The organism is Nitratireductor thuwali, assembly GCF_036621415.1.
Taxonomy (GTDB): Bacteria; Pseudomonadota; Alphaproteobacteria; order Rhizobiales; family Rhizobiaceae; genus Chelativorans; species Chelativorans thuwali.
On sequence record NZ_CP030941.1, the window covers coordinates 2,221,534 to 2,277,699 of the forward strand.

Here is a 56,166-nt window from a genome sequence, read left to right on the forward strand (position 1 = left end):
TTTCCGGGCGGATGAGATGACGGGAGAATGTGAGGATGCGGTTCGTTGTTCGCATGCTGGGAATGGCCTCACTGGCCGTCGCCATCATCATGGCGGTATCCGACGCGACGCGCTCCATCGCGGCGGGAGAGTGGATAGCCACGCCGCTCGGCCAGAGCTGGTACTCCGTGTCCCCCGATACGCTCAACCTGGCCCAGGCGACCGTGCAGCGCTATCTCCTGCCTGCCCTTTGGGACCCGGTGATCGTCTTCGTCCTCACCCTGCCCGGCTGGGCGGTCTTTGCCGTTCTGGCCCTCATCCTTCATTTGATCGGCCTGCCGCGCCGTCATCGCAAACCGGCCTCGGCCTGAGGCTGCCGCCAGGAGAAACGGGATGTTCTTTCTTGCCGACCTGATGAACAAGAAGACCAAGCTGCCGACGCCCGACGAGGCATTGCCCGGGCGCGCCGAGCCCATTCCCACCGCCGAAAAGCACTTGGTGAGCGGGCGGCCGCTCAAAGGGCCCTATCCGGAGGGCATGGAGGTGGCTTATTTCGGCATGGGGTGCTTTTGGGGCGCCGAACGCCTGTTCTGGCAGACGGACGGCGTATGGGTGACGGCGGTCGGCTATGCCGGCGGCCACACGCCCAATCCCACCTATCGCGAGACGACGACCGGCCTCACCGGCCACGCCGAAGTCGTGCAGGTGGTTTACGATCCTTCGATCGTCTCCTTCGAGGCGCTTTTGAAGATATTCTGGGAAAGCCACGATCCCACTCATGGCATGCGCCAGGGCAATGACGTCGGCACCACCTACCGCTCCGCCATCTACACGACGACCAACGCGCAGCTGAAAGCAGCCAAGGCCTCGAAGGAGGAGTACCAGCGCGCGCTTTCGGGTGCCGGCGGCGGCAAGATCACCACCGAGATCGCGCCAGCGCCGACATTCTATTATGCGGAGGCCGACCATCAGCAATATCTGGCTGCCAATCCCGGCGGCTATTGCGGTCTCAGGGGCACTGGCGTCGAATGTCCGGCCCCCGCCGTGGGGGCGCGCTGACGATCCGCCGGCTGCGCATGCCGGCCTGACGGTCGAATGATGCGCAGGTCGGATTTTCCGCGTGAAATTTGCCATGGCCCATGCCAAAGTGCGGCCTGAGCGGGAAAAAATTTCCGCCGGGGGCAGGCGTCGCGAGCTGCAAGTGCGCGCTTCCAGCTTCCTCAAAATGTAACCTACAGGGTGTGGATCACATGAAGCGTTTTGTTTTGGGCCTTTTGGCCGCAACCGCATTGTCCGGCGCAGCCGTGGCGCAGGAGGATTTCTCGCCGGCGCTGCTTTATGACCTGGGCGGGAAGTTCGACAAGTCCTTTAACGAGATGGCCTATACCGGCGCGGAACGTTTCAAGGAAGAAACCGGCGTCGAATATGTGGAGTTCGAGATTTCCAACGACGCTCAGCGCGAGCAGGCGCTGCGGCGCTTCGCCGAGCGCGGGCATAATCCCATCGTGATGGCCGGCTTCACCTGGGTCGAGTATCTCAACAAGGTCGCGCCGGAATATCCGGACGTCGATTTCACCATCATCGACGATGTGGTCGATCAGCCCAATGTGCGCTCCGTCACCTTTAAGGAGCAGGAGGGCTCCTATCTCGTCGGCATCCTGGCCGCGATGGCTTCGGAAACCGGAACCGTGGGCTTCATTGGCGGCATGGAAGTGCCGCTCATCGGCAAGTTCGAATGCGGCTATGTGGGCGGCGTTAAGGCGGCCGATCCGGACACCACGGTCATCCGCAACTACACCGGCGACACGCCTTCGGCCTGGAATGATCCCACCAAGGGCGCCGAGATCGCCCGTACGCAGATGGATCAGGGCGCGGACGTGATCTACCATGCCGCCGGCGGCACCGGCGTCGGCGTGCTCCAGGCGGTCGCGGATGCCGGCAAGCTGGGCATCGGCGTCGATTCCAACCAGAACAGCCTGCATCCGGGCCACGTTCTGACATCGATGGTGAAGAAGGTCGACGTCGCCGTCTACGATTCTTTCATGGACGCAAAGAACGATGAGTTCACCTACGGAGTGCAGAATGTGGGCTTGGCCGAGGACGCGGTCGGCTATTCGCTCGACGAGCATAATAAGAGCCTCATCACGGACGAGATGAAGGCGGCGGCCGAAGATGCCAAGGCGAAGATCATCGCCGGCGAGATCGAGGTGCACAACTATCTCGAGGACAACAGCTGCCCCTACTGGTAATCCTTGTCTGACGCTACCGGAAAGGGGCCGCTTGCGGCCCTTTTTCATATCGTAGCCGCTGGAGCAGTTCCGGGAAAAGCGGAAGCCGGTTCCCGGCCCGGAGTTGACCAGCACCCGATGAGCCGCCGTTTCAGAAGGACTTTCCATGACAGAAGTCTCCCCCGTCCTCGACAGGCTCGACGCCGACCTCGACGAAAGTCTCGAACGGCTGTTCGCGCTGCTGAGGATCCAGTCGATCTCGACCGACCCCGCCTATGCCGCCGAATGCCTCAAGGCCGCCGATTGGCTGGTGGCCGACCTGCGCTCCATCGGCTTCGAGGCCAGCGTAAGGAGCACGCCGGGCCATCCCATGGTCGTCGCCCACCATGAGGGCGAAGGGCCACACGTGCTGTTTTACGGCCATTACGACGTACAGCCGGTGGATCCGCTCGACCTGTGGGAGGACGATCCCTTTGCGCCGTCGCTCAAGGAAGTCGCGCCGGACCGCCAGATCATCGTCGGGCGAGGCAGTTCGGACGACAAGGGGCAACTCATGACCTTTGTCGAGGCGTGCCGCGCCTACAAGTCTGTGCACGGCAAGCTGCCCTGCAAGATCAGCATTCTGTTCGAGGGCGAGGAAGAATCGGGATCGCCCTCGCTGAAGCCTTTCCTCAAGGAACATGCGGAGGAGTTGAAGGCCGACTTCGCGCTCGTTTGCGACACCGCGATGTGGGACCGCGAAACGCCGGCTATCTGCGTGGGGCTGCGCGGTTTGGTTGGGGAGGAGGTGACGGTCAGGGGCGCTGACCGCGACTTGCATTCGGGCTTCTTTGGCGGCGCGGCGGCCAATCCTATCCGCATTCTCGCGCGTGTGCTGTCCGACATGCACGACGACGACGGCGCCGTTACGATTCCCGGCTTCTACGAAGGCGTAGAGGAAACGCCGGAGGATATCCTGAAGAGCTGGGAGGCCCTTGGGCAGGATGCACGAAGCATGCTGGCGCCGATCGGCCTGTCGGAGCTCGCCGGCGAAAAGGGACGCTCGGCGCTGGAACTCGTCTGGGCGCGGCCGACGGCGGAGTTCAACGGGATCTATGGCGGCTACACGGGTCAAGGCTTCAAGACGGTGATCGCCGCGCAAGCTTCCGCCAAAGTCTCGTTTCGGCTGGTGCACAAGCAGGATCCGGACAAGATCCGGGCCGCATTCCGCGCCTTCGTGCGCGAGCGCATCCCGGCCGATTGCACGGTGGAGTTCACGCCCCATGGCGGTTCGCCGGCGATACAGCTTTCCTACGATTCGCCTCTCGTCACCACGGCCCAGGCCGCGCTGACGGAGGAGTGGAACAAGCCGGCGGTGCCGATCGCCATGGGCGGATCCATTCCCATCGTCGGCGACTTCCAGAACCTGCTCGGCATGGATTCACTGCTGGTGGGTTTTGGCCTGTCCGACGACCGCATCCATTCGCCCAACGAGAAATATGAGTTGAGCTCCTTCCACAAGGGACAGCGTTCCTGGGCGCGTATTCTCGACGCGCTGGCAAAGAGCACCACTGCCGAATGAGCGGAAGGCCGGCACTTCGTGGCGGGGGAGAGGTGATGCTGCGGGCGGCGCGCCAGCAGGACCGGGACGACATCCTGCGCATGCAGGACGCTGCCTTCCCCGGCGATGCGCTCGCCATGAGCCGCGAGGGCTTTGCCGGCGTCCTGCACGAAAGGGGCACACAGCTCATCGTTGCCGAGACGGGCGGGCAGATCGCAGGATACTGTCTGCTGCGTCACCGCAAATGGCGGCCATGGGCTGGCGTCGATTTTCTCTGTGTGGAGGCGGCCTTTTCGGGCAGGGGACTGGGCGGGATGCTCCTGCGCGGCGCATGCGATCGCACCGCGCGGCCGCTCATCCGCCTGTTCGTCCGCCCGGACAATGAACGCGCACGGGCTCTTTACACTCGTCTCGGCTTCCGCCAAACGGGACTGAGGAAGGCCAATTACCATGATGGCACCGACGCCATCGTCTTGATGAAGTGGCTTGGCCTTTTCCGCCGCGGCGCAAACAGGGACATCCCATGACCATCCGTTTTCACAAGAACGACCTGCCCCATCTCGACAATTATAGGGTCGAGGCGGTTGCCATCGACACCGAGACATTGGGCCTCAAGCCCCACCGCGACCGGCTCTGCGTGGTGCAGCTTTCGCCTGGGGACGGGACGGCGGATGTCGTGCAGATCGCTGCCGGACAGAGCCAGGCGCCGAACATCGCCGCACTCCTGGGCGACCGCAAAATCACCAAGCTGTTCCACTTCGGCCGCTTCGACCTCGCCGTGCTCTACCATGCCTTTGGCGTCATGGCGGAACCTGCCTTTTGCACCAAGATCGCCTCGCGCCTGACGCGCACCTACACCGACAGGCACGGCCTCAAGGACATCTGCAATGAACTCCTGAACGTCGGCATCTCCAAGCAGCAGCAGTCGTCGGACTGGGCGGCCGAGATCCTGACGCCCGAGCAACTCGAATACGCCGCCTCCGACGTCCTTTATCTGCACCGCCTGCGCGAGGTGTTGGCCGGCCGGCTGGCACGCGAGAACCGCGCCCGCGAAGCGGAAGCCTGCTTCGAGTTCCTGCCCACGCGCGCCAAACTCGACCTCATGGGCTGGGACGAAGAGGACATCTTCGCTCACAGCTGAGATTGATGGACTGCGCACGGAACCGGCCCTGCCGTCGTCATTCTTGTCGCGGAATCGGAAATGGCAGGTCAGGGGGTACCGGCGGAGCGGACCGTGCCGGCTGACACGGTCCAAAAATGCGCTCTGCCCTGAAGACTGTCGAACAATTGCGGCTCTGTGCCAGTCATGAAGGCCTGGCAGTTGAGCTCTTCCAGGATATCAAAGAGGGCGGCGCGGCGCTCGGCGTCGAAATGGGCCGCGATCTCGTCGAGAAGCAGTACCGGCGCTGTTCCTGAAAGCTCGGCGGTCAGCCTTGCATGCGCCAGCACCAGCCCCAGCAGCAGCGCCTTCTGCTCGCCGGTGGAGCAGCTTGCCGCCGGCATGTCCTTGGGCGCGTGGCGCACCAGGAACTCGGTGCGGTGCGGTCCCTCCAGCGCACGTCCTGCAGCGCGGTCGCGGCCACGCTCACCGGCCAGACGCAGGCGGAAATCCTCCTCGATCTCGACGGCCGGGCGCGATCCCATCTGCGTGTCCACGATGCCGTCGAGGGCGATCCTGGCCTTGGGAAAGGGGCTATCCGAAGGCAGCCGCTCGATCATCGCAGCGAGCAGGCGGACCATCTCGTGGCGGGCAGCGGCAATGGCGACGCCCGTCTCCGCCATCTGCGTTTCTATGGCGGCGAACCAAGCATCGTCGCGCACGTCGTCGGCAAATAGCCTGTTGCGGGCGCGCATTGCCTTTTCATAGTCGATTGCCCGGCGACCATGGGCTGGATCGATTGCCAGCACGAGCCTGTCGAGGAAGCGGCGACGGTCGGCGGCGGGTCCGGTGAAGAGCTGGTCCATGGCCGGCGTGACCCAGATCACCCGCAGCCATTCGAGCATCGCATCGGCGCTGCGGACGGTCTCGCCATTGATGCGCACGCGCCGGGCGGCAGTCTCGCCGGCCGGCGCCACGACACCCGCCGTGCCCGTGCCTATGCTGCATTCGCCGAAAGGTCCCTCCACTTGTGCATGGACGGCAAAACCGGCGGCGCCCGCGCGGACGACGTCCTCGATCGTCGCCCGGCGCAGCCCGCGGCCCGGAGAAAGAAAGGAGACGGCTTCCAGAAGATTGGTCTTGCCGGCCCCGTTCTCGCCGGTCAGCACGATCGGGCCCGGCGCCAGCTCCAGCGAAAGCGAGCGGTAGTTGCGGAAGTCGGTCAGGGAGAGCTTCGTGAGATAGACCTGTGCCGGACGGCGCGTCTCGTTCTCCGGCTGCGTCATGGCGGCAGCGGTCACACCCGCATCGGCATCAGGACATAGAGCGTGTGCGCGTCGGAGGTATCCTGGATCACGGTCGGGGAACCTGCGTCGGCCAGCATGAAACTGGCTTCCGTCCCCGACAGCTGAGCGGCGACGTCGAGCAGGTAGCGGGCGTTGAACCCGATCTCTATGGGATCGGAATCATACGTCGCCGCCAACTCCTCGGTGGCGCTGCCTGAATCGGGGTTGTTCACGGTCAGGACGACCTGGCCTTCCGAGATGGCAAGCTTCACCGCGCGGCCACGCTCGGAAGAAACCGTCGAAACGCGGTCCACAGCCGCCGAGAAGCTCTGGCGGTCGATGATCAGCTTTTTGTCGTTGCCGGTAGGGATGACCCGCTGATAATCAGGGAAGGTGCCGTCGATGAGCTTCGACGTCAGAACCACGCTGCCGATGGTGAAGCGGATCTTTGTCTCCGACAGCTCCACGGTCACCGCCACGTCCGGATCGTCGACCAGCTTCTGCAATTCCCCCACGGTCTTGCGCGGGATGATGATGCCGGGCATGCCCTCCGAGCCCGCTGGCGCTTCGAACTCGGCCCGCGCCAGCCGATGGCCGTCCGTCGCTACGGAACGCAACTTTAAGGCGCCATCGGACTCCACCGTGTGAAGATAGATCCCGTTGAGGTAGTAGCGCGTCTCTTCCGTGGAGATGGCGAACTGGGTCTTCTCGATAAGCCCCCGCAGTGCGGCCGCGTCCATGCGGAAGATGTGCGAGAACTGGCCGGCGGTGAGCGCCGGAAAATCTCCCTGCGGCAGGCACTGCAGCCGGAAATTCGAGCGGCCCGATATGACCGCCATGGCGGTGCCGTTATCGTCCGTCTTCAGCATCACCTCGGAGCCGTCGGGCAGCTTGCGCACGATGTCGTACAAGAGATGCGCCGGTACGGTGGTCGCGCCCCCCTGCTCGACGGTGGCCGGGGCCGCTTCCGTCACTTCCAGATCGAGATCGGTCGCCTTCATCTCCAGGCTGGCGCCATCGGCGGCAAGCAGCACGTTCGACAGGATCGGAATCGTGTTGCGCCGCTCCACCACGCGGTGAACGTGGCTCAGAGACTTCAGAAGATTTGAGCGTTCCAGAATTACGCGCATGACCTGTCAATCTCGTCCGGAATGAAAACTACCGGCGGAGCAGGAAGGCACCGCCGGCAATCCCGTGAAACAAGGGATTGGATTCGCTGCAAAGTGACAGGAAATGCGGGAAAAACGCAAGCCCGCGGAGCGGCATCAGCCTATTTCCGCGGGCTTTCTGGGGATAACGCCGGCCTGGGCCGGCCCATCCTCGCATCTGTCAGGTCTCCGGCCCGTCAGGCCTGGTCGCTGATCAGCCTCTTGAGCAGCTCGATCTCCTGCGCAAGCTGGCGGTCGTCGCCGGAAAGGCCCTCGATCTTGCGCACCGCATGCAGCACCGTCGTATGGTCGCGCCCGCCGAAGCGGCGGCCGATTTCCGGCAGGGAGCGGGGCGTCAGCACCTTGGACAGATACATGGCCACCTGGCGCGGCTTGACGATGGTACGGGTGCGGCGGTTCGACAGAAGCTCGGTCTTCGACACATTGTAATGCCGCGCCACGATGCGCTGGATGTCTTCTATGCGCACGCGCTTCGGCTCGCCCGACCGGCAGACCGGCCCGAGGATCTCGTCGATGCGCTCCAGCGTGATATGTGGTTCGAACGACTGGCGGAAGACGAGCTGGTTGAACGCACCCTCCAGTTCGCGGCCGCTTCCCGTCACCGTGCGCGCGACATGCTCCAGGATATCCAGCGGAATGTCGAGCGATGCGTCCTCCTCCCTTGCAGAGGCCAGGCGCTGCTTGAGCATGGCAAGGCGCAGATCATAGTCGGGGGCCGCGATTTCCAGCGAGACACCGCCGTTCAGGCGCGATTTGACCCGCGGCTCCAGCGATTCCAGCTCGGATGGCGGACGATCTGCCGCCACGACGACCTGACGAGCGCTGTCGAGCAGCATGTTGAGCAGGTGACAAAACTCGTTCTGGATCGACTTGCCCTGCAGGAACTGCATGTCGTCGATGATCAGCAGGTCGATGTCCCGGAGCTGTTCCTTCAGCGTCAGCGCATTGTTGTCGCGGATCGCGGTGGCGAACCGCCACATGAAATATTCAGCCGTCAGATAGACGACGCGCGACTGCGGCTTGCGCTGGAGAGAAGCCGCGGCGATCGCTTGAAGAAGGTGGGTTTTGCCCAGACCCACGGAGGCGTGCAGGAACAGAGGGTTGAAACGGATCGAATTGGAGTCGGACTCGGCAACCGTGCGCGCTGCGGCACAGGCGACGCGATTGGAACCGCCTTCGATGAACGAATCGAACGTGTAGCGGCTGTCGAGCGGCGATCCGAAGATGTTCGGCCGCCCGTCCTGCTGCGGTCGCGTCATAGGCGGGCTGCCAGGCCGCTCGCTGCGTCCGCCGGTAAGAACGCCGGAGGAAAGTGCGGTCTGCGGCTGATGCGAGACCTTGCGTACGGGCGGGCTCACCTCGCTGCGCGCAATGGTGCCGCGCGTTGCCGTGCGAACCACGATATCGACCTTGAGGACCGATGGATCCTCGCGCTTCCAGAGTTCGGTTATGAGGTCGATGTAGTGCCCGTTGATCCAGGCCCGCAAAAAGGCCGTTGGCACGGAAATGCGGACCACGCCTTTGGAGGCTTCGGCAAGCTTCATCCGGCCAAACCAGCTGGAGTAGACCTCCGTGCCCAAGCGGGCTTTCAATTGTGCCTGGACGCGCTCGAATACCGCATTGGAGCTGCTGGAGCCGTCCATGTCCTCTCCCTGAACTGCAGGATTTTGAAAGGAGAATCCCCCCTCGACTTCCCTCTCGACGCCGCTTTGCATCCTCGTTTCCCTGTTAAAAATCTTCTGGTTCAGATACGGGTCGTCCAAACAAATACGCTAATATGTCCTTCGCCCGTCATCATGCTCTTCTCGTCGACCGCTGCAGTGCCGTGCGTCCTTGGACGCATCGTGCCATCCGAAAATGGATTCAGATCAGCGGACGATGCCATAGTCTGAAAGCCTCCTTTCTTTCGCCTGTTTCCCCCTTCCCCTTGCCGCACGCCACAGCCAAAGCAATAGCGCTTCCGGCGAGACGGGCCAGAACCGACTTCCTTTAAAACAGTGACGAATCTGCCCGATCCCATGTATCGCTCGAGCAAAAAAACCCCGGCGCGCGGAAAGCTCCGCACTGCTACTGCTGCCCATTTCGGCTAGTTTTTCCCGGGCCGCTCGACTGCCCTTACGATGGCCAGACAATACCGAAATCCTTGTGGAAAGAGCAAGTGCGCGGCTAACGCTTTTTTCACGAATTCGGCCAGTGTGACATCCGTGACATACGGTTCCGAACCATTACAAAACGGATAAAGCTTTTTGATTCCAGAGCCTTTCCATGGGGCTCCCGGTCGGCCCCCGTGGAGGAAAAAAAATACAAAAAATCTGCTTGACATACAGGCTGGTCCGGAAGCTGCCGGGCAGCGCGCCTGGCCTGTGGATAACATTTCATAACTGTATGATTACAATGGCAAAACTGGATTCTTGGCCAGAGCGGCGGCGCCCTTATATGACACTATTCCTACCGTGAGAAAACAAAACGCCGGCAAACGAAGACGCGCCTGCATCCGGCGGGTGGAAAACCACCCACGGCAGCCGACATCAGGCAAAGAAAAACCCGGCTCAAGCGACCGGGTTTTCGTTACAATGAATGCAGGTTTTAGGCGCCGAGCGTCTTCACGCGCTGTGCGAGGCGCGAGACCTTCCGCGAGGCCGTGTTCTTGTGAAGCACGCCCTTGCCGGCGGCGCGCATCAACTCGGGCTGCGCGGCCTTGAAGGCCTCTTCCGCCGCTGTCTTGTCGCCGGCGGCAAGTGCCTCCTCGACTTTGCGGACGAAGCTGCGAACACGCGAGCGACGGCTCTTGTTCACTGCGGTACGGCGGGCGATCTTGCGGACCGCCTTCTTGGCCGAAGTGGTGTTGGCCATATTTCCTCTCTCGTTTTCAACTGTCGCTGCCGCGAGGCGAGCCTGCAGAATGCAGAGACGCTTGCGCGCAAAATAAAAGGGCAGCCGCAGGGCCACCTCAGTTGGAGCGGCTTATAATCCAGCTTCCCCGATGCGTCAATGCACTTTGGGCCGCGCCTCGCGCGTTAAACGCCGTGCGTCCTTTTGGACGCACGGAAGATCCCTTGGACGCTAAAGACACTGCCACCTTCCGAGTTTCCGTGGCGTCAGCGGTTCCTGAACTGGGCGGATCGCTTTTCGGTAAATGCGGCCATGCCTTCCTTCTGGTCAGCGAGCGCGAACATGGAATGGAAGACCCGCCGTTCGAAACGCAGGCCCTCGGCAAGCGTCATCTCATAGGAACGGTTGACCGTTTCCTTCACCATCATCACAGCCGGCAGGGAGAACTCGGCGATCTTGCCGGCCACCTTCAGGGCTTCCTCTATCAGTTCGCCGGCCGGCACGACGCGCGATACCAGGCCTGAACGCTCCGCCTCGAGGGCGTCCATCATGCGGCCGGTCAGGCACATTTCCATGGCCTTCGACTTGCCGACGAATCGGGTCAGCCGCTGCGAGCCGCCCATGCCCGGCATAACGCCCAGCGTGATCTCGGGCTGGCCGAACTTGGCGTTGTCGGCGGCGAGAATGAAGTCGCACATCATGGCAAGCTCGCATCCGCCGCCCAGCGCATATCCGGCAACCGCCGCAATCACCGGCTTGCGGATCCGGGTGAGGCGCTCCCAGTCCGCGAAGAAGTCTTCCATATAGGCTTCGATATAGGTCTTCGGCTGCATCTCCTTGATGTCTGCCCCCGCGGCGAAGGCCTTTTCGGAGCCGGTAATGACGATCGCCCCGACCTTGGCGTTTTCGTCGAAAGCCTCGGCAGCCGCCACCACTTCCTCCAGCACCTTGGAGTTCAGCGCATTGAGCGCCTTGGGGCGGTTGAGCGTGATGAGGCCGACACGTCCGCGCGTCTCGACTAGGATCGTCTCGTAAGCCATGAAAACCCTCCTGATGAAAGATGCACGCTTATCCTATCGCTGGCAGGCCGGACAATAGAATGTCGACCGGCCGGACTGCACGATGCGCCTGATGGTGCCTTGGCACCCGGGCTTGCGGCATGCCTCGCCTTCCCGATCGTATACATTGAAGGAATGCTGGAAGTAGCCAAGCGACCCGTCGGTTTGCATGTGGTCGCGCAGCGACGAGCCGCCGGCGGCGATGGCCTCTGAGATAACCGTGCGCACCGCCTCGGCCAGCCGGCCGGCTCTGGCTGTCGCTCCAGCCTGTCCCGCTATGGAACCTGCACGGCGCCGGGGCGACAGGCCGGCGCGCCAGAGCGCCTCGCAGACATAGATGTTGCCCAGCCCGGCGATGATGCGCTGGTCCAGCAAAGCGGCCTTCAACGGCGCCTGCCGGCCCCTGAGCAGCTCGGACAGCAGGGCACCGTCGAGCGCATTTCCGGTAGGCTCGACACCCAGCCCCGCCAACAGCGGATGTGCGTCCAGTTCGGCAGCCTCGGCCAGCAGCATGAAGCCGAAACGTCGGGGGTCGTTGTAGGTTACAAGCGCCGCCTCGCCGTCCGGCCCTTGCAGCGACAAGCACACGTGATCGTGCTTCGCATCCCTCGGCCGGGCATGGTGGAAGGAGCCTGGCACATCCGCGGCGGCTCTCCGCTCGATGCGGAAAGAGCCGGACATGCCCAAGTGGCAGATCAGCACCGCGCCGTCTTCAAGGTGGATGAGCAGATACTTGGCGCGCCTCGCAAGGGCTGTGACGCGGCGTCCGGCCACTCTTGCGGCAAAGTCGTCCGGAAACGGAAACCGGAGATCCGGCCGGCGCTGAACCAGCGCAACGATGCGCGCGCCCTCCATCACCGGTTCGAGACCCCGGCGCACCGTTTCCACCTCGGGCAGCTCAGGCATCTGGCGATGATCCGGGCAGGAAGGAGGTGCCATGCGGGCCCGGCGCCAGGCCCAGATGAGCGGCAACCGTCTCGCCGATATCGGCGAAGGTGCCGCGCACGCCGATCGATCCCGCGCCCAGGCCCGGCCCGGTGCCGAGGATGGGAACGCGCTCGCGCGTATGATCGGTTCCCTGCCATGTCGGATCGCAGCCGTGATCGGCAGTCAGGATCAGAAGGTCACCGGGCTTCAGCTTCGCCAGCGCTTCCGGCAGTCGGCGGTCGAACGCCTCCAGCGCGGCCGCATAGCCGGCGACGTCACGCCGATGGCCGTAAAGAGAATCAAAATCGACGAAATTGGCGAACACGAGATCACCGTCCTCGGCATCGTCCATGGCGTCGAGCGTGGCGTCGAAAAGCGCCATATTGCCCGCCGCCTTGCGCACTTCCCCGACGCCTTGATGGGCGAAGATGTCGCCGATCTTGCCGACGGTGATGACACGCCGGCCCGCCGCCGTCACCCGGTCCAGCAAGGTGGGCTCGGGTGGCGGCACGGCGTAGTCGCGACGGTTGGCGGTCCGTTCGAAGGTCGCGGCCGTCTCGCCGATGAAGGGACGGGCGATGACGCGGCCGATATTGTAGGGGTCGACCAGCCGGCGGGCCGTCTCGCAAAGCGCATAGAGACGGTCGAGGCCGAAATGCTCTTCATGCGCGGCGATCTGATAGACGGAATCGGCCGAGGTGTAGCAGATGGGCTTTCCGGTCCCTATGTGCTCCTCACCGAGCCGGGCGATGATCTCGGTTCCCGAGGCGTGGCAATCGCCAAGGATGCCCGGAAGCCCCGCTTCCTCAATGATCCTCCGGGTGAGATCTGGGGGAAGGTCGGGACGGTTTGCGGGAAATAGCCCCATTCGAAGGGAACCGGCACGCCGGCGATCTCCCAATGGCCCGAAGGCGTATCCTTGCCCTTGGAAACCTCGTCGGCGGCACCGTGGAGCGCTTCCGGCCCAGCGGGGGCACCGCCGCCTGGCGTGCCGGCGGCCAGCGCGTGGGCGGCATCCAGACCCAGCCGCCGCATATTGGGCACATGGAGAGGACCGGATCGCAGACCTTCCCTGTCGCCGGCTCCCGTGGCGCAGGCCTGCACGATATGGCCGTACGTGTCCGCCCCCTGATCGCCGAAGCCGGCGGCGTCCGCAGCGTGGCCGATGCCGAAGGAATCGAGGACGAACAGGAATGCGCGGGCCATGCATGGTGCTCCGTGGGTGGAGCATCAGAGATAGTCAGGGGCCGCAACATTGGCAATGCCGCCGCCACCGCCATGTTGACAGATGGAAGTCAGGCCGAATGGCGGTCAAGCGGGATCAGCAATCGCTGCAGGGGATCGTAAGGCTCACCCGGGGGCGAAGGTGGTAGCGCCCGCCCATTGTCATGCTCAGCGCGTCAAATGCCCCGCCGAATCCAAAGTGGTTGCCTTCCTTCGTCGATCGCGAGCCGAAGGGCTCGTATTCGAGCGTCGTGTGGGCGCGAACGAGAAACGAGCCGGGAACCATGAGATCCCTTGGCACTGTCGTCTCCGTTCCCGGTGTCGCATCGGGACTTCCAACGCCGTCAACCATTTTCCGCGACCAGACGACCTTGGCTTCAGGCTCTTCGTCATCGGTGATCTCGATAGCGGTCACGGTGATCACCGGGTTCGAGCGCTCATACGGCTGCAACACGGATTCGCCTATCTCCATAATGGCATCCAGCTCGGCCTTGGTGATCGTCTGCTGCTGGGTGATCAGATCGCCCACCTGGCTGGCCGAGCGCTCCACATTCGAGCTGGTGACGACCGCGAGAGAATACTCCATGGCAAGGAAGTAGACACCGATAAGAAGCGGCGCGATAAACGCGAATTCGACGGCGGCCACGCCACGTTGGTCGCGAAGGAGCTTTAGCGCTCTCCCGGCAAGTCGGCTATTGGCGGCCGGTGTTGCAGGACAGGCGACAGGTGCGTTTTGTTTCAGGTCAGTCATCGAAGGGCTCATTCTGCCAGGTGACGGCCGCGAAAAGCGAGGTAGTCCCGTCGTTCAGATTGAACAGCCTGCTCTTCATGAAACCGGTCAGCGTCGACCATTTATAGACGATACGCATCTTGTTCTTGGATTGGGACGGTCCGGGATCGAATCCTCGATCCTCGATCACCACCTCGCCATTCCTGACGCGCATTTTCGCAGCGGCGGCCAGCGCGAAAGTATCGTATTGCTTGAGGTCCACGATCAGTTGTTCGGGAGGACAGTTGTTGCCTACGAGGAACTGCATGCGGTCGCAGATCATCGTGCGAAGTTCTTCTTCGTCCAGATCTGCGGCCTTGATCTGTCCGGTTCGCAGGATGCGGGCAACGTCGTCGGCGGCATTGTTTAACAGCTGCCAGGTGGCAACCGAAATGCAAAGCTCGACGATGGCGAAGAAGAGTATGAAGAATGGTGCGGCGAGCATCGCGAATTCAAGCGCCGCCACGCCCTTCCTGTCGCGCATGAACAGGCCGAACAGCCCTTTGCGTCTCGTTTTTGCTTCTGATGCCTTCATCACTCCGCCCCGCCGAAATTCAGGAACTGCCGGAACACTAGCAGCAAGGGGTTGAGCTTCGGTTTTGCCGATGCATAAGAACGCAGATGTTCTGTTAAGCTGGCGGCAACCAACATGGCCACCGGGTAGCCGGGCTACTGTCCTGCCATCTCCATTTCCGACATCCTTTCGGCTTCGGTCTTGTAGGAACCCTCGCAATAGGGCGTACAGGACAGGGTCTGAATGCTCGAGCGGCGATAGATGCGCACCGATTCCGCCGTCTGCCGCGACACGGTGATCTGCTCGTCGACAATGGGCTGGCCCTCGATGTCCAGCACGACAATATTGGTAACGCCGAAACCTTTGCCGGTGAGCACGATGGTGGTGGAATCCTGCACCGCCGCATCGGCGATCTCGGGATTGCCAATGACGACGGTGTCGGCCGGCCGCGCGAGCTTGACGATCTTGGCCTGGTTCATCACCACCTTGATGCCGGCATCGGCCAGCGCGGAGACCGGCGACAATGCCACGGCGGCCGCCAATGCAAAACCTACGCTATATATATAGGACCTCACGGCCATTTCGGTTCTCCCGCCACACAAGCTGACTGAAAGATGAACGAAACTGGTGAATTGAGTATTAATGCCAGGGAAGGCCGGCAATTGTGCGTCCATGGCGCCAATCGAAAAATGCCATCGAAATTGTTGTAACGGCATTAACCAGATGAGAGACATGCCTCTCGTAAGGTTTCGGTAATATTGTTTGTTAAGCGCATTGAAACAGCTCCGGCCTAAATTCCCGTCCATCCGATCGACGCACAAGAACAGTTGACGGAAGTGCTGTAGAAACCGGAGTAAGGAGTTCTCCCATGACTAAGCTGTTTGCACGTTTCGCCAAGGACGAGTCCGGCGCGACCGCTATCGAATACGGCCTGATCGCCGCCCTCATCGCCGTTGGCATTATCGCGGGCGCCAATGCGCTCAGCGGAAGCATCGACAATACACTGACTGGCCTTGGCACAACGATGGAAGACGCGAACTAAGCCGTCAGGTCAGAAAATGCGGGGGCCGCTTGCCGCGAGGCTGGCGGCCTTCTCTCGTTATGGACCCCATTTCAACCATCTTTCATCAAGCCTTAAAGCCTGCATGCCCATAATCGCTTCGTTTCCTGGTTTAGGTGAAGCCGATGCTTGAAGCCGCCATCTTCGTCATATTCCCCTTCTGCATGGCCTATGCCGCCGTGTCCGACATGGTGTCGATGACCATCGCCAACCGGGTGTCGCTGCTGCTGGTCGCCGCCTTCGCGCTGATCGCGCCCTTCACCGGCATGGAATGGGCGGCCTACGGCATGCATTTCGCCGCCGGCGCGGCGGTGCTCGTGGTGACCTTCGGCCTGTTCGCCCTGGGCGGCATGGGCGGCGGCGATGCCAAGCTGCTTGCCGCCACCTCCGTCTGGTTCGGCTTCAGCGCCGGCCTCCTGGACTATCTCATCTTGTCGACCGTGGCCGGTGGCGCGCTGACCCTGGCGCTCATCGCCTATCGCAATTCTCCCATCTCCGCGCTGACAGGCGCCAATGTGCTGTTGCGGCATTTTTCCGACCAGGAGGCGGGTATCCCGTACGGCGTCGCCCTCGGCGTGGGCGGCCTGCTCACCTATTCCCAAACGCCGCTGATGCAGTGGGCGATGGCGCGGATGACGGCTCCCTGAGCATTTTTGCGGGTTCGATTGCCAGACAAAAGGCCGCGGCGTTCGGCGCCGCGGCCCTTCTCAACTGTAGTGCCGCGATTCAGCAGCTTCCCGGATGGATCACCCTGTAATCCGCGACCCGTGCGGTGCAGGCGTTGGGAAAGGTGCGGACCCGGTCGCCGCGCCTTGCGCAAACCGGCCTGTATTCCTTGGTGCAGAACTGGGGCCTGTCGGACTGCGGCGGGCGGTCCGGCCGCCGCCGGCATTCGCCGGGGTAAATCGGACGATAGCCCTCGGCGCGGGCCATGCAGGCGTTGGAGAAAGTGCGCTGCCGCTCGCCGCGGCGGGCGCAGACGGGGTCGTATTCCATGGTGCACATTTGCGGGCGGTCCGGCCTCGGCGGGCGATCGGGACCTTCGTCGACGACAACCGTGCAACTCGACAGGATAACCGCCGCGCAGGCCATCGCGCCCAGCTTGATCAATGGCTTAAAGAGATGCATGAACCCCTCCTGTTGCAACCGGACAAGGCTCTAACGCCGCTATGTCCGCCGCGTTCCCTACAGCATCGGCCCGAAAATCGGAATCGATTTTCGGAAAGCACGATGCGTAGATTCAAACTGCTAGAGCGCCGCACGGCGCTCTAGCGGAGCTGGCGTGCCAGTTCCGCATCGGGGAAGCAGGTGGCGATCTTGCCTTGTCTTTCTTGCCAATTCCCTATTGAACGCCGTGTCTTGAAGCCGGCCAGCCCATCGGCGCCGCCGACATCGTATCCCATTCCCTCCAGCGCCCGCTGCATGGCGGCAATCCCCGACCGGCCGATGCCGCTGACCGCGTGCCACTCCGCTTGGAAGGAAATGTCGCCATACATGATCCGGTCGCCGGCATGGCCGACAAAGAGGGCGTAGAGATCGCTCTCATTGTAATCCTTGAGCCGGTAGAAATTGGGCGTGACGATGAAGGCTGGGCCATAGCGGCCGGCCGGCATCATCAGATAGCCCTCGCCGCTCAACTCGTGGGCTGGAAAAGCCTTTCCGCCCACACGTCTGATACCCATGGCGGCCCAGTCTGCGATACGGCGGCCCTGATCGGGGCCTTCCAGCGCACAGGAGATCTCTTGCGGAACGACGACCTCGAAACCCCAGTCGCGCCCGCGCACCCAGCCGTGCTGGGCAAGGTAGTTGGCGATGGAGGCCAGGGTGTCGGCTTCCGAGTTCCAGATGTCGGCGCGCCCGTCGCCATCGCCGTCCACGGCGTATTTCAGGTAGGAGCTGGGCAGGAACTGCGGCTGGCCCATTGCTCCGGCCCAGGAGGAGCGCATGGCGCGTGGATCGATTCCGTGCTTTTCCGCCATCTCGAGCGCGGCCAGCACTTCCTCGCGGAACATGTCCTTGCGGGTCGACAGGAAGGCCTTCGTCGCCAGGACCTCGAACGCGTCGTGGGGGATATCGGCGCGACCGAAGCCGGACTCCCGCCCCCAGATCGCAAGGACGATGCCGCGCGGCACGCCGAAGCGCTGCTCGATGGCCGTCAGTACCGATGCCAGCCGTTGTGCGCGGCTGCGCCCGCCGGAGACAACGCCGCCCACATGTTGGAAATAGGCCGACGGCGCCCGGAATTCGGCCTGATGCTGCTGGCGTTGCGAAGATGCGCTCTGGCCCGGCAGGACGAGGTCGGGCAGCTTGAGATTGGGAGAGGTCGCGCCGAGCGCTTGGTTGAAGGTCGTCTGGGAGATGCCGCGCGCCTGGGCGGCCGGCCACAGGTCGCGTGCCAGCCAGCCGCGATACTGCTCCTCTATCGAGGCCGCGCGCGCGGCAATGACGGCGAGGAGAATGGCGGCCAGCGCCAGCACGATCTTTCCCATCATTCCTCTCAAGGCGTCGTCCTCTTGCTGCGGTCAGTCGAAAGCGGTGCGTGATTTCAATGCGGCGGCAAGCGTGCCTTCGTCGAGATAATCCAGTTCTCCCCCGACAGGCACGCCATGCGCAAGCCGGGTGACCTTGACGCCCATATCGGCCATCTGATCGGTGATGTAATGGGCCGTGGTCTGGCCTTCGACGGTGGCGTTGACGGCGAGGATGATCTCGGAAATGCCGCCCTCGGCCACGCGGCTCACCAGGCCGGAAATGTTGAGATCGTCAGGGCCTATGCCGTCCAGCGGCGAAAGCGTGCCGCCCAAAACGTGGTAGCGGACATTCATCGCCGCCGCCCGCTCCAGCGCCCACAAATCCGCCACGTCCTCGACCACGATCAAGGTGGCGGCATCGCGGCGCGGGTCGATGCAGATGGTGCAGGGATCGATCGTGTCGACATTGCCGCAGACGGAGCACACCCGGACCTTCTCCACCGCTTCGGCCATGGCGGCGGTCAGCGGCTCGAAGAGCTGCTCCTTCTTCTTGATGAGATGCAGCGCCGCCCGCCGGGCCGAGCGCGGCCCCAGCCCCGGCACCTTTGCCAGAAGCTGTATCAGTCGCTCAATCTCGGGGCCGGCGATGGATTTGGACATGGGATTTCGATTGGTTGAGGCGGCAGGAATAGGGCAGCAAGGCGGTAGGGCAGTAGGGAAACAGGGGTACTCCTGCCGCCGACTGCCTTCCTGCCCTATTCCCCTAATCCCTTAGAACGGCAGCTTCATTCCCGGCGGGATGGGCAGGCCGGCCGTCATCTCCTGGGATTTTTCCTGCATGGCCGCCTCGACCTTCGTCTTGGCGTCGTTGTGGGCGGCCAGGATGAGGTCTTCCAGGATTTCCACGTCGTCTTCCTTGAAGAGTGACGGGTCGATCTCCAGCTTCTTCATCTCGAATTTGCCGGTCAGCGTCACCTTCACGGCTCCGCCGACGGCCTGTCCGGTGACCTCCATCTGGGCCATCTCTTCCTGCATGGCCTGAAACTTGGCCTGCATTTCCTTCGCCTTGCCCATAAGACCCATCAGGTCGCGCATAGCCGTCTCCAGTTCCTGCTAGATTTCATTATCGTCGTCGTCCGTCTCGGGCGCGACCGGCAATTCGTCGTCGACCGCAACCGCGTCGGGTATGCGGATGTCGAGGATCCGCGCACCCGGAAACTTCTTCAGTATGGCCGCAACCGCGGGGTCTGCCTTCGCATCGGCAATGGCCGATTCACGCTTGCCCTGTTCGGTCTCGGCCAGTGTCGGCGAGCCGCCCTCGCGCGACAGCGAAACGACCCAGCGCCGGCCCGTCCACTCCATCAGGCGCGTGGTGAGGTCGTTCAAAAGCGTCTTCGGCGCATCCTCCGTCAGGTTTACCGCGAGCCTGCCCGGCTCGATCTGGACGAGCCGCACGCAATTCTTGAACTGCACCTTGAAGGCCATGTCGCGGCGTGCGTCGGCCAGATCGGCGATGTCGGCCAGCGAACCGAGCGGAACTTCCTCGATGGCGGGCTCGGCCACAGGCGTTGGGCCGGGCTCGGCCGGCGGCGCCACCGCCTCGGCCTGCACTAGCCTCATGGTCTGCCCGCCGCCCGAAGCCGACACGCGGCCTGTGGCAATCGCATGGGCGCCGCCGTTTCCGCCATGGGTGGCGGGCACGCCGCCCCCGTTTCCATGCGGCTGCGGCACGGGCCTGGGGGCCGCCCCGCTCTCCAGCGATTTCAGTGCTTCGTCGAGTGTCGGCAAATGCGCCGCATGGGCGATGCGGATGAGCACCATTTCGGCGGCTGCCACCGGCCGGTTGGAATGCTGTACTTCCTGAATGCCCTTGATGAGCATCTGCCAGGCGCGCGACAGGACCCGGACCGAAAGCTGCCCCGCGAAGGCCGCCCCGCGCGTGCGCTCGTCTTCGTTGAGCGACGCGTCGCCGGCCGCCTGCTCGACGAATTTGAGGCGGGTGACCAGATGGTTGAACTCGGCAAGGTCGGTCAGCACGGTGGCCGGATCGGCGCCCGCATCGTACTGCGCGCGGAATTCGCCGAGGGCGGCGGCCACGTCCCCCTTCATCAAGTGCTCGAACAGGTCGATCACGCGGGCGCGGTCGGCAAGGCCCAGCATGTCGCGCACGGTCTGCGCGGTGACCTGCGCCGCCGAATGCGCAATGGCCTGATCCAGGATGGAGAGCGAATCGCGCACCGAACCCTCGGCCGCGCGCGCGATCATCGCCAGAGCCGCGTCCTCGACGGTCACGCCTTCACGGGTGGCGATCTCGCGCAGATGAGCGGTCAGCACGCCGGCATCGACCCGGCGCAGGTCGAAACGCTGGCAGCGCGACAGAACGGTGATCGGAACCTTGCGGATCTCCGTGGTGGCGAAGATGAACTTCACATGCGGCGGCGGCTCTTCCAGCGTCTTCAGCAGGCCGTTGAAGGCCTGGTTGGAGAGCATGTGAACCTCATCGATGATGTAGACCTTGTAGCGGGCCGACACGGGCGCGTAGCGCACCTGCTCGATGATGTCGCGTATGTCGTCGATGCCCGTATGGGAGGCCGCGTCCATCTCGACCACGTCGACATGCCGGCCTTCCATGATGGCTTCGCAGTGCTCACCCGGCGCCTCCAGCGCGATGGTGGGCTGGTCGATCTCGGGGGTCTTGTAATTGAGCGCTCGCGCCAGGATGCGCGCCGTCGTCGTCTTGCCGACACCGCGCACGCCGGTCAGCATCCAGGCCTGCGCGATGCGCCCGGTGGCGAAGGCATTGGTCAGCGTGCGAACCATCGGCTCCTGGCCGATGAGGGCGGAAAAATCGCGCGGGCGGTATTTGCGCGCCAGAACGCGATAGGCGCCGGCCTTGCCCTTGTCCGTCTGTCCGGCGTCATCCATCAGATAGTCGCGCTCCCATGGTGTCCCGCAACGGCCAGTTTTCCTTGCCGTGCGGTCGCGCGTCAAGCGCTCATCCGGGCAAGAGGCAAAGGCAAGCGGATGAAGGGTAAGGTGGGAGGCTGGCACGGTGACCCGTGCCTGGCTCGTTAGGGCTGCTTCCTTCCGGACCTGACCCGGTTGGCGAGTGGCGCGTCCACCACCAACCTCCCAGGTCCCATATCGTCAATCGCGACGGCAAATGCAAGTGCGTCGGAACGCTCTCCGAAAATCGATTCCGATTTCCAGGCCGATGCTGTAGCCTGCCCGGAAAGAGGAAACGATATGTTGCCCGGCAAGAAAAAGGGTTTCGAGCTCGATCCGCGGCTGGAGAGCGAGAGCAAGCAGGTCATGTGGCTCGGCCTTTGCGAGCTGCGTATCCGCGATGACCGCCGCTGGCCGTGGCTCTTGCTCATTCCGCAGCGACCGGGCATCGAGGAGATCCATGACCTGACGCCGCTCGATCAGGCGATGCTGAGCTTCGAGACCAACATGGTTTCACAGGCGCTGAAGGATATGACCGGCTGCACCAAGATCAACTGTGCCGCGCTTGGCAACATTGTGCGGCAGCTCCACGTGCATATCATTGCCCGCCATGAGAATGATGCCGGCTGGCCCGGCCCGGTCTGGGGCTATGGCGAGCGCGAACCCTACCGCAGGGAAGACCTTCACCAGCTGGCCGAGAACATCAAGCGCAAGCTGTGACGCTTCGATCAATGAAAGCACGAGGACGGAATGGACACGAGCGTGAAGCCGCGCGCCGGTGACGCGGCTCTGGATGCGATCGCATTCACGGGCAACATCATCGACCCCCAATCCGAGAACCGCGCCGACGACGCGGCCGCAAGGGCGCTGGGGGAGCCGGAAGCCCGTCTCATGCTGATACGGGACGGGCGGCTTTGCCTGAAGATGCAGGAGAAGGGATTCGGCGCCTATTTCACGGCCGGGGATGCGACGGCTCTCAGGGCCATGCTTGCGGAGGCGGTGCTGCTGGGGCGTACGCCCGAAGTTCCCGTGCTGGCCGCGCCTTTCAATCTCGACCCGGAAGCGCTGCCGGCCGATATCAAGGCTATCGACCTCCGGTCCATCTATGTGCAGGGCCTGCTGGACCCCGCGACACTGGGCGCGCTCGCCCAAGGCGCGGCACTTCTCGCTTGGAACGCCAATCACCGGTTCTGCGGGAAGTGCGGCCGGGAAACCGAGATGCGGGCCGGCGGCTACCGCCGACACTGCACGGATTGCGAACGCGATCACTTTCCACGGACGGACCCGGTGGCCATCATGCTGGCAGTGCGTGGCGAAAAATGCCTTCTTGGCCGCAGCCCGCATTTCGCGCCCGGCATTTATTCCTGCCTGGCCGGCTTCATCGAGCCGGGCGAAACCATCGAACAGGCGGTGCGGCGCGAAACCTTCGAGGAATCGGGGGTGAAGGTGGGAAAGGTGACCTATCTGGCCAGCCAGCCCTGGCCCTTTCCCTATTCGCTGATGATCGGCTGCGTGGGCGAGGCGGAAACCGAGAAGGTCGATGCCGACATGGCCGAACTGGAGGATTGCCGCTGGTTCCCGCGCGAGGAAGTGCGATCGATGCTGGCGGGCGCCCACTCCGATGGGCTGGGCGTTCCCCCGCGCGGCGCGATCGCCCGGCACATCATTGCATCCTGGGCGGAGGACGGCTGAGCCCCGCTGCTGTTCGCCTCATTCACCAGAGCGCGCCTGGACGCGCTTACTCCTCGTCTTCGCTCTGGCTGGCGCGAAGGGGATGCGCCTCGTAGACGCCGAGAATCCTTACCTCGCGCGAGAAGAAGCGCAGCTCCTCAAGGGCCAGCGCGAGGTTGCGATCCTCCGGATGGCCTTCCACATCGGCATAAAAGAGCGTGGAGAAGAACTTGCCGCCGAGCTGGTAGCTTTCCAGCTTGGTCATGTTGACGCCGTTGGTGGCGAAACCGCCCATCGCCTTGTAAAGCGCGGCAGGCAGGTTGCGCACCCGGAAGATGAAGGTCGTCACCATCGCTTGTTCGTCGCTTTTGCGCGACGCCCATGCCTTCTCCTTGGACAGGACGACGAAACGGGTGACGTTGTTGTTGGTGTCCTCGACATTCTCGGCAACGATATCAAGCCCGTAGAGATCCGCGGCCAGGCGTGGAGCGAGTGCGGCGCTGGTCCGCTCTTGTTCTTCGGCCACCTGCTTGGCTGCGCCGGCGGTATCGCCGGCGACCATCGGTTTCCAGCGGTGCTTGCGGATGATCTTGCGGCACTGGCCCAGCGCATGGATGTGGCTGTGGACGGTGTTGATCTCGGATAGGTCCACGCCCGGCAGCACCATGAGCTGGAAATGGATCGGCAGGAAATATTCGCCGACGATGTGCAACCTGGATTCGGGCAAAAGGTAATGGATGTCGGCCACCCGGCCGGCAATGGTGTTCTCGATCGGGATCATGGCAAGGTCGGCCTTGCCGTTCTCAACGGCGGCGAAAGCATCCTCGAATGTGGGGCAGGGCAGCGGCTCCATGCCGGGAAACATATCCCGGCAGGCCGTGTCGGAGTTGGCGCCGGGCTCTCCCTGAAATGCTATCCTGTTGGTCTTTCTTGCCGCCATAATCTCAAACCTGCCTGTCTTTCAGAATGTCGCGTGCCCGCTCGAGGTCTTCCGGCGTGTCGACGCCGAGCGGCAGCGAATCCACCAGCCCCACATCGATCCGCATCCCCGCCTCCAGCGCCCGCAGCTGCTCCAGCCGCTCGCGCAGTTCCAGCGGCGAGGGCGGCAGCGCCACGAAACGCTCGAGCGCGGCGCGGCGATAGGCGTAGATGCCGATGTGGTGGTAGAGCGGCCCCTCGCCCCACGGCGCGGTGGCGCGGGTAAAATAAAGCGCGCGCAGCCGCTTCAGGTCGCCGCCGCCCTTCGGCGTGCCGATGATCTTGACGACGCTTGGATTGGTCTTCTCAGCCTCGTCGCGGATTTCCACGCCCAGGGTGCCGATATCTGTCTCCGGCGCTTCCAGAAGCTTGGCGGCGGCAATGATGTCTGCAGCCGGGATATTCGGTAGGTCGCCCTGCAGATTTATGACGAGCTCGGCCTCGCCGTTCGGATCCACGCGGTTCAGCGCTTCGAAGATGCGGTCGGACCCGGACTGATGGTCGCTGCGCGTCATCACCGCTTCCACGCCATCGGCCTCGGCTGCCGCCGCGATCTCGCGCGTATCGGTGGCGACGACGACGCGGCCAAGGCCGGCCTCTCTTGCCCGGTCGGCCACGTGCAGGATCATCGCTTTGCCGGCGATATCGGCCAACGGCTTGCCGGGCAGGCGGGTGGAAGCCATGCGCGCTGGAATAAGGACAATCGCTTTCATGAAAGAACCGGGGTTGAAAGTGGCAAAAGGTCTCAGCGGAAACAGCCTTATATGTGTTGCATGCGCGAAGCAAAAGACCTAGTTTCCGCGCGATTTTACCGGCATCGGCCGAACGCGGGGGACACGAGAGCGGCACTTTAAGGCAACCGCCTCGCCGCGGCGTCCGGAAAAGGGAGCCTCAGGGCGAATGGACTCGTTCGAAATTAATAAGATCATCGGCGCGCTTCTTGGCGTGGTATTTATCATATTCTCGGTCAGCATTGTTTCGGATGCGCTCTTCCATGTCGAAGCGCCCGAAACGCCCGGCTATGCCGTAGAGGTGCCTGAAAACGGCGGAGGCGCGCCCCAGGAAGAGGTCGCCCCCGAATCGGTCCTGCCGCTGCTCACCTCGGCCGACCCGGCCGCCGGCGAGAACATTTTCAAGCGCTGTCAGGCCTGCCATACGGTGGAAGAGGGCGGCGCCAACAAGGTCGGACCCAATCTTTGGGACATCGTCGGTCGCCCGGTGGCAAGCCATGAAGGCTTCAGCTACTCGGCCGCCTTGCAGGAATACGCGCAGGGGGGCGAGGTCGTCTGGGATTATGAGAATCTCGATGCCTTCCTCGCCAGCCCCAAGGGCCTGGTTCCTGGAACGGCCATGGCCTTTGCCGGCCTGAAGAACGTTGAGGACCGCGCCGATATCATCGCCTATCTGCGCACATTGTCGGACGACCCCGCGCCGTTGCCGGAAGCCGGCGGCGAGGGTGCCGGCGAGGAAGGCGACGCAGCCGCCGGCGACGAGGATGCAGCGGCCGAGCCACCGGCTGCCGACGCAGAGCCCGCTGCCGATGCAGAGCAAACGCCCGAGGCCTCGCCCGCCGAGGCTGAAGGCGACGCCGTCCAGGAAGAAGGGACTTCCGGAAACGAGAACGCGCCCGCTGACGCGGCGCCCACTGAGGCGCCGTCCAATGAAGCCGAACCGGCCACGCCGGCGCAATAAGCTTCTCTTCCATGGAGAGCATCATGAAAAAGCCGGGTTGTCCCGGCTTTTTTTGTGCCCTACGCCAGTGTGAAGCAGGTGACATTGCCTTGGCCGGCTTATCGTCTACTTTCTGTTGGCAAGACACTCGAAGGGAGGCGCTTCATGAACATTATCTGCGAGCAGGGCAGACACCTTGCCCTCGTGGCTGCCGCCGCCGCTGCGACGATATTTGCCATACCCCTTGCCGGCGCCCAGGAGCCGGAATGGCGCACGACGACCTCGCTCATCGATGAAGCCGCCGAGACGCAGCCTTTCGAGGGCTACGACTATGTGAACCCCGACGCCCCCAAGGGCGGGACGCTGAATTCGGCGGTCACCGGCACGTTCGACAGCTTCAATCCCTTCGTGGTGCGCGGGACGCCGGCGGCGGGATTGACGACTTTCGGCGGTCTCCTGTGGGACACGTTGATGCAGCAGTCGCTCGCGGAGCCGAGCACAAGCTACCCGCTCATTGCCGAGGCGTTCAAATATCCTGATGATTTCTCCTCGGCCACCTACCGCATCAACCCGCAGGCGCGCTGGCACGATGGCGAGCCCATCACGGCGGAAGATGTGGTCTGGTCGCTGGAGCAGCTCAAGGAGCAGAGCCCCATGCACAACCGCTACTTCGCCAGCGTGAAGGAGGCGGTGGCGCTGTCAGAGCACGAAGTCCAGTTCACGTTTGACCAGTCGGGAAACCGCGAATTGCCGCACATCATGGGCGACCTGCCCGTATTGCCCAAGCACTGGTTCGAGGGTGTCGACGCCGAGGGCAACAAGCGCAGCTTCGCTGATCCGACGCTCGAGCCGCCATTGGGCAGCGGCCCCTACAAGATCCAAAGCTTCGATCCCGGCTCGAAAATCGCCTGGGAGCGGGTGGAGGACTATTGGGCCGCGGACCTGCCCGTGAATCGCGGACGCTACAATTTCGACCGCCGGGTCTATACCTATTTTCAAGATGAGAATGCAGCATGGCTTGCCTTCACAAAAGGCGGTCTCGAGGACATCCAGATCGAAAACAGCTCGCGGCGATGGGTGACGGGATACGACTTCCCCGCCGTCCAGGCCGGCGACGTCATCAAGCGCGAGTTCGTCGACGGCGGCGTCCAGCGCATGCAGGCTCACGTGTTCAACCTGCGCAAACCGCGCTTCCAGGACAGGCGCGTGCGGGAGGCCCTGACGCTCGCCTACAATTTCGAGCAGTTGAACCGGACCCAGTTCTTCGGCCAGAACACACGGACCACAAGCTATTTCCACGGCAGCGAGCTCGCTGCCACGGGCCTGCCGGAGGGACGTGAACTGGAGATCCTGCAGCAGTTCCGTGACCAGTTGCCGCAGGAAGTCTTTACGGAAGAGTTCGAATTGCCTGTCTATTCCAGCCCGGAATTGGAACGCCACTATCTTCGCGACGCGGTCCACTTGTTCGAGGCCGCCGGGTGGGTCATCCGAGACGGGCGCATGGTGAACGCGGATACCGGCCAGCCGTTCCGGATTGAGTTCCTTGGCCGGGGACCGACCGACGAGATCATCTTCGGCAGCTATATCGACGCGCTGCGGAAGATCGGCATCGACGCTTCGCTGCGCATCATCGATACTTCGCAATATATAAGCAGGGTCAGCGCCTTCGACTTCGACGCGGTGACGGGCCTGTTCCCGCAATCGCTGTCGCCCGGCAATGAGCAGCGGGAGTTTTGGGGTTCGCAGGCGGCCGAACTGGAAGGGTCCCGAAACCTGGCCGGCATAAGCGATCCGGTCGTCGATGCTTTGATCGAAGAAATCATCTACGCCGAGAATCGGGACGATCTCGTCGCCGCTACCCGGGCGCTCGATCGGGTTCTTTTGTGGAACTATTTCATGGTGCCGCAATACCATCGTCCGGTCACGTGGGTGGCCTATTGGAACAAGTTCGGCATCCCCGAAGACCAACCCGAATATGCCAGCGTCGACATCGAGTCCTGGTGGATCGACCCGGAACGCGAGGATGCCCTTGCACGAAAATACAGAAGCCAGCAATAATCTGATTTTTAAGGGATTTTTGTAATGGCTAATAACGGAATTACCCGCCGCGACGTATTGGCCGGTCTGGGTGCTGCCGCCTTGTCGCAGTTCCTGCCGACGTCTGCCTGGTCCGCGGTCCCGACCGCAAAACCTCTGCACGGGCTCTCTACCTTCGGCGAACTGAAATACGGCCCGGACTTCACCCATTTCGACTACGCCAATCCGGATGCGCCGAAGGGCGGTACCTGCAATTTCGCGCCCGGCTACTGGTACTTCAACCAGAATGTGCTGACCTTCAACACGCTGAACAGCTTCGTGCGAACGGGCGACGCGCCGCCACGCATGGAATACTGCTTCGACACGCTGATGGCCTGGGCATGGGACGAGCCGGATGCCCGCTACGGGCTTCTGGCGGAAAGCGTGACATTGTCCGAAGACCGCAACACGCTGACGTTCAAGCTGCGGCCGGAGGCGCGCTTCCATGACGGCTCGCCCGTAACGGCCGAGGATGTGGCCTACAGCTACAACCTCATGAAGGAAAAGGGCCACCCGCAACTCTCTCTGATGCTGACGGAGATGACCGAAGCGGTGGCGCAGGATGTGATGACCTTTCGTCTGACATTCTCCGGCAACCAGTCGGTCGGCACCACGCTCAGCGCCATTTCCGACATTCAGGTACTGTCGAGAGCATCCGTCGAGGAGCATGGCTTCGACAGCTCCAAGATTCATCCCCTTCTGGGTTCCGGCCCCTACAAGGTGGGCCGGGTCTCCGCCGGCCGCTACATCGAATACGACCGGGTGGAGGACTACTGGGCGCGCGACCTGCCGGTGCAGCGCGGCCTAAATCATTTCGACACGATCCGCATCGATTTCTATCGCGACCGGAACGCCGGATTCGAGGCGTTCAAAAAGGGTGACATATTCTTCCGGGAGGAGTTCACCGCGCGCAGCTGGGCCACTCAATATGACTTTCCCGCCGCGCAAGAGGGCAAGGTCGTCAAGCGCGAAATTCCCTTGCCCAAGGCTCCAAGATATCAGGCATGGGCGATCAACCAGCGGCGCGAACGGTTCCGCGACCGGCGCGTAAGGCAGGCGATCGAGCTCTGCTTCGACTTCGAATGGACCCGGCGCAATATTTTCTACGACGCGTATGAGCGCGCGGATTCGATGTTCGAGAATTCTCCCTATAAGGCTGAAGGCCTGCCGTCGAAGGAAGTTCTGGCGCTCCTGGAAAGCCTGCCGGGCAACGTGCCGGAGGAAGCTTTCGGCGAGGCGGTGAAATCGCCGGTCGCCGACGGCTCCGGCAAGGACCGTCAGGCGCTGCGCAGAGCGCGCCAGCTCATGATGGAGGCCGGCTGGAAGCTCGACGGCCAGCTCCTGAGGAACGAAAAGGGCGAGGCGTTCACGCTGGAGTTTCTTGACCGCGATGTCATCTGGCAGCGCATCCTGTCTCCTTTCATCGAGAACCTGCGATCCATCGGTATTGATGCCTCCCTGCGGATCGTTGATCCGGCGCAGTATCAGGCGAGGGTCGTCAGCTACGATTTCGATCTGGTATCCCGGGCGCTACGGTTCGAACCGACGCCGACGAAGTCCTCGCTGGAGCAGCATTTCCATTCCTCTGTCAGCAATGTCGAGGGCAGCTATAATCTGCCGGGAGCCACCGATCCGTCCCTGGATGCGTTGGTGGAAGCAGTTGGCAGGGCGCAAAGCCGGGAAGAATTGACCATTGCGATGCGCGCGCTCGACCGCGTCGTCCGCGCACGGCGCGACTGGATTCCGACATGGGGATCCAACACCAGCCGCATCGCCTATTGGGATATGTTCGGCTATAGCGAACTGGTACCCGACTATTTTTTCGCGGTCGAGGTGCTGTGGTGGCACGACGCGGACAGGGCGCAGGCGATTGGCAAGGCATGACGGATCTATGAATACGGCCGACGACAAGCACTTCGCTTCACGACGTCTTGGCGGAGCCGCCTGCTGATGGGCGCCTACATCCTTCGACGCCTGCTGCTGATGATTCCCACATTGCTCGGCATCATGGCGATATCCTTCATCGTCGTTCAGTTCGCGCCGGGCGGTCCGGTCGAGCAGGTGATCGCCCAGGTGACCGGCCAGGCCGGAGGCGCGGATGCGCGCATCTCGGGCGGGGGCTCCGATTTCGGCGGCGGCCAGGAATTCGAGGCCGCCGGCGGCGGCTCTTCGAAATACCGGGGCGCGCAGGGGCTGGATCCGGAATTCATCGCCCAGCTCGAAAAGCAGTTCGGCTTCGACAAGCCGGCACATGAGCGCTTTTTCCTGATGCTGTGGAACTATGCCCGCTTCGATTTCGGCGAAAGCTATTTCCGCGACATCTCGGTGGTGGACCTGATCCTGGAGAAGATGCCGGTCTCCATCTCGCTCGGCCTCTGGATCACGCTGATCTCCTACAGCATCTCAATCCCGCTCGGCATCCGCAAGGCGGTGAAGGACGGTTCGCCCTTCGACGTGTGGACCAGCGGCGTCGTCATCATCGCCTATGCCGTTCCGGGCTTCCTGTTCGCCATCCTTCTCATGGTGTTTTTCGCCGGAGGCTCGTTTTTCGACTGGTTCCCGCTGCGCGGCCTGACGTCGGACAATTGGGAGCAACTCTCCTGGCCGGCGCGCATCGTCGACTATTTCTGGCATCTGACATTGCCGCTGACGGCCATGGTGCTTTCGGCCTTCGCCACGACGACGCTGCTTACCAAGAACTCGTTTCTGGACGAGATCCGCAAGCAATATGTCATCACCGCCCGCGCCAAGGGGCTGTCGGAACGGCAGGTGCTTTATGGCCATGTGTTCCGCAACGCGATGCTGATCATCATCGCCGGCTTTCCCGGCGCCTTCATCTCGTCCTTCTTCACAGGCGCCTTGCTGATCGAGAGCATTTTCTCGCTGGATGGCCTCGGCCTGCTCGGCTTCCGCTCGGTGATCGACCGCGATTATCCTGTCGTCTTCGCCAACCTCTATATTTTCTCGCTGATAGGCCTTTTCATCAGCCTGCTTTCCGACCTCACCTACACGCTCATCGATCCGCGCATCGATTTTGAGCGGAGGGACGTGTAGATGTCGGAGTTCCAGAGCGAGGCGGAGGTCCAGCGCGTTCTCCAGCGCCCGCGCCGGCCATGGCTTTCGCCGATCAACCAGCGCCGCTGGCAGAACTTCAAGGCGAACCGCCGCGGCTACTGGTCCCTGTGGATTTTCCTCGTCCTTTTCATCCTGTCGCTGTTCGCCGAGTTTCTTGCCAATGACAAACCGGTGCTCGCCTCCTACAAGGGCGAGGTTCTGTTTCCGGTCTTGGTGGATTATCCGGAGGAAAAATTCGGCGGGTTCCTGGCCGTCACCGACTACCGCGATCCTTTCATCCAGGACGAGATCGAGGCCAATGGCTGGATGATTTGGCCGCCCATCCGCTATTCCTACCGCACGGTGAACAGCGAGATCCCGCAGGCAGCGCCGGCAAAGCCTTCGTGGATGTATGAGAAGGAAGTGCGCTGCCAGCGCTACGCTCAAGGGGCGGACGATCCACGCTGCACCATGGGCAACTGGAACTGGCTCGGCACGGACGACCAGGCCCGGGATGTGCTGGCGCGGGTCATATACGGGTTCCGCATATCGGTCCTGTTCGGGCTGATCCTGACCGCGGCTTCGGCGCTGATCGGCGTGTCGGCCGGCGCCGTTCAGGGCTATTTCGGCGGTTGGACCGATCTCCTGTTCCAGCGCTTCATCGAGATATGGTCGTCGATACCCGTGCTTTACCTTATCCTGATCATCGCAGCCGTCCTGCCGCCGGGCTTCTGGATCCTGCTCGGGATCATGCTGCTGTTTTCCTGGGTCGCCTTCGTCGGTGTGGTGCGTGCCGAATTTCTGCGCGCCCGCAACTTCGAATATGTGAGCGCTGCGCGGGCGTTGGGCGTGCCTAACCGCACCATCATGTTCCGCCATCTTCTGCCCAATGCCATGGTGGCGACATTGACCTTCCTGCCCTTCATCCTCAACGGCTCGATCACGACGCTGACATCGCTCGATTTCCTGGGCTTCGGCCTGCCGCCAGGCTCGCCCTCGCTGGGCGAGCTCCTGCGTCAGGGCCAGCGCAACCTCAACGCGCCCTGGCTCGGCATCACCGGCTTCCTGAGCCTTTCCATCATGCTGTCGCTGCTGATCTTCATCGGCGAGGCAGTGCGCGACGCATTCGACCCCCGGAAGACGTTCAAATGAACGGACCGCTCCTTTCCATCCGCGATCTCTCTGTTTCCTTCACTCAAGGTCAGCAGGAGACGTTGGCCGTGGATCGCATCTCGTTCGACATCGGGCGCGGCGAGACCGTGGCGCTGGTGGGCGAATCGGGATCGGGAAAATCCGTGACGGCGCTGTCGGTTCTCAAGCTTCTGCCCTACCCGGCCGCCAGCCACCCTTCCGGTCAGATAATCTATGGCGGCAAGGATTTGCTGTCGGCGAGCGAGAACGAGTTGCGCAAGGCGCGCGGCAACGAGATCAGCATGATCTTCCAGGAGCCGATGACCTCGCTCAATCCGCTGCACAACATTGAAAAGCAGATCGGCGAGGTGCTGAAGCTGCACCGCGGCATGAGCGATCAAGCCGCCCGGGCACGCACGCTGGAACTGATGGATCAGGTCGGCATCCGCGACGCCGAAGCGCGGCTTGCCTCATTCCCGCACCAGCTCTCGGGCGGGCAACGTCAGCGCGTGATGATTGCCATGGCGCTCGCCAACGAGCCAAGCCTCCTGATCGCCGACGAGCCCACCACCGCGCTCGATGTGACCGTTCAGGCGCAGATTCTCGAGCTTCTGGCCCGGTTGCGCCGGGAAAACGACATGTCGATGCTTTTCATCACCCATGATCTGGGCATCGTGCGCAAGGTGGCCGATCGGGTTTGCGTCATGACCGGCGGCAAGATCGTGGAAACCGGTCCGACCGCGGAGATATTCGACAATCCGCAGCACGAATACACGCGTCATCTCCTGGCGGCCGAACCGAAGGGCGAGCCCCCGGCTGCCGACCTTTCGGCGGAGAAGGTGATCGAAGGCTCCGATATCAGGGTCTGGTTCCCGGTAAAGAAGGGTTTCCTGCGCCGGACGGTGGACCACATCAAGGGGGTGGACGGCGTCGATGTCACGGTTCGCGCGGGGCAGACTCTGGGCGTCGTGGGCGAATCGGGATCGGGCAAGACGACGCTGGGGCTGGCGCTGTCGCGGATGATTTCGTCACAGGGGGAAATCCGTTACGCGGGTGCGCGCATCGACGCGCATTCGTTCCGCCAGATGCGGCCGCTGCGCCGCGAGATGCAGATCGTCTTCCAGGACCCGTTCGGCTCCCTCAGTCCGCGCATGTCGGTCGCCGAGATCATCCAGGAAGGGCTCAGGATACACGAGCCGGGCCTTTCGGACGACGAGCGGGACGCCATGGTGGTGGACGTGCTCCGGGAGGTCGATTTGAGCCCGGAAAGCCGATTCCGTTACCCGCACGAGTTTTCCGGCGGCCAGCGCCAGCGCATCGCCATTGCCCGCGCAATGGTGCTGAAGCCGAAATTCGTGATGCTGGACGAGCCGACATCGGCGCTGGACATGAGCGTGCAGGCGCAGGTGGTGGATCTCCTGCGCAACCTGCAGAAGCGGCACAATCTGGCCTATCTCTTCATCAGCCATGATCTGAAGGTGGTGAAGGCTCTCGCCAATGAGGTGATGGTCATGCGCGCCGGCAAAGTCGTGGAGGCAGGCACCTCCGAACAGATATTCACCTCCCCCAGGACCGACTATACCCGCGCCCTGATCGCGGCTGCCTTCGACATCGAGGCGGTGCCGGGCGGCGTGGTGAGCGAATAGGACTGCCCGTTTCTTCGCCGCTTCCTGGTCTTCCCGCCGCCCTCACCATGCGGCGCGGTAGATCGCCAGTGCGTCCGCCTCGCTCACCTCGCGCGGATTGTTCACCAACAGCCGTGTCTGCTTCATCGCGTCCGCAGCCATCTTCGCCAGATGCTCCTCGCCGATACCGACCTCCCGCAGGCGGGTCTGCATGCCCAGCCTTTTGCAAAGCGCGGCAAGCTCTTCGATGAAGGCTGCACATATCGCCTGGCTGCCCTCGCCGCGGTCGAGGCGCGGAAACGCGTCACAGGCGATCTCGGCATAGATGTGCGCGGCCTCCGGCGCGTTGAAGCGCAGGACATGGGGCAGCACCAGCGCGTTGGAAAGCCCGTGCGGCACATGGAACGTCCCGCCGATGGGATAGGCAAGCGCATGGACGGCGGCGACCGGCGAATTGGCGAAGGCCTGCCCGGCCAGCATCGAACCGAGCAGCATGGCGCTGCGCGCCGCCATGCTTTTGCCGTCGGCAACGGCCGTCTCGATGTTCCCGCCCAGCAATTGCAGCGCCTGCCGTGCGAGCGTCTTGGAAATCGGGTTGTTGTTGGCGGATTTGGAGGCATATGCCTCGATGGCGTGCACCATGGCGTCGACCCCGGTGGCCGCCGTGATGGCCGGAGGCAGGCCAATGGTCAATTCCGGGTCCAGCACCGCGATGTCCGGCAGGTTGAGCGGGCTGGAGACGCCGCGCTTTTCCCCCTCGCTAACGGTGATGATGGAAACGGGCGTCACCTCCGATCCGGTGCCGGCGGTGGTGGGCACCAGCACCAGCGGCAGACGCGGCCCCTTTGCATTGCCCACGCCCCAGGCCTCGTCAAGGTCCTCGCCCGATCCCACCAGCAGCGCAGCCAGTTTGGCGACGTCGAGCGACGAGCCGCCGCCGAAGCCGAGCACGCCGGTGGCTCCGCACCGCTGCCCCGTTTCGACGGCCCTCATCAGCGTGGCCAGTGAAGGATCGGCCTCGACCTGATCGAAGATCGTCACCTCCAGGCCCGCTCGCCGCAGGGCCCCGATCGTGGGATCGCAGAGGCCGAGCCGGCGCAGCCCCGGGTCCGTGACGAAAAGCACGGTCTGTCCAAGCCTTTTTGCCGCGATTTCATCCAGCCGGCGGCTCACCCCACTTTCAAAGACGATGGCGGGTGGCGTATGAAACACGAAGGGAGAAGTGAGATTGTTCATTTCCGAAAATTGACAACTGCCAATGCATTTGTCGAGAGTGCATATGCCGGCCGGTTGGCAGCGGCGAAGGCCCATGATACGGATTTGACCAAACGATAAAAAATGGGGAAGTGAGCCCGCGTATGGCGGAAGCTGCAATCGAAATCGCCGGCATCAACAAGCGCTTCGGCGCAGTGCATGCGAACCGGGACATCGATCTGAAGATCGAAGCCGGCACAATACATGGCATCATCGGTGAGAACGGGGCCGGCAAGTCGACCCTGATGTCGATCATATATGGCTTCTACCAGGCAGATAGCGGTGAAATCCGCGTCGGCGGCAAGACGGTCCAGATTCAGTCCTCCAGCGATGCGATCGCGCTCGGCATCGGCATGGTGCATCAGCATTTCATGCTCGTGCACAATTTTTCCGTTCTGGAGAATGTCATACTGGGCGCCGAGAGCGCGCCGCTTCTGGGCACGTCCATCGTCAGGGCCCGCGGCGAACTGGAGCGGCTGGAACGCGATTACGGGCTGGAAGTCGATCCGGACGCCATCGTCGAGGAATTGCCGGTGGGGCTGCAGCAGCGGGTGGAAATCCTCAAGGCGCTCTATAGGGGCGCCGACATCCTCATACTCGACGAGCCTACCGGCGTCCTGACGCCCCCGGAGGCCGACCATCTCTTCCGTATCCTGCGCCAGCTCAAGAACGAGGGAAAAACCATCGTCCTTATCACGCACAAGCTGCGCGAGATCATGGCCGTCACCGACAATGTATCGGTAATGCGTCAGGGCGCGATGGTGGCCACGCGCAAGACCGCCGAAACCACCGTGGAAGAGCTGGCCGAACTGATGGTGGGCCGTCGCGTGCTGTTGCGGGTGGAAAAAGGCGAGGCCAAGCCAGGCGAACTCCTGCTGTCGGTGCAAGGTCTGACGGTCCGGGATTCGCGCGGCGTCACCATGGTCGACAACGTCTCCTTCGACGTGCGGGCAGGCGAGATCGTCGGCATCGCAGGCGTTGCCGGCAACGGCCAGTCGCAACTCCTCGAGACCATTACCGGCATTCGCAAGGCGGTATCCGGCACCGTGACATTGGACGGCGCGCCCGTCGACTTGACCGGCGAGGCGGATCCCGCCGATCTGCGCCGGCGCGGCATGGCCCATGTGCCTGAGGATCGGCATTACATGGGGCTGGTGCTTCCGTTCGAGGAAAGCGAGAACGCCATCCTCGGCTATCACGGGCAGGAGAAGTATCTCAAAGGGCCCTTCCTGGACGTCGAGGCCATACGCGCGGACGCGCGTGACAAGATCGAGAAATATGACATCCGTCCCAGGGACTGCCGCCTGAAGACGGCCAATTTTTCCGGCGGGAACCAGCAGAAGATCGTGCTTGCGCGCGAGCTGGAGCAAGATCCGAAGGTCCTGATCGTGGGCCAGCCGACACGCGGCGTGGATGTCGGGGCGATCGAGTTCATCCACAAGCGCCTGATCGACATGCGCGACCAGGGCAAGGCGGTGCTGCTCGTTTCCGTCGAGCTCGACGAGATCCGCTCGCTTTCCGACCGCATCCTCGTGATGTTCGCCGGCCGCATCGTCGGCGAGCGCGATCCTGACGCGAGCGAGGGCGAATTGGGCCTGCTGATGGCCGGCGTCGAAGAGAAGGAAGCCGCCGAATGAGCGCGCCCTATGCGAAGCTGCCGGCCTGGGCCGATTATGGGCTGATCCCCCTCATCAACCTGGCTGTCGCGTTCTTTGTGGCTGGGCTGGTGGTGCTGCTGGTCGGCGAGAACCCTTTGCGCGCGGCGGTCATCCTGGTCGACGGCGCCCTGGGGCGCGGGCAGGGCATTGCCTATACGCTCTATTATGCGACGAGCTTCATCTTCACGGGGCTTGCCGTGGCGGTCGCCTTCCACTGCAGTCTGTTCAATATCGGCGGCGAAGGGCAGGCCTATGTGGGCGGGCTGGGCGTGGCGCTCGTCGCGCTGACATTCGACCAGATATTGCCCTGGTGGCTGACCTTTCCGCTGGCGATCATGGGCGCCGCGGCCTTCGGTGCGGCCTGGGCCTTCATTCCCGCCTACCTCCAGGCCAAGCGCGGCTCCCATGTCGTGATCACCACGATAATGTTCAATTTCATTGCCGCCAGCCTTATGGTCTATCTCCTGGTCAACGTGCTCAAGCCTGCCACCAGCCAGGCGCCGCAAACGCGCACCTTCCTCGAAGGCGCTCAGCTGCCCAAGCTCAACTGGATGCTGGAGGCGCTGGGCCTTACGGTGCGGTCGGCGCCTTTCAACCTGACCTTTCTGCTGGCCCTGGTGGCGGCATTCCTGGTCTGGGTTCTGATCTGGCGCACCAAGCTCGGCTATGAGATACGCATGCGCGGACACAGCCCCAGGGCGGCCCGCTATGCGGGCGTGAGCGAGACACGCATCATCATCGTCACCATGCTCGTTTCCGGCGGGCTGGCGGGTATGATGGCGCTCAACCCGATCATGGGCGACCAGTATCGCCTGCATGTCGATTTCGTCACCGGAGCGGGTTTTGTCGGCATTGCCGTGGCGCTGATGGGACGCTCCCACCCCGCCGGCATCGTGCCCGCGGCGATCCTGTTCGGCATGCTCTACCAGGGCGGCGCCGAGCTTGCCTTCGAGATGCCCAGCATCTCGCGCGACATGATCGTCATCATCCAAGGGCTGGTGATCATGTTCGCCGGCGCGCTCGAGCATATGTTCCGGCCGAGCCTCCAAACCCTGTTCGCCAGCTTCAGCCCGCGCTCCGTAGGTGCGCAATCCAGCGAAGAGGGCCGCGCCTGATGGAAGCATTCGATACGCTCATCGCCGTTCTCGATTCGACGGTGCGTCTTTCCGTGCCTCTGCTTTTCGCCGCTCTGGCGGGGCTCTATTCCGAGCGCTCCGGTGTCTTCGACATTGGGCTGGAGGGTAAGATGCTGGCCGGGGCGTTTGCGGCGGGGGCTGCGGCAGCGGTCGCCGGCTCGGCGTGGGTCGGGCTCGCGGCGGCCGTCGTCGTCTCCGTCTTCTTCGCGCTGGCCCATGGTTTTGCCTCGATCACCCATCGCGGCAACCAGATCGTGTCGGGCGTCGCCATCAATTTCATTGCCGCCGGCTCCACCATCATTCTCGGCCAGGCTTGGTTCAGCCAGGGCGGGCGCACGCCGCTTGTCGGCCCGGAAGGGCGCTTCAATGCGCTCCATCTGCCCTTTGCCGATGCGGTGCGCGATGTTCCGATCCTGGGGCCGATCTATTCCGAGCTCCTGTCGGGTCATTCCCTGCTGGTCTATATCGCCTTCCTGCTGGTGCCGTTCACCTGGTGGGCTCTGTTTCGCACGCGGTTCGGCCTGCGGCTCCGCGCGGTCGGCGAAAATCCGGCAGCGGTCGACACCGCCGGCATTTCCGTCGCCTGGCTGCGCTATCGCGCGGTGATCTGCACCGGTATCCTGACCGGCTTTGCGGGAACCTACCTGGCGCTGGCGCAGAATGCGGGTTTCGTGAAGGACATGACCGCCGGCCGCGGCTTTATCGCGCTGGCCGCGCTCATCTTCGCCAAGTGGAAGCCGGTGCCGGTGATGTTCGCCTGCCTGCTGTTCGGCTTCCTCGACGCCTTCGCCATTCGCATCCAGGGAACGCCGCTGCCGATTATCGGCCGCGTCCCGGTGCAGCTCATGCAGGCGCTTCCCTATATTCTGACGGTGATCCTGCTGGCAGGCTTCATCGGCAGGGCCATTCCGCCACGTGCGGGCGGCGTGCCCTATGTGAAGGAGCGTTGAGATGGGGTCGGACGAGCTTTTCCAGGCGGCAAGGGCGGCGATGGCCAAGGCCTATGTGCCTTACTCGCGCTTTCCAGTGGGGGCCGCCCTCGCAACTGACAGCGGTGCCGTGCATGCCGGCTGCAACGTCGAGAATGCCTCTTACCCCGAAGGCTGGTGCGCCGAAACCACGGCGCTCGGCCACATGGTGATGGCCGGCGGCGGCAGAATTGCCGAGATTGCCGTGGTGGCTGAGAAGATGGACCGCATCATGCCCTGCGGCGGATGCCGCCAGCGCCTCGCCGAATTCGTGGCGGATGACGCGCTGCTGCACCTTTGCGATGCCCGTGGCGTAGTCGAGACCGTACCTTTCTCGGCAATATTCCCGCGCGGTTTCGATCTGGAGCAGAACCGTTGAAGGAGGCCGTGGATCGCCTGACGGAACGTCTCGGGGGGCTCGTGCCGCGCACAGCGCTGGTGCTTGGCTCCGGGCTCGGCGGCCTGGTGGAAGAAGTCACGGACCCGATCCGCATTCCCTATGCCGATCTGCCCGGCTTTCCCCAAAGCGGCGTGACCGGCCATGCCGGCGAGATCGTTGCCGGCAGGTTCTCGGGGCAACCGGTGCTCATGCTGGCCGGGCGGGCGCACTATTACGAGCACGGCGACGCGGCGGCGATGCGGCCGGCGATCGAGGTGCTGTGGGGCCTCGGCATACGGCAGTTGATCCTTACGAACGCCGCCGGCTCGATGCACGCGGAGATGCCACCCGGTTCCGTCATGCTGATCGAGGACCACATCAACTTCTCCGGCACAAACCCGCTGATCGGCGAGACCGGCGAGCGCCGCTTCGTCGGCATGAGCGAAGCCTATGACCGCGACCTTCGCGACGCGCTGGAAAAGGCGGCGGCAAGCGCCGGTGTGACCCTGCACAAGGGCGTCTATATGTGGTTTTCCGGCCCCACCTTCGAGACGCCGGCGGAAATCCGCATGGCGCGAATAATGGGCGCGGATGCGGTGGGTATGTCCACCGTGCCCGAGGTCATCTTCGCCCGCTATCTCGGGCTTAAAGTGGCTGCCTGCTCGGTGATCACCAATTTGGGGGCCGGCATGGCGGCTGGAGAATTGTCGCACCAGGAGACGAAGGATATGGCTCCGCTCGGCGGCGCGAGGCTCGCTGCCGCGCTAAGGGCCTATTTTCATGCCGCTGGCGCGGGCGGATAGCGGAAGGCGTTGGCCATGCTCCCCCAGGAAATCATCCGCCGGAAGCGCGACCGCGCCGAGCTTGCACCCGAGGAGATCGCCGACTTCGCCGCCGGCCTTGCCACCGGTTCGTGGACTGAGGGCCAGGTGGCGGCGCTGGCGATGGCGATCTGCCTCAACGGGATGAGCCGCGGGGAAGCCGTGGCGCTGACGATCGCCATGCGCGATTCCGGCGACGTGCTGGACTGGCGGTTTCTCGACGGGCCGTTGACGGACAAGCACTCCACCGGGGGTGTGGGCGACAATGTCTCGCTGATGCTGGCGCCGATCGTCGCCGCCTGCGGCGCCTATGTGCCGATGATCTCCGGGAGAGGCCTGGGGCATACGGGCGGCACGCTCGACAAGATGGATTCCATCCCCGGCTATCAAAGCCAGCCGGGCCTTGATGCGTTCCGGCACACGGTGAGGAAAGCCGGCTGTGCCATCATCGGCCAGACGGGCGATCTTGCGCCGGCCGACCGGCGCTTTTACGCGGTGCGCGATGTCACTGGCACGGTCGAATCGGTTCCGCTCATCACCGCTTCCATCCTGTCGAAGAAGCTGGCTGCCGGGCTTCAGTCGCTCGTCCTCGACGTGAAATGCGGCAACGGCGCCTTCATGGCGAGCATGGCCGAGGCCCGCCAGCTGGCCGAAAGCCTCGTGGCCGTGGCCAACGGGGCAGGCCTTTCCGCCACCGCGCTCATCACCGACATGAACGAGCCGCTGGCTTCGGCCGCCGGCAATGCGGTGGAGGTTTTGAACGCCGTCGACTTCCTCACCGGCCGCTCGCGCGACCAGCGGCTGGAGCAGGTGGTGCTTGCGCTGGCCGCCCAGATGCTGCTTTCGTCCGGTCGCGCTGCGACCGCGCAGGAGGCCTCCGATCTGTCCCACGATGCACTGTCCGGTGGACGTGCGGCGGAAATCTTCGGCAAGATGGTTGCGGAATTGGGTGGCCCGGCGGATTTCGTGGAGAATGCGCGAAGCTATCTCCCGGTTGCGCCGGTGCAACATCGGGTGGTCGCTGACAGAGCCGGTTTTGTCTCCATGGTCGACGCCCGAGCGCTGGGCGTTGCGGTGATCGAACTTGGCGGTGGGCGGCGGAAGCCGGAAGATCTGGTCGACCACGCGGTGGGCCTGACCGGGCTGGTTCCCGTCGGAGCGGAGGTCGAGGCTGGCCGGGAGCTGGCTATCGTCCATGCCCGATCCAGCAGCCATGCCGCATTGGCCGATCGAGCCGTAAAGGCGGCCTACGGGATATCCGACAAGCGCCCCCGCCGAGTATCGCCTGTGCGCGGCAAGGTCTCCGCGCCCAACGCTTGATGCGGACGCTTCCCGCGTTCCGGCCCGCTACAGGTCCACTTTCCTGTTTTCGCCGATTTCCGGCTTGGCGCTGGTAAAGGCGGCCGCGGCCATTTTGACATAGGAGATCGCGGTGCCTGGGCTGTCCCAGTACTGCGCGTCGTGCGGCGAAACCTCGAGAACACGGATGTTGGGATCGTCCGGGCTGTCCCACCAGGCCTTCGCCGGCGTCGACCAGAGCTCATGGATACGCTCGCGGTCGTTGGATAGCCTGGCAACGCCGGAAATGGACAGGTACTTCTGGCTCGAAGTATCGGCGAAAGCCAGCGCCACATGCGGATCGCGGGCGATCTCTTCGTCCTTGTGGCTCGCCACATCCGTCAAAAAGTAGATCAGGTCCGTCCGGCGGTCGAAATATGCCGCCATTGGGCGGGTCCGGATTTCCGTTCCATCGCGGCTGGCCAGCATGCAGATGCCGATATCCTCGACCAGTTCCCATACGCGTTGCACGTCGTCATTGCTCATCGGAAAGCTCCATGTGCGTTTCCCGGAGCAACAATCTGCGCGCTGATTCTGTTCCGCCACGGCCAGGACACCGCGTGGGCAAGAGGAGCCGGTCCGGCCTTCACCAAACCGGCCAGGCCTATGAGGCAGGGTGCGAAGCCGGCGCTTACACGTCCAGATTTGCCACCGAGAGCGCGTTGTCCTGGATGAACTCGCGGCGCGGCTCCACTTCGTCGCCCATGAGGCGCGAGAACAGGGAATCGGCGTCCGTGGCATCCGCGACCTTGACCTGGAGCAGGGAGCGGGCGTCGGGATCGAGCGTTGTTTCCCAGAGCTGTTCCGCGTTCATCTCGCCAAGGCCCTTGTAGCGCTGCATGGTAAGGCCCTTGCGGCCGGTGGCGAAGATGGCGTCCAGAAGCGCCATCGGGCCGGAAACGATCTCCGACTTGTCGTTGCGGTGCAGCTTCGGCTGCCTTTCGTAGATCTCCTGGAGGCGACCTGTATAGCGGTCGATGGCGCGGGCATCGGCGGAGCCCACCAGCGCCGCATCGAGGACGAGCGCATCCTTGACGCCGCGCACCGTGCGCTCGAACAGATAGCCGCCCGTGCCGTCATTGGACAGGTTGATCCGCCCCTCCCAGCCGCGCTCGGTCTCCTCCGAGATCATGTCGAGACGGCGGGCCACATGCTCGGCCGCCGCCTGGGCGCGTCCGCGATCGGCCAGAACGGCGGCATTCATCGCGCCGCCGATGGCCGCCTGCTCGACCACCGAGCGGTCGTAGCGGGTGTGCAGGCCGTTGATCAGCGCGCGGATGGCGCGCGCATCGTCGATGACCTGCTTCAGGTCCTGCCCGGAACGCACCTCGCCGGTCGACAATTCCAGCGATGCTTCGTGCAGCCCCTGGTCGATGAGGAACTCTTCGAAAGCGACCTCGTCCTTGATGTACTGCACCGATTTGCCGCGGGTGACCTTGTAGAGCGGCGGCTGGGCGATATAAAGGTGCCCGCGCTCGATCAGGTCCGGCATCTGCCGGAAGAAGAACGTCAGCAGAAGCGTGCGGATATGGGCGCCGTCGACATCGGCGTCGGTCATGATGATGACCTTGTGGTAGCGCAGCTTGTCGAGATTGAACTCATCCTTGCCGATGCCGGTGCCGAGCGCGGTGATCAGCGTGCCGATCATGTCGGACGACAGCATACGATCGAAGCGGGCGCGCTCGACATTGAGGATCTTGCCGCGCAGCGGCAGGATAGCCTGGTTCTTGCGGGAACGGCCGCTCTTGGCCGAGCCGCCGGCCGAGTCGCCCTCGACGATGAAGATTTCGGACTTGGCGGGATCGCGCTCTTGGCAATCGGCGAGTTTTCCGGGCAGCGAAGAGATTTCAAGCGCGCCCTTGCGCCGGGTCAGCTCGCGGGCCCTGCGCGCCGCCTCGCGGGCAGCGGCGGCTTCCACGACCTTGCTGATCAGGATCTTGGCTTCGGATGGATGTTCTTCCAGCCATGTGCCGAGCGCCTCGTTGACCAGGCTTTCCACCACCGGGCGGACCTCGGAGGAGACCAGCTTGTCCTTCGTCTGCGACGAGAATTTCGGGTCCGGCACCTTGACCGAAAGGACGGCGGTCAGGCCTTCGCGGCAGTCGTCGCCCGTCAGCGAAACCTTTTCCTTTTTGGTCAGACCGGAATTTTCGGCATAGGAGGTTACCTGCCGCGTCAGGGCGCCGCGGAAACCGGCCATATGCGTGCCGCCGTCGCGTTGCGGAATGTTGTTGGTGAAGGCCAGCACATTCTCGTGGTAGGAATCGTTCCACCACATGGCCACTTCCACCGTGATGCCATCCTTCTCGGCGCTGATGGCAATCGGCGCCTCGATGAGCGGCTTCTTTGCCCTATCGAGATATTTGACGAATTCCTCGAGCCCGCCCTCATAGAGCAGTTCCTGCTGCTTGACGTCGGCGTGACGCTTGTCCGTCAGGAGAATGCGCACGCCGGAATTCAGGAAGGCAAGCTCGCGCAGCCGGTGCTCCAGCGTCCCATAGTCGAAATCCGTCATCGTGAACGTTTCGCTGGAGGGCAGGAAGCTGACTTCCGTGCCCGTCTCGTCGCCCGCATCGCCCGTCGCCATCAGCGGCGAATCCGGCACGCCGTGGGTGAAGCTCATCTCGTAGATCTTGCCCTTTCGCCGGATCTTCAACTTCAACCAGGACGACAACGCATTGACGACCGAAACGCCGACGCCGTGGAGGCCGCCGGAAACCTTATAGGAATTCTGGTCGAACTTACCGCCCGCGTGGAGCTGCGTCATAATGACTTCGGCAGCCGAAACGCCCTCGCCCGTGTGCACGTCCGTAGGGATTCCGCGGCCATTGTCGGTCACCGTGCACGAACCGTCCGGGTTGAGCGTCACCGTCACGAGCGTGGCGTGGCCCGCCAGCGCCTCGTCGATTGCGTTGTCCACGACCTCGTAGACCATGTGGTGCAGGCCCGAGCCGTCGTCGGTGTCGCCGATATACATGCCGGGCCGCTTGCGCACCGCATCCAGGCCCTTGAGAACCTTGATGGATTCAGCGCCGTATTCAGCCTGTTCGCCGGGGAGTGTTTCGGGCGTGTCGCTCATCAAAAACTTTCAATCTGGAAGCGCCGCAAAGGGCACGGAGAAGCCTCGCGAATCAGCAAGGTTCAGCTGTCAAATATATAGGGGCTTCAAGCGCTTTTTCCAAGTTTTGCCGGCCAATCGCCCGGGGATGGAATCGGTGGCGGAGCGGGCGAATAAGCGCTGCCCTTTGCCTTTCGGGCAAAACCGATTATGTAGCGCCCTGTAGCGTCGGCACGCCCTCAAGACGGGGTGGCGGGGCGTTAGGGGTTATCGAATTCGCGCATCGCGCTTTCCGAAATCGCTTCCGGTTTCTCGGGCCGATGCCGCGGTGTTCCAGGAGAGACACAGGCACCATGGCACTCGTAAGCCAGAAACCCAAGCTGGTAACCGTTTTTGGCGGTTCGGGCTTTGTCGGAACCCATGTGGTGCAGGCGCTCACGCGCAGGGGCTATCGCGTGCGCGTGGCCTGCCGCAGGCCCAACAAAGCGATCCATCTGCAGGTTCTGGGCAATATGGGCCAGGTTCATGCCATCCAGGCCAATCTGCGCAATCGTGCGTCGGTCGACCGCGCCGTGGACGGCGCCGACCATGTGATCAACCTCGTCGGCATCCTGCACGAATCCGGCCGTCAGCGCTTCGATGCGGTGCAGAACTTTGGCGCCCGCGCCGTGGCGGAAGCCGCGCGGGCGGCGGGCGCGCGGCTGACCCACGGTTCGGCCATCGGCGCCGACCTCGATTCGCCCTCGCTATACGGCCGCACCAAGGCTGAAGGAGAGCAGGCTGTCCTCGAGAGCATCGAGGACGCCATCGTCATCCGTCCGTCCATCGTCTTCGGCCCGGAAGACAGCTTCTTCAATCGCTTTGCAAATATGGCCCGCTTCACGCCCGCATTGCCGCTCATCGGTGGCGGCCATACGCGGTTCCAGCCCGTCTATGTCGGCGACGTCGCGGAGGCCCATGCACGCGCGGTGGACGGCGCTTTGAAGGGCGGCACGATTTATGAGCTTGGCGGCCCGCAGGTGCTGACCTTCCGCCAGTGCATGGAGGAGATGCTCGAGATCATCGGTCGCAAGCGGATGCTGATTTCGGTCCCCTGGCCGATCGCACGCCTGCAGGCGCGCATCCTGGGCATGCTGCCCAATCCGCTGCTCACGCTCGACCAGGTCAAGCTCCTCGAGGTGGACAACGTCGTCTCCGACGAGGCCAAGGACGCCGGCCGCACATTGGAGGGCCTGGGCATCCCGCAGCATTCGATCGGCGCCATCCTGCCCACCTATCTGTGGCCTTACCGGCCTCACGGCCAGTTCACCCAGCCGCAATACTAGGCCTGCGCCCTTGCAGGCTATCGCTGCGTTCTTCCCCGACGGCGTCGGTCTGTTGCCGGGCCTTCTTCTCATCGTCGCGAGCTTTTTCACGTCGGCGCTGACGGCTGCTTTCGGCGTGGGAGGCGGCGTGGCCATGCTGGCGCTGCTCGGGCTCTTCGTTCCCGTTTCGGCACTTATCCCCGTTCATGGGGCGGTGCAGCTCGGCTCCAATACGGGCCGCGCGTGGCACCAGCGCGACCATATCCGCTATTCAATAGCCGCGCCCTTCATACTCGGCTCCCTGGCGGGCGCGGCGGCGGGCGCGTATGTCGTGGTGCAGTTGCCCGATGCGGTGCTGAAACTGGTCCTTGGCGTCTTCGTCATCGCCGTTACCTGGACCAGGATCCCGGGTGCCGCGCGCCTGAGCCGGGCCGGGATGGCGCTGGGCAGTGCAGTGCTTGCGCTGGCCACCATGTTCGTCGGCGCGACCGGACCGCTGCTGTCGGCCTTTTTCGCGCAGATCATCCCCGATGACCGCAAGGCGCTCGTCGCCACCCACGCGGCCGGCATGACCCTTCAACATGCGCTCAAGATTGTCGCCTTCGCCCTGGCGGGCTTTGCCTTCGCCCGCTGGCTGCCTCTGATCGCGGTCATGGTCGCTTCGGGCTACCTCGGCACGATCTATGGCAGCAGGCTTCTTGAGAAGCTGCCGGAGGAGAGTTTCCGCCGCTGGTTCAGGGCCGGCCTGACGCTGCTGGCGCTCGATCTCATCCGGCGCGGACTTGCCGGCCTGATGTAGTTCGGCCCGTTATCCCAGATACAGCAGCGCCGCCAGCCCAAGGCTGCCGATCAGCAGCCGCCACCATCCAAAGAGCGCATAGCCGTGGCGTGAGACGTAGCCAAGCAGCCAGCGCACGACCAGAACGCCGGCCGCAAAGGCGGCGATGAATCCCGCTCCGATGATCTTGACGTCGGCCGCCGACAGGAGATCGTAGTTCTTGTAAAGGTCGTAGGCGAAGGCGCCGGCCATGGTTGGCATGGCCAGGAAAAAGGAGAACTCCGCCGCTGACCGCTTGTCGGCGCCAAGAATGAGCCCGCCCACGATGGTCGCGCCTGAGCGCGAGGTGCCGGGGATCATCGACAGGCACTGGAAAAGTCCTATCTTGAAGTACATGGACAGCGGAAAGCTGGTGATGTCGTTGTAGCGCGGCTGCCTTGCCCACCGGTCGACCCACAAGAGCACCAGACCGCCGAGGATGAGCATGACGCAGATCAGCATCGGCGTCTCGAACAGCACGGTCTTGATGATCTTGTAGCTCAGCACGCCAATGATGGCGGCCGGCAGGAAGGCGAGCAGGACGCCGATGACGAAACGCTGCGTTGCCGGATCGCGCGGCAAAAGAACCAGCATCTGCCACAGGCGCGCGGCATACACGGATAGGATGGCCAGGATCGCGCCCAACTGGATGAGCACTTCGAAAGCCTTGCCCGTCGATTGGAAGCCCAGAAAGTGGCCAGCCAGCAGAATGTGGCCGGTGGAGGAAACGGGAATGAACTCGGTCAGGCCCTCGAGGACGCCCAGCAAAAGCGCCTGCGCAATCGTTTGGTCCGGCACTCAGTCCCTCACATCGGCTTGCTTGTCAGGGCCTGTATCTCCCCCTATAGCTCGGGAAAGAACCCTCGGAATCAGACGCGCCGAGGTTTAGCGTCACGGTCATGAAATGGCCAGAGGTTTTGAATAGTGCTTGTCGCATGCTGACCCTTTTCCATCATCCGCTCTACGCCTCCTGCCGCTACGTGCGCATCGCATTCGGCGAGTACGGCGAGGAGCTCGCCCTGATCGAGGAGCGCCCGTGGCAGCGGCGCAAGGAGTTTCTGTCCCTCAATCCCGCCGGCACCATCCCCGTGCTTTTGGCGGAAGGCGACCATGCGATCACCGGTGCCACGGTGATCAGCGAATATCTCGACGAAACGCGCGGCGCGTTCCAGCGGTCGCGGCGGCTGATGGCCGAGGATCCCATCCAGCGTGCCGAGATTCGCCGGCTGGTAGACTGGTATCTGGTCAAGACGGATGGCGACGTGACGCGACATCTGGTGCGCGAACGCGCGCTCAAGCCGCTGATGGCCGGGGCACAGGGCGGCGGCTCGCCCGATTCGGCCGCCATTCGCGCGGCGCGGGCCAATGTGCGCCAGCACCTTAAATACACCAATTGGCTGGCTGCCACCCGCGACTGGCTTGCGGGGCCGCGTTTTTCATACGCCGATGCCGCCGCTGCCGCGTCGCTTTCGATCCTCGACTATCTGGGCGAGATCGAGTGGCGCGAATACGAGGCGGCGCGCGACTGGTACAGCCGCATGAAATCGCGCCCTTCCTTCCGCTCGCTGCTCTCGGACCGGGTTCGCGGCTTGTCGCCGGCGTCGCACTACGCGGACCTGGATTTCTGACCATGACCGCGCTGGCCGACCGCCGCCGGCTCCGCGCGTTCGTTGATGAAAAGGCGCGCGCCGCCGGCTTCGACAAGATCGCCGTCACCACCCCCGACGCCGCACCGCAAGCGCCTGAGCGCCTGCGGCACTTCATCGAGGAGGGCCGCCACGGCTCGATGGCATGGATGGCGGAGACGGCGGAACGGCGCGCGCGTCCGCAGAATCTTTGGCCGCAGGTGCGCTCGATCATTATGCTAGGCATGAACTACGGCCCGGATGAAAATCCGCTGGCGCTCCTCGAAAGGAAAGATCGGGCGATCATCTCGGTCTATGCCCGCAACCGCGACTATCACGACGTCGTCAAGGGCAGACTCAAGCAGCTTGCCGGCCAGCTTGCGGCGAGGGCGGGCGAGGACGTCAAGGTCTTCGTGGATACGGCCCCGGTGATGGAGAAGCCACTGGCCGCCGCCGCCGGGCTGGGCTGGCAGGGAAAGCATACCAACCTGGTGAGCCGCGAACTCGGCTCATGGCTGTTCCTGGGCTCGATCTTCACCACGGCGGAGCTGGAGCCCGACCTGCCGGAGGAAGATCATTGCGGCTCCTGCCGGGCCTGTCTCGACGTCTGCCCGACGGATGCCTTCCCTGCGCCCTATCAACTCGACGCGCGCCGCTGCATCTCCTACCTCACGATCGAGCACAAGGGGCCGATACCGCACGAGTTCCGCGAGCCGATGGGCAACCGCATCTATGGCTGCGACGACTGCCTGGCCGTCTGCCCCTGGAACAAGTTCGCCCGGGATGCGGCCGAAATCAGGCTCAAGGCCCGCGACGACCTGAAGGAACCGGCGCTGGAAACCCTGCTTGATCTGGATGACACGGCCTTTCGCGAGCTGTTTTCCGGATCGCCCATCAAGCGCATCGGGCGGGACCGCTTCGTCCGCAACGTGCTGATAGCCGCCGGAAATTCGGGGCGGGCGGCCCTCGTGCCCCGCTGCCGCCGGCTCACGTCCGACCCGTCGCCGCTGGTGCGGGGCGCGGCCGTGTGGGCGCTGTCGCGCCTGCTCGACGCAGAAGAATTCGGCCGGCTTGCGAAAATCGGGCAGACCATTGAGATGGATGAGGATGTCCGTCAGGAATGGCGGCATGCCTTGGGAAGGACGGCATGAGCGGCGAACGCATTTTCATATTCGGCGCCGGTTATTCCGCGCGGGCCTTCGCCCGCCAGGCCGCCGCCGGCGCTGCCAGCATCCACGGCACGACCCGCAGCGCCGGTAAGTTCGAAGCGCTTGCCGCGGACGCCGTGGTCCCGCTCCTTTATGGCGGCTACGGCTTCGGCGAAACCTTGCTGCCGCCGCTGCGCGCGGCCACGCATCTTCTGGTTTCCATAGCCCCCGGCGAGGCCGGCGACCCGGTGCTCGACGATCTCGCGCGAGCGCGCCTGGAGATGCCGGCGCTGCGATGGATCGGCTATCTTTCGACCGTCGGGGTCTATGGCGATCATGGCGGCGCCTGGGTGGACGAGGAGACCGTCTGCCGCCCTTCGTCGGACCGCTCGCGCTGGCGATTGGCGGCGGAGCAAGGCTGGACCTCGCTCGCCGAAAGGCTGGGCGTCCCGATTGCCATCCTGCGCCTGTCGGGCATCTACGGCCCCGGGCGCAACGCCTTCGTGAACCTGGAAAAAGGCACCGCCAGGCGGGTCGTCAAGCCGGGCCAGGTCTTCAATCGCGTCCACGTAGAGGATGTGGCGGGGGCGGCCCGGCATCTGATGGGCGCGGGCGCAGGCGGCATCTACAACGTCACCGATGACGAGCCGGCCCCGCCGCAGGACGTGGTGACGTATGCGGCCGAACTCATGGGCATCGAACCGCCGCCGCCGATACCCTTCGAGGAGGCCGGGATGGGTCCCATGGCCCGGTCGTTCTATTCCGAATGCAAGCGGGTATCGAACGCGGCGCTGAAGTCGGCAGGCTACGTTCTGCGGTTCCCGAATTACCGGCGTGCGCTGGAGGCCATGCGGGACGCCAGGCAGTAGCGATATTTTTCCAGCCACGGGAGCGCTTTCGACTTCTTGTTGAAGAAATATTTCCTGCGGCCTTGCGCTGCGCACAAAACTCTTCTATCTAAGCGAGGTCGATATTTGTTGCTGAACTTTGTTTCGGCGCCTCAGGGCGCATCTGACGATCTTCCTATCAAAATCGATCTGCAACCGTTGTCGGGCATGTGGTCCGGCAGCTAATCTTTCGTGACCGATTGAAAGGAATTCGTCATGACTACTGGAACAGTTAAGTTCTTCAACACCACCAAGGGCTTCGGCTTCATTCAGCCTGACGACGGCGCATCGGATGTGTTCGTTCACATCTCTGCAGTCGAGCGCGCTGGCATGCGCTCCATCGTCGAAGGCCAGAAGCTGAGCTTCGATATTGTCCAGGACCAGCGTTCTGGCAAAAGCGCTGCGGAAAACCTGCAGGCTGCATAATTCAATCTCGAACCTGTGACCACGGATGTACTGGCACGGGAACGAGATGTAGGAAAGGTCGGGTTACGCCCGGCCTTTTTTGTTTTAGAGCGCCATGCGTCCATTCGGACGCACAAGGGACGCTTTAACACTTTAAAATCTACGCATCGTGCTTTCCGAAAATCGATTCCGATCTTCGGGGCTAAGGCGTAGAGCAGCTCCAGAAAGGTGGATACCGGTTTTCCACCCGGAACTGCGTAGTCAAAAGCTTGGATCGTTTCATCGTTTCCGTGAACCGGTGGAATGATCTGGCGTGATTCCTGCAGTAAAGTGCGATCCTTTGGAACGCTTCAAGGACACTGCAGGTTAGTCGAATCCACGCATCGCGCTTTCCGGAAAATCGGCCGGGCCGATGCTGCAAGGGAGCAGAACAACCATGAGCACCCTCAATCAGACCACCCTGTTCAAGCCCGCGCGCCCCTCGGCGACGAGCAAGGCAGAAACGACAACGAGCGTAGCCCGCGGCATCATCGAGGCCGAGGCGAAGGCTCGTGATGCCAAATCGGCACGTCTTCGCGAAGCCCGGCTGGCTCAGGAAGCCGCCGAGGCGGCCAATCCGCCTGCCGAACCAGCCAAGAAGAAGGCCGTTCGCAAGAAGCCGGTGGCCCGTAAAGCCAAGACGGCCTGAGGCGGCACGGCAAGGCGCCGCTCCGAAAGCTCTCGGCGGTCTTTGCCATACGGGCTGCAAGTCGGTTATGATGACGCAGATCATCTGATTTGCGAGCGTTCCATGCCGGCTCCGTTCCCGCGCCTTTTCCTGCCGACCATCCTGTTGTGCTGCATGGCTGCCTTGCCTGCCGCATCCGAACCCCTGGCCAAGCAGCTGTTCGGCGCGAAAGAATTGCCGACCGCCACAGCGCCTGCCGTCCATGGCTTCTATTCTAAAGGATGCTTTGCCGGCGGTATTGCCATTGCACCGGACGGGCCGAGATGGCAGGCGATGCGGCTTTCGCGCAATCGGCGCTGGGGCCACCCCGAAATGATCAAGCTGATCGAGAAGCTGTCGCGCGATGCCGCCCAAAGCGGCTGGCCCGGCCTGCTCGTCGGCGACATCTCGCAGCCGCGCGGCGGTCCGATGTTGAGCGGCCACGCCTCGCACCAGATCGGCTTGGACGCCGATATCTGGTTCACGCCCATGCCCGACGAGCGCATGAGTGTGGCCGAGCGCGAGAAGGTCAGCGCTGTTTCCATGCTGAAGGGCGATACGCTTTATGTCGACGATCGCAAGTGGACGCCGGCACACGAAGCGGTGCTGCGTCATGCGGCAAAATACCCGCAGGTCGAGCGCATCCTGGTCCATCCCGGGATCAAGAAGAAATTGTGCGACACGGTGAAGGGCGACCGGAGTTGGCTGTCCAAGATCCGGCCGTTCTGGGGCCATCACTACCATTTCCATGTCAGGATCGGCTGCCCTAGGGGATCGCCCGGCTGCAAGCCGCAGGCGCCTGTATCGGGCGGCCAGGGCTGCGATGCGTCCCTGGCCTGGTGGTTCACCGACGAGCCGTGGAAGCCGGCGGAAGGCCCGGCAAAGCCAAAGGCCCGTGACGTGATGACCATGGCAAACCTGCCCGCCGCCTGCCGCGCGGTGCTGAATGCGCCGGCGCCGTCCTCGGAGGCCGTGGTCACGCTGGCCGGACCGGAAGGCGTGCAGCCATCTGCGGCCACGGCGCCGGCGCCCGCAAGCCCGTCACCGTCGCTTGACGCGCTGCGGCCGGCGGACATACCGCGACCCTCGCCCCGGCCATACCGGCAATAAGTTTCGTTCCGCGGCGGCTTTCCATCGCCGGTCGGCTCGCTTATAGGTTCAAACGATTTAGCCAGCGGGATTTGAGGGCAGCTTTGACTGGGCGGCAACGTGTTGCGCTGATCGCGCACGATCAGAAGAAGGACGATCTGGTCGCCTTTGCCAAGGCGCATGAGCCCTTTTTGTCGGATGCGGCCATCGTCGCAACGGGCACGACCGGCGGACGCGTCGCCGAAGCCTGTCCGAGCCTGGATGTGAAGCGCCTGAAGAGCGGGCCGCTTGGCGGCGACCAGCAGATCGGCGCCCTGATCGCCGAAGGTGCCGTGGACCTGATCATTTTCTTCGTGGACCCGCTCACGCCTATGCCGCACGATCTGGACGTGAAGGCATTGATGCGGCTTGCGATCGTGTACGATATTCCCATGGCTCTCAACGCCGCCACGGCCGAGGCCCTTTTACTGCATGCGGAAGCGGGCCTGACGGCCCGATAAGACAACCAGGAGAACCACCGCGAGATGGCGTACCCCAGCACCCAAGACACCGTGCTCGAGTTCCCGATCCTGATCGGGGATATCGGCGGCACGAACGCCCGCTTCGCCATCGTGGTCGATTCCTATGCCGAGCCGCGCGAGTTTCCGGTGGTGCAGACGGCCGATTTCGCCACGATCGACGAAGCCATCCAGACCTCCATTCTGGACCAGACCAACATCATTCCGCGTTCCGCAGTGCTGGCGGTGGCGGGACCTGTCGATGGCGACGAAATCGACCTGACCAATTGCGATTGGGTCGTGCGACCGAAGCAGATGATGGCGGAACTGGGGTTTTCCGATGTCGTGGTGCTGAACGATTTCGAGGCGCAGGCCCTGGCCGTCGTCGCGCTGGGCGAAGAGCATCTGGAGAAGATCGGCGGCGGTGCCGCCGAAACGACTGGAAGCCGCGTCGTGCTCGGCCCGGGCACCGGGTTGGGTGTCGCTGGGCTGGTCCATGCGCGCCACACCTGGATACCGGTGCCTGGCGAAGGCGGGCATATGGATCTGGGTCCCCGCACCGAACGCGATCTGGAGATATTCCCGCATGTGGAGCGGATCGGCGGCCGCATTTCGGCGGAGCAGCTCCTTTGCGGGCGCGGCCTTGTCAATCTCTATCGCGCCATCGCCAAGGCCGACGGCAAGGACGCCAAATTCGCGACGCCGGCGGAGATAACGGGTGCGGCACTTGAACGGCGTGACGAGATCGCCGCCGAAGCCCTCGATCTCTTCGTAACCTATCTCGGCCGGCTGGCAGGTGATCTGGGACTGGTATTCATGAGCCGGGGGGGGTTTTCCTCACCGGAGGCATTGCCCAGAAGATCGTGCCCGCCCTGCAGAACGGCAGGTTCAGGACCGCCTTCGAGGACAAGGCGCCGCACAGCGCGCTTCTGGCCGACATGCCGGTGTTCGTGATCACCCATCCGCTGGCGGCGCTTTCCGGCATTGCAGCCTTCGCCCGCACTCCGGCCCGCTTCGGCGTCGAGACGGCCGGCAGGCGCTGGCGGCTGCGCTGAGTCGCCGCGATTGCATATGCGGCTGCGATGAGGCATAGCCCCTGCCGAGGGCAAACGCGGCGATGCGGGGGCGGCCGCCACTCAGCGAGTACGAATATTGTTCGGCAGGAACAGCAATAGCGATCAACACATCGAGCCCGGCGACGTCGTCGCGGTGGTCCGCCGCGTTTTTGCCGAGAACGGCCGCGATTATCTCGGCCTTTATGCCATGGCGACCCTGTGCATGCTGGCGCTGGCCGCCACCACCGCATTCAGCGCTTGGATCATGCGCTACATCGTCAATGATCTGTTCTACGGGCAGCGCTGGGACCTGGTGCCGTGGATTTGCGGCGGCATCGTCGTGGCTTTCACGGTGCGCGGCTTTGCCACCTACGGCCAGGCCGTCCTGCTTGCCCGTGTGGGCAACAATATCGTGGCCCGCTACCAGCAGCGTCTGTTCGATCATCTGCTGAAGCTAGGCATGCCGTTCTTCACGGCCTCCCGCTCCGGCCAGATCTCGGCTCAGATCAGCCAGAATGTCACCGGCATCCGCGACCTGCTCAACATGACGGTTGCCGCGATCGCGCGCGACGCGGTCACGCTGATCGGCCTGATTGCCGTCATGCTGTGGCAGGACTGGCTCCTTTCGGTGATGGCCTTCATCATCGGCCCTCCGATCATTCTCGCCGTCAACTACATCATGCGTCGGCTGCGCCGCGTGACACGCGAATCGGTGGAGATCAATTCGCACCTTTTGGGCGCGATGCAGGAATCCGTGCAGGGAATTGCCATCGTCAAGGCATTCACGATGGAGAACGTCCTGTCGCGCAAGATTGCCCAACTCGTCTATCAGGCGGAGGAGCGCAACAACAAGATCGCCCGCGTTTCCGAGCGCATGGCGCCGATCACCGAAATGGTGGCCGGCGTGGCCATCGCCGGAGTCATCGGCTATGCAGCTTGGCGGGCTTCGGCGTTGGCCGAGCCGCCCGGCGCCGTAATATCCTTCATCACCGCCCTTTTGCTGGCCTATGATCCGGTCCGGCGGCTGGCCCGCGTGCAGGTCAATCTGGAGCGCGCGCTGGTCAACGCCAGGATGATATACGAAATCCTGGACCTGAAGCCGCAGCAGGGCGATGCAGCGGGCGCCGGCGTCCTTGAGGTTTCGGCGGGAGAAGTGCGTTTTGACAAGGTTCGCTTCGCCTATTCGCAGAACCTGCCTGTCCTGCACGGCGTCAGCTTTACGGCCAGAGCCGGCAAGACGACTGCGATCGTCGGCCCCTCCGGTGCCGGCAAATCGACCCTCTTCGCCCTGCTGCAACGCTTCTATGACGTGGATGGCGGGACGATCACCATCGACGGGCAGGACATTGCGGAGATCACCAAGGTCTCCTTGCGCTCCTCCATCGCCTATGTTTCCCAGCACCCCTATCTTTTCGAGGGCAGCATCCGCGACAACATTCGGTACGGCCGGCCGGACGCAACGGACGAGGAGGTGGAGGCGGCGGCCCGGCTTGCGAACGCCGAGGAGTTCATAAAGCTGCAGCCAGAGGGCTACGAGACGCTGGTGGGCGAGAACGGCGTGACGCTGTCGGGCGGCCAGCGCCAGCGCGTCTCCATCGCCCGCGCCATCGTGCGCAATGCGCCTATCCTGCTTCTCGACGAGGCGACGTCCGCGCTCGACAATGAATCGGAGGCGCGGGTCCAGGAAGCGCTGGAGCGCATCATGAAGGACCGCACGACGCTGGTCATTGCGCACCGCCTCTCCACCGTGGTCAATGCCGATCATATCGTGGTGCTGGAAGACGGGCTCCTTGTGGAGGAGGGCACGCACCGCGCGCTCGTCAGGAAGCCGCATGGGGTCTATGCCCGCTTTCACCGGATGCAGCAGGAAAAGGCGGAGAACCTGCTTGAGGGAACGGCCGGCCTCCCGTCGGAAATGGCCGAAGAAGAAGCGGGGGGCAGCCGATGAAGGAAATGGGGCTCGTGGTCGTGGGCGCGGCCGGGCGGATGGGGCAGACCCTGATCCGTGTCGTCCATCAGATGGATGGAGCGCGCCTTGCGGGGGCCGTGGAGCGGTCGGGCTCACCCCATCTGGGCAAGGACGCCGGCGAACTGGCCGGCATCGGCATCCTCAACGTCCCGATCGTCGAGGATGTCGGCCGGGCTTTTGCGGGTGCCGACGGCGTGCTCGATTTCACCTCTCCCGCCGCCTCGGTGGCCTTTGCGGGGCAAGCCGCGGAGGCCGGCCTCGTCCATGTCGTAGGCACGACGGGAATCCAGGCCGACCAGGAAAATGCCTTCGTGGAAGCCGCGCGCCGAACGCCTATCGTGAAATCGGGCAATATGAGCCTTGGCGTCAACCTCTTGGCGGTCCTGGTCAAGCAGGCCGCAAGGGCGCTGCCAGCCGCCGATTTCGATATCGAGGTGGTCGAGATGCATCACCGCCACAAGGTGGATGCACCGTCGGGCACCGCGCTTCTTTTGGGCAAGGCGGCGGCGGAAGGCCGCGGCGTCGATCTCGATGCAAATAGCGTGCGCTCGCGCGACGGGCATACCGGCGCTCGCGAGACCGGCACTATTGGCTTCGCGACGCTGCGCGGCGGTTCGGTCGTCGGCGAGCATTCCGTCATCCTGGCCGGCACCGGCGAGCGCATTACGCTCTCGCACCAGGCGGACGACCGCACCATTTTCGCGCGCGGCGCGGTTGCGGCAGCGCTATGGGCGCGCGACAAGA

Annotated in this window: 53 protein-coding genes, 1 other RNA gene and 2 pseudogenes (1 of these 56 only partly in view); 34 read left to right on the forward strand and 22 right to left on the reverse strand. The window is 63.5% G+C overall.

Features of this window, described 5'->3' with window-relative positions; translation table 11 throughout:
- The first annotated feature begins 35 nt into the window (after positions 1-35).
- From NTH_RS10765 to NTH_RS10790, 6 genes are all read left to right on the forward strand, one after another.
- Positions 36-350 (forward strand): hypothetical protein, encoded by a 315-nt coding sequence (locus NTH_RS10765; RefSeq protein ID WP_338530017.1) that lies wholly within the window; start codon positions 36-38, stop codon positions 348-350.
- A gap of 22 nt (positions 351-372) precedes the next feature.
- On the forward strand, positions 373-1,038 hold the full coding sequence (gene msrA, locus NTH_RS10770) for a peptide-methionine (S)-S-oxide reductase MsrA (protein ID WP_338530018.1): 666 nt from the start codon (positions 373-375) through the stop codon (positions 1,036-1,038).
- Between the two features lie 191 nt (positions 1,039-1,229).
- Complete coding sequence (locus tag NTH_RS10775; protein ID WP_338530019.1) at positions 1,230-2,228, forward strand: BMP family lipoprotein; 999 nt, start codon at positions 1,230-1,232, stop codon at positions 2,226-2,228.
- Positions 2,229-2,373: 145 nt separating this feature from the next.
- The gene (locus tag NTH_RS10780; RefSeq protein ID WP_338530020.1) at positions 2,374-3,768 is read left to right on the forward strand and encodes a M20/M25/M40 family metallo-hydrolase; all 1,395 of its coding nucleotides are present in this window, start codon (positions 2,374-2,376) and stop codon (positions 3,766-3,768) included.
- Positions 3,765-4,274 (forward strand): GNAT family N-acetyltransferase, encoded by a 510-nt coding sequence (locus NTH_RS10785; protein WP_338530021.1) that lies wholly within the window; start codon positions 3,765-3,767, stop codon positions 4,272-4,274. The genes NTH_RS10780 and NTH_RS10785 overlap by 4 nt, the downstream gene beginning before the upstream one ends.
- A complete protein-coding gene (locus NTH_RS10790) occupies positions 4,271-4,888 on the forward strand; it encodes a ribonuclease D (protein WP_338530022.1) in 618 nt (205 codons plus the stop codon). Before NTH_RS10785 ends, NTH_RS10790 begins: the two co-directional genes overlap by 4 nt.
- 68 nt (positions 4,889-4,956) lie before the next feature.
- Here the strand turns inward: NTH_RS10790 and recF are convergent, their stop codons facing one another.
- From recF to NTH_RS10840, 10 genes and pseudogenes are all read right to left on the reverse strand, one after another.
- Entirely contained in the window at positions 4,957-6,132 is a 1,176-nt protein-coding gene (gene recF / locus NTH_RS10795) for a DNA replication/repair protein RecF (protein ID WP_338531871.1), read from the reverse strand.
- Between the two features lie 11 nt (positions 6,133-6,143).
- On the reverse strand, positions 6,144-7,262 hold the full coding sequence (gene dnaN, locus NTH_RS10800) for a DNA polymerase III subunit beta (protein ID WP_338530023.1): 1,119 nt from the start codon (positions 7,260-7,262) through the stop codon (positions 6,144-6,146).
- Between the two features lie 215 nt (positions 7,263-7,477).
- Positions 7,478-8,944 (reverse strand): chromosomal replication initiator protein DnaA, encoded by a 1,467-nt coding sequence (dnaA, locus tag NTH_RS10805; RefSeq protein WP_422392381.1) that lies wholly within the window; start codon positions 8,942-8,944, stop codon positions 7,478-7,480.
- Between the two features lie 943 nt (positions 8,945-9,887).
- Complete coding sequence (gene rpsT, locus NTH_RS10810) at positions 9,888-10,154, reverse strand: 30S ribosomal protein S20 (RefSeq protein ID WP_338530025.1); 267 nt, start codon at positions 10,152-10,154, stop codon at positions 9,888-9,890.
- Between the two features lie 245 nt (positions 10,155-10,399).
- Positions 10,400-11,173 (reverse strand): enoyl-CoA hydratase, encoded by a 774-nt coding sequence (locus NTH_RS10815; protein WP_338530026.1) that lies wholly within the window; start codon positions 11,171-11,173, stop codon positions 10,400-10,402.
- A 33-nt stretch (positions 11,174-11,206) separates the two neighbouring features.
- Positions 11,207-12,097: a bifunctional DNA-formamidopyrimidine glycosylase/DNA-(apurinic or apyrimidinic site) lyase gene (mutM, locus tag NTH_RS10820; protein ID WP_338530027.1), complete on the reverse strand. Its 891-nt coding sequence runs from the start codon at positions 12,095-12,097 to the stop codon at positions 11,207-11,209.
- Positions 12,090-13,324 (reverse strand): annotated as a pseudogene (locus tag NTH_RS10825) (phosphopentomutase). Before NTH_RS10825 ends, mutM begins: the two are co-directional and overlap by 8 nt.
- Before the next feature lie 115 nt (positions 13,325-13,439).
- Positions 13,440-14,093 (reverse strand): TadE/TadG family type IV pilus assembly protein, encoded by a 654-nt coding sequence (locus tag NTH_RS10830; protein WP_338530028.1) that lies wholly within the window; start codon positions 14,091-14,093, stop codon positions 13,440-13,442.
- Positions 14,086-14,646, reverse strand: coding sequence for a TadE/TadG family type IV pilus assembly protein (locus NTH_RS10835; protein ID WP_338530029.1), 561 nt, complete (start codon positions 14,644-14,646; stop codon positions 14,086-14,088). The genes NTH_RS10830 and NTH_RS10835 overlap by 8 nt, the downstream gene beginning before the upstream one ends.
- 134 nt (positions 14,647-14,780) lie before the next feature.
- Entirely contained in the window at positions 14,781-15,206 is a 426-nt protein-coding gene (locus tag NTH_RS10840) for a pilus assembly protein N-terminal domain-containing protein (RefSeq protein ID WP_338530030.1), read from the reverse strand.
- A gap of 287 nt (positions 15,207-15,493) precedes the next feature.
- On the opposite strand from NTH_RS10840, the gene NTH_RS10845 reads away from it, so the two are divergent.
- Positions 15,494-15,667: a Flp family type IVb pilin gene (locus NTH_RS10845; RefSeq protein WP_338530031.1), complete on the forward strand. Its 174-nt coding sequence runs from the start codon at positions 15,494-15,496 to the stop codon at positions 15,665-15,667.
- Positions 15,668-15,810: 143 nt separating this feature from the next.
- Positions 15,811-16,332, forward strand: coding sequence for an A24 family peptidase (locus NTH_RS10850; protein WP_338530032.1), 522 nt, complete (start codon positions 15,811-15,813; stop codon positions 16,330-16,332).
- Positions 16,333-16,411: 79 nt separating this feature from the next.
- On the opposite strand, the gene NTH_RS10855 is transcribed toward NTH_RS10850, so the two are convergent.
- From NTH_RS10855 to ffs, 6 genes are all read right to left on the reverse strand, one after another.
- Entirely contained in the window at positions 16,412-16,813 is a 402-nt protein-coding gene (locus NTH_RS10855) for a Kazal-type serine protease inhibitor (RefSeq protein ID WP_338530033.1), read from the reverse strand.
- A gap of 140 nt (positions 16,814-16,953) precedes the next feature.
- Complete coding sequence (locus NTH_RS10860; RefSeq protein WP_422392435.1) at positions 16,954-18,177, reverse strand: lytic murein transglycosylase; 1,224 nt, start codon at positions 18,175-18,177, stop codon at positions 16,954-16,956.
- Between the two features lie 30 nt (positions 18,178-18,207).
- Entirely contained in the window at positions 18,208-18,816 is a 609-nt protein-coding gene (recR, locus tag NTH_RS10865; protein ID WP_338530035.1) for a recombination mediator RecR, read from the reverse strand.
- Between the two features lie 111 nt (positions 18,817-18,927).
- On the reverse strand, positions 18,928-19,251 hold the full coding sequence (locus tag NTH_RS10870) for a YbaB/EbfC family nucleoid-associated protein (RefSeq protein ID WP_265516140.1): 324 nt from the start codon (positions 19,249-19,251) through the stop codon (positions 18,928-18,930).
- 18 nt (positions 19,252-19,269) lie between these two features.
- Positions 19,270-21,081, reverse strand: a complete 1,812-nt coding sequence (locus NTH_RS10875; RefSeq protein WP_338530036.1) for a DNA polymerase III subunit gamma/tau — start codon at positions 21,079-21,081, stop codon at positions 19,270-19,272.
- Between the two features lie 111 nt (positions 21,082-21,192).
- Positions 21,193-21,289, reverse strand: an RNA gene (ffs, locus tag NTH_RS10880) — signal recognition particle sRNA small type.
- A gap of 113 nt (positions 21,290-21,402) precedes the next feature.
- Here ffs and NTH_RS10885 point away from each other — a divergent pair.
- Together NTH_RS10885 and nudC are read left to right on the forward strand one after the other, a co-directional pair.
- Positions 21,403-21,822: an HIT domain-containing protein gene (locus NTH_RS10885; protein ID WP_338530037.1), complete on the forward strand. Its 420-nt coding sequence runs from the start codon at positions 21,403-21,405 to the stop codon at positions 21,820-21,822.
- Between the two features lie 30 nt (positions 21,823-21,852).
- A complete protein-coding gene (nudC, locus tag NTH_RS10890; RefSeq protein WP_338530038.1) occupies positions 21,853-22,794 on the forward strand; it encodes an NAD(+) diphosphatase in 942 nt (313 codons plus the stop codon).
- A gap of 46 nt (positions 22,795-22,840) precedes the next feature.
- Here nudC and NTH_RS10895 read toward each other — a convergent pair whose 3' ends face one another.
- Together NTH_RS10895 and NTH_RS10900 are read right to left on the reverse strand one after the other, a co-directional pair.
- The gene (locus tag NTH_RS10895; RefSeq protein WP_338530039.1) at positions 22,841-23,713 is read right to left on the reverse strand and encodes a prephenate dehydratase; all 873 of its coding nucleotides are present in this window, start codon (positions 23,711-23,713) and stop codon (positions 22,841-22,843) included.
- 4 nt (positions 23,714-23,717) lie between these two features.
- Complete coding sequence (locus tag NTH_RS10900; protein ID WP_338530040.1) at positions 23,718-24,464, reverse strand: 3-deoxy-manno-octulosonate cytidylyltransferase; 747 nt, start codon at positions 24,462-24,464, stop codon at positions 23,718-23,720.
- A 187-nt stretch (positions 24,465-24,651) separates the two neighbouring features.
- Here NTH_RS10900 and NTH_RS10905 point away from each other — a divergent pair, with 187 nt between their 5' ends.
- From NTH_RS10905 to NTH_RS10930, 6 genes are all read left to right on the forward strand, one after another.
- Entirely contained in the window at positions 24,652-25,443 is a 792-nt protein-coding gene (locus tag NTH_RS10905; protein ID WP_338530041.1) for a c-type cytochrome, read from the forward strand.
- A 144-nt stretch (positions 25,444-25,587) separates the two neighbouring features.
- Positions 25,588-27,480, forward strand: coding sequence for an extracellular solute-binding protein (locus tag NTH_RS10910; RefSeq protein ID WP_338530042.1), 1,893 nt, complete (start codon positions 25,588-25,590; stop codon positions 27,478-27,480).
- 24 nt (positions 27,481-27,504) lie between these two features.
- A complete protein-coding gene (locus tag NTH_RS10915) occupies positions 27,505-29,382 on the forward strand; it encodes an extracellular solute-binding protein (RefSeq protein WP_338530043.1) in 1,878 nt (625 codons plus the stop codon).
- Between the two features lie 66 nt (positions 29,383-29,448).
- On the forward strand, positions 29,449-30,552 hold the full coding sequence (locus tag NTH_RS10920) for a microcin C ABC transporter permease YejB (RefSeq protein ID WP_338530044.1): 1,104 nt from the start codon (positions 29,449-29,451) through the stop codon (positions 30,550-30,552).
- Positions 30,553-31,704 (forward strand): ABC transporter permease, encoded by a 1,152-nt coding sequence (locus NTH_RS10925; RefSeq protein WP_338530045.1) that lies wholly within the window; start codon positions 30,553-30,555, stop codon positions 31,702-31,704. It begins immediately after the preceding gene.
- On the forward strand, positions 31,701-33,329 hold the full coding sequence (locus tag NTH_RS10930) for an ABC transporter ATP-binding protein (RefSeq protein ID WP_338530046.1): 1,629 nt from the start codon (positions 31,701-31,703) through the stop codon (positions 33,327-33,329). Before NTH_RS10925 ends, NTH_RS10930 begins: the two co-directional genes overlap by 4 nt.
- A gap of 42 nt (positions 33,330-33,371) precedes the next feature.
- Here the strand turns inward: NTH_RS10930 and NTH_RS10935 are convergent, their stop codons facing one another.
- A complete protein-coding gene (locus NTH_RS10935) occupies positions 33,372-34,544 on the reverse strand; it encodes an iron-containing alcohol dehydrogenase (RefSeq protein WP_338530047.1) in 1,173 nt (390 codons plus the stop codon).
- A gap of 122 nt (positions 34,545-34,666) precedes the next feature.
- Between NTH_RS10935 and NTH_RS10940 the strand changes: the two genes are divergently transcribed.
- Genes NTH_RS10940 through deoA form a run of 6 tightly spaced genes read left to right on the forward strand, consistent with a single transcriptional unit; the run spans position 34,667 to position 40,844 of the window.
- Positions 34,667-36,199, forward strand: a complete 1,533-nt coding sequence (locus NTH_RS10940; RefSeq protein ID WP_338530048.1) for an ABC transporter ATP-binding protein — start codon at positions 34,667-34,669, stop codon at positions 36,197-36,199.
- Positions 36,196-37,335, forward strand: a complete 1,140-nt coding sequence (locus NTH_RS10945; protein ID WP_338530049.1) for an ABC transporter permease — start codon at positions 36,196-36,198, stop codon at positions 37,333-37,335. Before NTH_RS10940 ends, NTH_RS10945 begins: the two co-directional genes overlap by 4 nt.
- The gene (locus NTH_RS10950) at positions 37,335-38,306 is read left to right on the forward strand and encodes an ABC transporter permease (RefSeq protein WP_338530050.1); all 972 of its coding nucleotides are present in this window, start codon (positions 37,335-37,337) and stop codon (positions 38,304-38,306) included. Before NTH_RS10945 ends, NTH_RS10950 begins: the two co-directional genes overlap by 1 nt.
- A gap of 1 nt (position 38,307) precedes the next feature.
- Positions 38,308-38,703, forward strand: a complete 396-nt coding sequence (locus NTH_RS10955; RefSeq protein WP_338530051.1) for a cytidine deaminase — start codon at positions 38,308-38,310, stop codon at positions 38,701-38,703.
- Positions 38,700-39,506 carry a purine-nucleoside phosphorylase gene (locus NTH_RS10960; protein ID WP_338530052.1) on the forward strand — a complete coding sequence of 269 codons (807 nt, stop codon included), beginning with the start codon at positions 38,700-38,702 and terminating at the stop codon, positions 39,504-39,506. Before NTH_RS10955 ends, NTH_RS10960 begins: the two co-directional genes overlap by 4 nt.
- A gap of 15 nt (positions 39,507-39,521) precedes the next feature.
- On the forward strand, positions 39,522-40,844 hold the full coding sequence (gene deoA / locus NTH_RS10965; RefSeq protein WP_338530053.1) for a thymidine phosphorylase: 1,323 nt from the start codon (positions 39,522-39,524) through the stop codon (positions 40,842-40,844).
- 27 nt (positions 40,845-40,871) lie between these two features.
- Here deoA and NTH_RS10970 read toward each other — a convergent pair whose 3' ends face one another.
- On the reverse strand, positions 40,872-41,348 hold the full coding sequence (locus tag NTH_RS10970) for a pyridoxamine 5'-phosphate oxidase family protein (protein ID WP_338530054.1): 477 nt from the start codon (positions 41,346-41,348) through the stop codon (positions 40,872-40,874).
- A 145-nt stretch (positions 41,349-41,493) separates the two neighbouring features.
- Positions 41,494-43,941, reverse strand: coding sequence for a DNA topoisomerase (ATP-hydrolyzing) subunit B (gyrB, locus tag NTH_RS10975; protein WP_338530055.1), 2,448 nt, complete (start codon positions 43,939-43,941; stop codon positions 41,494-41,496).
- Positions 43,942-44,273: 332 nt separating this feature from the next.
- On the opposite strand from gyrB, the gene NTH_RS10980 reads away from it, so the two are divergent.
- A complete protein-coding gene (locus NTH_RS10980; RefSeq protein WP_338530056.1) occupies positions 44,274-45,245 on the forward strand; it encodes a complex I NDUFA9 subunit family protein in 972 nt (323 codons plus the stop codon).
- 10 nt (positions 45,246-45,255) lie between these two features.
- Complete coding sequence (locus NTH_RS10985) at positions 45,256-46,023, forward strand: sulfite exporter TauE/SafE family protein (protein WP_338530057.1); 768 nt, start codon at positions 45,256-45,258, stop codon at positions 46,021-46,023.
- Positions 46,024-46,032: 9 nt separating this feature from the next.
- On the opposite strand, the gene NTH_RS10990 is transcribed toward NTH_RS10985, so the two are convergent.
- A complete protein-coding gene (locus NTH_RS10990) occupies positions 46,033-46,839 on the reverse strand; it encodes an undecaprenyl-diphosphate phosphatase (RefSeq protein WP_338530058.1) in 807 nt (268 codons plus the stop codon).
- A gap of 137 nt (positions 46,840-46,976) precedes the next feature.
- Here NTH_RS10990 and NTH_RS10995 point away from each other — a divergent pair, with 137 nt between their 5' ends.
- From NTH_RS10995 to dapB, 10 genes and pseudogenes are all read left to right on the forward strand, one after another.
- The gene (locus tag NTH_RS10995; RefSeq protein ID WP_338530059.1) at positions 46,977-47,669 is read left to right on the forward strand and encodes a glutathione S-transferase family protein; all 693 of its coding nucleotides are present in this window, start codon (positions 46,977-46,979) and stop codon (positions 47,667-47,669) included.
- Positions 47,670-47,671: 2 nt separating this feature from the next.
- Positions 47,672-48,817, forward strand: a complete 1,146-nt coding sequence (queG, locus tag NTH_RS11000) for a tRNA epoxyqueuosine(34) reductase QueG (protein ID WP_338530060.1) — start codon at positions 47,672-47,674, stop codon at positions 48,815-48,817.
- Positions 48,814-49,683: an SDR family oxidoreductase gene (locus NTH_RS11005; protein WP_338530061.1), complete on the forward strand. Its 870-nt coding sequence runs from the start codon at positions 48,814-48,816 to the stop codon at positions 49,681-49,683. The genes queG and NTH_RS11005 overlap by 4 nt, the downstream gene beginning before the upstream one ends.
- Before the next feature lie 234 nt (positions 49,684-49,917).
- Entirely contained in the window at positions 49,918-50,127 is a 210-nt protein-coding gene (locus tag NTH_RS11010; RefSeq protein WP_265516115.1) for a cold-shock protein, read from the forward strand.
- Positions 50,128-50,542: 415 nt separating this feature from the next.
- The gene (locus NTH_RS11015; RefSeq protein ID WP_338530062.1) at positions 50,543-50,794 is read left to right on the forward strand and encodes a hypothetical protein; all 252 of its coding nucleotides are present in this window, start codon (positions 50,543-50,545) and stop codon (positions 50,792-50,794) included.
- Between the two features lie 102 nt (positions 50,795-50,896).
- On the forward strand, positions 50,897-51,922 hold the full coding sequence (mepA, locus tag NTH_RS11020; protein WP_422392382.1) for a penicillin-insensitive murein endopeptidase: 1,026 nt from the start codon (positions 50,897-50,899) through the stop codon (positions 51,920-51,922).
- Positions 51,923-52,005: 83 nt separating this feature from the next.
- On the forward strand, positions 52,006-52,401 hold the full coding sequence (locus NTH_RS11025) for a methylglyoxal synthase (protein WP_338530063.1): 396 nt from the start codon (positions 52,006-52,008) through the stop codon (positions 52,399-52,401).
- Between the two features lie 24 nt (positions 52,402-52,425).
- A pseudogene (locus NTH_RS11030) lies at positions 52,426-53,453 on the forward strand (glucokinase).
- Between the two features lie 208 nt (positions 53,454-53,661).
- A complete protein-coding gene (locus tag NTH_RS11035) occupies positions 53,662-55,401 on the forward strand; it encodes an ABC transporter ATP-binding protein (RefSeq protein WP_338531873.1) in 1,740 nt (579 codons plus the stop codon).
- A protein-coding gene (dapB, locus tag NTH_RS11040; RefSeq protein ID WP_338530064.1) for a 4-hydroxy-tetrahydrodipicolinate reductase crosses the window boundary here: on the forward strand, positions 55,398-56,166 show its 5' portion. It continues 47 nt past the right edge of the window; 769 of the gene's 816 nt are visible here — the first part of the coding sequence; the start codon lies at positions 55,398-55,400; its stop codon lies beyond the right edge, outside the window. Before NTH_RS11035 ends, dapB begins: the two co-directional genes overlap by 4 nt.

Bases quoted from the DNA above. Each gene is read 5' to 3' on its own strand.
- NTH_RS10945 (WP_338530049.1), top strand. From the start codon at position 36,196: ATGAGCGCGCCCTATGCGAAGCTGCCGGCCTGGGCCGATTATGGGCTG.
- NTH_RS10905 (WP_338530041.1), top strand. From the start codon at position 24,652: ATGGACTCGTTCGAAATTAATAAGATCATCGGCGCGCTTCTTGGCGTG.
- NTH_RS10925 (WP_338530045.1), top strand. From the start codon at position 30,553: ATGTCGGAGTTCCAGAGCGAGGCGGAGGTCCAGCGCGTTCTCCAGCGC.
- queG (WP_338530060.1), top strand. From the start codon at position 47,672: ATGACCGCGCTGGCCGACCGCCGCCGGCTCCGCGCGTTCGTTGATGAA.
- nudC (WP_338530038.1), top strand. From the start codon at position 21,853: ATGGACACGAGCGTGAAGCCGCGCGCCGGTGACGCGGCTCTGGATGCG.
- deoA (WP_338530053.1), top strand. From the start codon at position 39,522: ATGCTCCCCCAGGAAATCATCCGCCGGAAGCGCGACCGCGCCGAGCTT.
- dnaN (WP_338530023.1), bottom strand. From the start codon at position 7,262: ATGCGCGTAATTCTGGAACGCTCAAATCTTCTGAAGTCTCTGAGCCAC.
- NTH_RS10840 (WP_338530030.1), bottom strand. From the start codon at position 15,206: ATGGCCGTGAGGTCCTATATATATAGCGTAGGTTTTGCATTGGCGGCC.
- NTH_RS10920 (WP_338530044.1), top strand. From the start codon at position 29,449: ATGGGCGCCTACATCCTTCGACGCCTGCTGCTGATGATTCCCACATTG.
- NTH_RS10970 (WP_338530054.1), bottom strand. From the start codon at position 41,348: ATGAGCAATGACGACGTGCAACGCGTATGGGAACTGGTCGAGGATATC.
- recR (WP_338530035.1), bottom strand. From the start codon at position 18,816: ATGTCCAAATCCATCGCCGGCCCCGAGATTGAGCGACTGATACAGCTT.
- gyrB (WP_338530055.1), bottom strand. From the start codon at position 43,941: ATGAGCGACACGCCCGAAACACTCCCCGGCGAACAGGCTGAATACGGC.
- NTH_RS10895 (WP_338530039.1), bottom strand. From the start codon at position 23,713: ATGGCGGCAAGAAAGACCAACAGGATAGCATTTCAGGGAGAGCCCGGC.
- NTH_RS10980 (WP_338530056.1), top strand. From the start codon at position 44,274: ATGGCACTCGTAAGCCAGAAACCCAAGCTGGTAACCGTTTTTGGCGGT.
- NTH_RS10855 (WP_338530033.1), bottom strand. From the start codon at position 16,813: ATGCATCTCTTTAAGCCATTGATCAAGCTGGGCGCGATGGCCTGCGCG.
- msrA (WP_338530018.1), top strand. From the start codon at position 373: ATGTTCTTTCTTGCCGACCTGATGAACAAGAAGACCAAGCTGCCGACG.
- NTH_RS10950 (WP_338530050.1), top strand. From the start codon at position 37,335: ATGGAAGCATTCGATACGCTCATCGCCGTTCTCGATTCGACGGTGCGT.
- NTH_RS10900 (WP_338530040.1), bottom strand. From the start codon at position 24,464: ATGAAAGCGATTGTCCTTATTCCAGCGCGCATGGCTTCCACCCGCCTG.
- NTH_RS10835 (WP_338530029.1), bottom strand. From the start codon at position 14,646: ATGAAGGCATCAGAAGCAAAAACGAGACGCAAAGGGCTGTTCGGCCTG.
- NTH_RS10780 (WP_338530020.1), top strand. From the start codon at position 2,374: ATGACAGAAGTCTCCCCCGTCCTCGACAGGCTCGACGCCGACCTCGAC.
- NTH_RS10830 (WP_338530028.1), bottom strand. From the start codon at position 14,093: ATGACTGACCTGAAACAAAACGCACCTGTCGCCTGTCCTGCAACACCG.
- NTH_RS10915 (WP_338530043.1), top strand. From the start codon at position 27,505: ATGGCTAATAACGGAATTACCCGCCGCGACGTATTGGCCGGTCTGGGT.
- NTH_RS10935 (WP_338530047.1), bottom strand. From the start codon at position 34,544: ATGAACAATCTCACTTCTCCCTTCGTGTTTCATACGCCACCCGCCATC.
- NTH_RS10930 (WP_338530046.1), top strand. From the start codon at position 31,701: ATGAACGGACCGCTCCTTTCCATCCGCGATCTCTCTGTTTCCTTCACT.
- NTH_RS10870 (WP_265516140.1), bottom strand. From the start codon at position 19,251: ATGCGCGACCTGATGGGTCTTATGGGCAAGGCGAAGGAAATGCAGGCC.
- NTH_RS10765 (WP_338530017.1), top strand. From the start codon at position 36: ATGCGGTTCGTTGTTCGCATGCTGGGAATGGCCTCACTGGCCGTCGCC.
- NTH_RS10955 (WP_338530051.1), top strand. From the start codon at position 38,308: ATGGGGTCGGACGAGCTTTTCCAGGCGGCAAGGGCGGCGATGGCCAAG.
- recF (WP_338531871.1), bottom strand. From the start codon at position 6,132: ATGACGCAGCCGGAGAACGAGACGCGCCGTCCGGCACAGGTCTATCTC.
- rpsT (WP_338530025.1), bottom strand. From the start codon at position 10,154: ATGGCCAACACCACTTCGGCCAAGAAGGCGGTCCGCAAGATCGCCCGC.
- NTH_RS10850 (WP_338530032.1), top strand. From the start codon at position 15,811: ATGCTTGAAGCCGCCATCTTCGTCATATTCCCCTTCTGCATGGCCTAT.
- NTH_RS10860 (WP_422392435.1), bottom strand. From the start codon at position 18,177: ATGATGGGAAAGATCGTGCTGGCGCTGGCCGCCATTCTCCTCGCCGTC.
- NTH_RS11005 (WP_338530061.1), top strand. From the start codon at position 48,814: ATGAGCGGCGAACGCATTTTCATATTCGGCGCCGGTTATTCCGCGCGG.
- NTH_RS10885 (WP_338530037.1), top strand. From the start codon at position 21,403: ATGTTGCCCGGCAAGAAAAAGGGTTTCGAGCTCGATCCGCGGCTGGAG.
- NTH_RS10910 (WP_338530042.1), top strand. From the start codon at position 25,588: ATGAACATTATCTGCGAGCAGGGCAGACACCTTGCCCTCGTGGCTGCC.
- NTH_RS10940 (WP_338530048.1), top strand. From the start codon at position 34,667: ATGGCGGAAGCTGCAATCGAAATCGCCGGCATCAACAAGCGCTTCGGC.
- NTH_RS10775 (WP_338530019.1), top strand. From the start codon at position 1,230: ATGAAGCGTTTTGTTTTGGGCCTTTTGGCCGCAACCGCATTGTCCGGC.
- NTH_RS10875 (WP_338530036.1), bottom strand. From the start codon at position 21,081: ATGGATGACGCCGGACAGACGGACAAGGGCAAGGCCGGCGCCTATCGC.
- NTH_RS11010 (WP_265516115.1), top strand. From the start codon at position 49,918: ATGACTACTGGAACAGTTAAGTTCTTCAACACCACCAAGGGCTTCGGC.
- NTH_RS10785 (WP_338530021.1), top strand. From the start codon at position 3,765: ATGAGCGGAAGGCCGGCACTTCGTGGCGGGGGAGAGGTGATGCTGCGG.
- NTH_RS10790 (WP_338530022.1), top strand. From the start codon at position 4,271: ATGACCATCCGTTTTCACAAGAACGACCTGCCCCATCTCGACAATTAT.
- NTH_RS10845 (WP_338530031.1), top strand. From the start codon at position 15,494: ATGACTAAGCTGTTTGCACGTTTCGCCAAGGACGAGTCCGGCGCGACC.
- NTH_RS10995 (WP_338530059.1), top strand. From the start codon at position 46,977: ATGCTGACCCTTTTCCATCATCCGCTCTACGCCTCCTGCCGCTACGTG.
- mutM (WP_338530027.1), bottom strand. From the start codon at position 12,097: ATGCCTGAGCTGCCCGAGGTGGAAACGGTGCGCCGGGGTCTCGAACCG.
- NTH_RS11015 (WP_338530062.1), top strand. From the start codon at position 50,543: ATGAGCACCCTCAATCAGACCACCCTGTTCAAGCCCGCGCGCCCCTCG.
- NTH_RS10815 (WP_338530026.1), bottom strand. From the start codon at position 11,173: ATGGCTTACGAGACGATCCTAGTCGAGACGCGCGGACGTGTCGGCCTC.
- NTH_RS11035 (WP_338531873.1), top strand. From the start codon at position 53,662: ATGGCGACCCTGTGCATGCTGGCGCTGGCCGCCACCACCGCATTCAGC.
- mepA (WP_422392382.1), top strand. From the start codon at position 50,897: ATGCCGGCTCCGTTCCCGCGCCTTTTCCTGCCGACCATCCTGTTGTGC.
- dnaA (WP_422392381.1), bottom strand. From the start codon at position 8,944: ATGGACGGCTCCAGCAGCTCCAATGCGGTATTCGAGCGCGTCCAGGCA.